Source organism: Halorussus rarus, assembly GCF_003369835.1.
Lineage (GTDB): Archaea > Halobacteriota > Halobacteria > Halobacteriales > Haladaptataceae > Halorussus > Halorussus rarus.
In genome coordinates this window covers 225,084-281,081 of sequence record NZ_QPMJ01000004.1, presented here as the reverse complement: position 1 = coordinate 281,081, position 55,998 = coordinate 225,084, and the positions used below count along the sequence as shown (strand labels likewise).

Below are 55,998 nucleotides of genomic sequence, written 5' to 3'. Positions count from 1 at the left end.
GCCGTCTTCGTGATCGACGCCTGCCGGTTCGCCGAGAACGCCTACTTCGTCCGGGAGCGCGAGGACGAGTTCGCCGACGCGTCGGTCGCCGAGGTCGCCCGCGAGCAGCTCTCGTACGCCGACGCCGTGGTCATGAGCGGGAAGAAGGACGGGCTGGTCAACGTCGGCGGCTTCGTCGGAATCAGCGACGACCCCGCCTTCGATGACCTCCACGCGAAGGCCCGCGAGCGGGGAATCCTCTACGAGGGGTTCACCACCTACGGCGGGATGGCGGGCCGCGACCTCGAAGCCATGGCGGTCGGTCTGCGCGAGGCGGTCGAGGAGCGGTACATCCGAGACCGGGTCGAGCAGGTCCGGCGGCTCGGCGACCTGCTGGCCGACCGCGGCGTGCCGGTCCAGCGACCGACCGGCGGCCACGCGGTGTACGTCGACGCCGCCGCTTTCCTCCAGGAGATTCCCGCCGACCGGTTCCCCGGGCAGGCGCTGGTCTGCGAGCTCTACCGCGAGGGCGCGGTCCGCGGGGTCGAACTCGGAAGCTTCGCGTTCCCCGAGACCGACCGGCCCGAACTGGTCCGGCTCTCGCTGCCCCGCCGGACCTACGGCGCCGACCACCTCGAACACGTCGCCGAGACGTTCGAGAAGGTGGCCGACCGCCGCGACGCCGGCGGAATCTCGGGGCTCGAGATCGTCGACGAGCCCGAGATGGCCGAGCTCCGCCACTTCAGCGCGGAGCTCCGGCCGGTCCGCGAGCGCGAGGCGACGACCGCGGACTGAGGGGCCGTGCTTAGACGCCCTCGACGGTCTCGCGGTACTCCCTGACGCGACCGAGCGCAGCGTCGACGGTCTCGGCCGCCTCGTCGTCGAGGTCCTCGCGCACCTCCCGCAGGTTGTGCGTCAGGCGGTCGAGGCTGCCGTGGTCGGGGCCGCGGTCTGCGTCCGCCATCGACGTGAGCCGGTCGGCGAGCCCGTCGAGGCGGTCGGCGGCGTCCTCGTTCGAGACGGTTCCGGCCAGTTCGTCGAGTTCGTCGGCCGCGGTCCTGAGGTGAGTTCTGTCGTCGGACATGCGCGGGGGTACGGCAGTGAGTGACAAAGTGGTTCCGTCGACGGCCGGTCGCGGACCGGTGGCCTCATCCGTCCGCCGTCCGTACGTTCGCCCATGGCTTCCACCCTCCGACGCGGTCTGTTCGCGCTGATCGGTCTGCTGGCCGTGGGATTCGGCGTTCACTACGCCCTGTTCGGGACGCTACCCCTCGGCAAACCGGAACTGCTGCGCGATGACGTCGATGCGGCCGACGCCGCCGATACGGCCGACACCGAGCCGTAGCGACGGCGAGCCGACCGCCTCCCGCAGTTTACTTTTCCTACACGACGCCCACGACCTTATTACGGTGAGCCGACAACGTTGTTCCGATGGGGAAGTCATCCGAACGCGCGGAGGGGTCCGGGACCGGCGCGGCGCGGGCCGCAGACCGCTTCCCGAGCGCGGCGCTGCTCGACGCCGTGGGGTACGGCGCCTTCCTCCTCGCCCCCGACGGCGACGTCGCGGCGGCGAACGACGCGCTGACCGCCCTCACGGGGTACGACGGCGACGCGTTGCGCGGCGGCAGCCTCGGCGGATTCCTCGACGCCGAGGACGTCGTCCGGGTCGAGACCGCGATCCGCGAGCAACTGCTGGCCGGGAGCCGCGAGCGCGTCGACCTCGCCCTCCCCGTCTTCACGGCGGCAGGCGACGCGGTCGCGTGCGAGGTCCGCGTCCGGAAGGTCACCGACGGCGGCGAGTTCCTGGGGACGCTCGGCGTGGTCCGGGAGGTCGAGGACGCCGGCGCCGCAGCCGAGATCCGCGACGTCGGGGAGCGCCGCCAGGCGTTCGACGCGCTCGCCGAAGCGTCGGCCGACGGCATCATCATGCTCGACGACGACAGCGTCATCCGGTACGCCAACCCCGCGGTCGAGCGCATCCTCGGCTACGCACCCGAGGAGCTGGTGGGCGGGTCGAAGATGCGAATCATCCCCGAGCGGCTGCGGGAGGTCCACGCCGAGGCGCTCCAGCGCTACCTCGAGACCAGCGAGAAGCACATCGACTGGACCTACGTCGAGCTCCCGGGCCAGCACCGGGACGGCCACGAGGTGCCGCTCGCCATCTCGCTCAACGAGTTCACCCACGACGGCGAGCACTACTTCGTCGGCACGTTCCGGGACATCTCCGACCGGAAGGCGGTCGAGGACGAACTCGAGAGACAGAACGAGCGGCTCCAGCGGTTCGCCAGCATGCTGGCCCACGAGATCCGCAATCCGCTCCAGGTGGCCCAGATATACCTCGACTTCGTCGACGACGACGAAGGGACGTCGGTCGACCGCATCGCGGAGTCGCTCGAACAGATCGACGAGATCATCGAGGTGCTGCTGATGCTCGCGCAGGGCGACGACGAGATCGAGTGCCGCGAGACGGTGGCGCTGGCCGAGGTCGCCGCCGACGCGTGGGCCAACACCGAGACCGGCTGCGCGGAGTTCGACCTGTCGACGTCCCGGCGGTTCCGGGTCAATCCGACCCACCTCCAGCAGCTGCTCGAGAATCTCTTTCGCAACGCCGTGGAGCACGGCTCCACGAGCCCTCGCTCGCAGGCTCGCGGGGACGCCGCGGACGAACCCATAACGGTCCGAGTCGGCCCCCTCGACGGCGGTTTCTTCGTCGAGGACACGGGGTCGGGCATCCCCGTGCCCGACCGCGAGCAGGTCGTCGAGGCGGGGTACACCACGGACGAGGACGGCATCGGCCTCGGCCTGACGTTCGTCGCGGAGCTCGCCGACGCCTACGGTTGGGGGTTCGCCATCGTCGAGAGCGACGAGGGCGGCGCCCGCTTCGAGTTCACCGGCGTCGAGACGGTCGCCGACGAGTGAGGCGAACGCGGGACTGCCGCTCGACGACTGCGACGTCACTCAGACCATCGCGTCCGACGAGACGTCCGGGTGCCGGCGCGCGAATCTCACCAGCGCCTCGACGTAGCTCCCGAACGGCGGACACGCCACGCCGCTGCCGCGCAGGTCGCGGATCGCGTTCTGGCTCGTGTAGCTCGTAGGGTGGACGAAGTAGTCCAGCACCGCGGGCTCGACGCCGAGCGCGTCCGCGAGGGCCGGGGCGGCCTCCAGCGACCGGCGGGCGACGCCGACGGCGTCCTCGGGTAGGGGCACCCGGAGGATGCGCCTGTCGGTGGCGCGCTCGAACGCCCGGAGCAGCTCGGCGACGGTTGGCGGGCTCGGGTCGCAGAGCTGGTACACCTCGCCCTCCGAGTCCTCGCGGGCGCTCAGGTGGTCGATGGCGTCGACCACGAAGTCCCGCGGGACGACGTTGACCTCGTAGTCGCGCGGGTCGCCGAACGTCGGCACGACCCCGACGCGGTCGCCGACGCCCGGCAGGAGGTCGGCCTGGCGCCGGAGCAGGGTCAGGAGGTAGTACGGTCCGTCGTACTTCTGGGTCCGGCCGGTCTCGCTGTCGCCGACCGCGATGGCCGGTCGGTAGACGGTCGCCGGCAGGCCCTCGGCCATCCGCTCCTGGACCTCGACCTCGGCGCGGAACTTGGTCTCCTCGTAGTGGTTGTTGAACGACTGGCCCACGTCGAGGTCCCGGTGGGTGAAGACGCCGTCGTGGCGCCCGCTGACGTAGCAGGTGCTGACGTACTGGAACCGCCGGAGGTCGGGCGAGCCCTCGGCGAAGTCGAGGACGTTGCGGGTGCCCTCGACGTTGACCGCCGTCCCCACCTCCCGGGAGACCCCGAGGTCGTACGCGGCGGCGAGGTGATAGACTTCCACGGCGTCGCGCTGGAGGTCGTCGTAGTCGTCGCCGAGACCGAGGTCCGACTCGGTGATGTCGCCGTCGTGGAGTTCGATGCGGCCCGCATCCCCCTCGTCGCCCGGTCGCTCGATTCCTCTCGCGCGCTTCTCGGCGAGGTCGCGGTACTTCGGCTGGACCAGGCACCGGATCGGCACGTCTTCGGGGTACCTGTCGAGCAGGCGCGCGACCAGTTCCGACCCCAGGAAACCCGGGAACCCCGTGAGGAAGACCGACGAGTCGCGGACGTTGGGGACCGACGAGGCGGAGGCCGCGGAATCGGCGTCGTCGGCCATCACCGGACCCCCGGAATCCGGTCCATCGCGCGGAGGACCAGCGACATCCCCTTGGCGTACCACGAGTCCGGCACGCCCCCGGGCGGCGCGATGGGAGCGCCGCGCTGCTCGGCGACCGTCCGGGACTCGGTGTACTTGTAGAACCCCTCCTCGCCGTGACGACGGCCGAGTCCGGAGTCCTTCATCCCGCCCATCGGGGCGTCGACCGAGGCCCACGCCGCGGCGTAGGCGTCGTTGACGTTGACCGTGCCGCAGTCGATTCGGCTGGCGATCTCGCGGCCTCTCGCGGCGTCTTCGGTCCAGACGCTCGCGTTCAGGCCGTACTCGGAGTCGTTGGCCCTCTCGACCGCCTCGGCCGGGTCGTCGAACGGTTCGACCGCCACGACCGGACCGAACGTCTCCTCGCGGGCCGCGACCATCCCCTCGCCGACGCCGGTCAGGATGGTCGGCTCGAAGAAGTACGGGCCGCGGTCGGGTCGGGCGCGCCCGCCCGACACCACCTCGGCGCCCTTCTCGACGGCGTCGTCGACGTGGCGCTCGACGGTCTCCAGCTGGTCCGGGCCGACGAGCGACCCCACGTCCGGGCCGTAGTCGTAGCTCCCCCGCAGGTCGAGCCCGCGGGTCCGCCGGACGAACCGGTCGAGGAACGCGTCGTAGACCCCGCGCTGGACGTACAGGCGCTCGAACGAGATGCAGAGCTGTCCGGCGTTCGTGAAGCAGCCCCGTATCGCGCTGTCGACCGCACGGTCGAGGTCGGCGTCGCCGAGCACCACCATCGGGTTCTTGCCGCCGAGTTCGAGCGAGCAGTCGGTCAGGTTCGCGCCCGCCCGTTTCGCGACTTCGCGTCCGGTCTCGGTGCTCCCGGTGAAGCAGACGTAGTCGGTCTCCTCGACGACGGCGCCGCCCGCCTCGCTCCCGCGGCCGGTCACGACCTGGAAGACGTCGTCGGGGACGCCCGCCTCCCGGAGCAGGTCCCGGAGCAGCAGCGCGGTGAACGGCGTCTCGCTGGCGGGCTTGCAGACGACGGCGTTGCCCGCCAGCAGCGCGGGGAGCGCGTCCGAAACGGCGAGCGTGAGAGGGTAGTTCCAGGGCGAGATGACGCCGACCACGCCGACCGGCTCGCGGTGGACCGTGGTCCGGGTGAGCAGGGGGAGCGCGCCCTTCCGGCGCTCGGGCGCGAGGTAGTCGGCCGCGCGGTGGGCGTAGTGGCGGGCGGTGGTCGCGACGTCGAGCACCTCCTCGAAGGCGTCGATGCGGGCCTTCCCGCTCTCGAGCTGCGCCAGGTCGAGCAGTTCGGCGCGGCGGTCGAGCACGAGGTCGTGGAACCGCCGAACCGCGGCCGCGCGCTCCTCGACGCCGCGGTCGGCCCAGGTCTGCCGAGCGTCGCGGGCGCGCCCGACGGCGGCCCGGACGTCGGCGGCCGTGCCGGCGGGAACCGCGCCGACGCGCTCGCCGGCGTACGGCGCTTCGACGCCGATGTCGTCCCGGTCGCCCTCGGTCGGCACCGAGGCCGCGAGTCGGGACAGGTCGCCGCGGTCGAACCGGTCGGGGAGGACTGTCATACCTCCGGGGTTCGGACGGCGCTCCCATCAGGGTTGCGCCGGAGCGGGGCACCGGATCGGACCGCGACCCGGCGCGCTCAGTCGTCGCGGAAGTCCACGAAGTCGGTCGCGTCGCACTGCGGACACACCTCCCGGAGCGGTCGCAGGCCCCCGTCGGCTTCGACAGCCGGGACGAAGTACCCGCACGACCGACACATCAGCAGCGGGAGGGGCATGGTCGGGAGTGCGGCGGCTGGTTCGCGGAGGGGAACTCTGACACCGGGCGGTGCGAAGCCACACTCACGCGCCCTCCCGCTCGGCCGCGAGCTCGACGAGGGATTCGAGCTCCGAACCGGCGCAGTACTCGGCGGCCCGGGCGGCGGCGTCGTACGTCACGACCCCGCTCCGGTCGAGCTTCGGGAGCGCGGCGTGGTGGAGTCGGACGGCGAGCCGGTCCCGCGAGACGTCGGGCGCGAGGCCGTCGGTCGCGGCCGCCCAGTCCGCGATGTCTGTCGGCGACGCCGCCGCGTCGGGCGCGCGCTCGAAGTAGTAGAGGGCGTACCGACACGTCGGCGCGGCGAGCAGTCCGAGGTGAGCGTCGACTCGGTCGCTGGCGCGGTCGTCGGCCGGGTCTGGAGAGGTCACGGTTCTGTCGACACTCTCCGTAACGCTGGGGCAAACCGATTCTTCCTGTCACAACAGCCCCTTTATGTGGCAGCGTCAGTCGAAGTCCGCGGCCGACGACAGCAGGACCGACCGGAGCACCTGCTCGTTGCCCCGGCGGATGCGGTCCGAGAGCGACTGCTGGCTGATGTCGAGTTCGTCCGAGAGGACGCTCAGGCTCGCCCCGCTCGGGGTGTCGAAGTAGCCCCGCTCGAGCGCGAGCACTAGGGCCTCGCGCTGCTCGGCGGACAGCCCCAGCCGGTGGCCGCCGTCGATGTCCTCGCTCAGGGTATAGGTCCGGTCGATGTGGACCGGGAAGTCGTTCTCCGTGCACCGATTGTAGAACGTCGACAGCTTGTCGTGGTCGGAGAACCGGAGCCGGAACCGCCACACGGCGCCGTCGCCCCGCGCCTCCAGGATGGTCGCCTCTGTCTCGCCGAGCACCTCGATGAGCCCCGCGTGCGGTTCCTCCCAGACGATGCGGTAGAGCGCGCGCTCCCCGACCTTGTCGAGCGCCCGGAGCTCCCGGACGCGCTCGCTCCGCTTGACGTTCGCCTCGAACGCCTCGAAGTCCCCGCCGGTCGCCCAGACGAACGGCATGACCGCGTCGCCGGTCGGGACGATGCGCTCGAGTTCGAAGTGCATCTCCTCGGGGCCCCGCAGGACGTTGCCGAGCAGGAAGTCCCCGCTGTCTATCGAGAAGTCGACCAGTACGCTCATCGGATGCGAAGTCCCACGCCGCGGACGTACGTAGGTGTTCTTGCAGGGACGACGAGAAAATGTTACGACCCCGAACGGTTCGGGCGGTGATCCGGCTTACTTCGCTCCCGGCCGTGGCGCCCGCCGGCGGTTCAGTCGTGGCCCGACACCGGGACGGGCTCGTAGGGCTCTTCGAGGTAGGCGACGTCGCTGGCCGAGAGGTCGATGTCGAGCGCCTCGACCGCATCTTCGAGGTGCTCGACGCTGGTGGTGCCGACGATGGGGGCGTCGACCCAGTCCTTGTGGAGCAGCCACGACAGCGCGATCTGGGCCATCGTGACGCCCTTGTCGGCCGCGAGCTCCTGGACGCGTTCGTTTATCTCCTTCCCGCCGCCCTCGCGGTACGGGTGCTCGTACATGTTCTCCTCGGACTCCCCGCGGGTCGTCGCGTCGATCTCCTCGTGGGGCCGGGTGAGGTATCCGCGGGCCAGCGGACTCCACGGGATTACGCCGACGTTCTCCTTCTCGCAGAGCGGCAGCATCTCGCGCTCCTCCTCGCGGTACACCAGGTTGTAGTGGTTCTGCATCGTCTGGAAGCGTTCCAGACCGAGCCGGTCGCCGGCGTGGAGCGCCTCGGCGAACTGGTGGGCCCACATCGAGGAGGCGCCGGCGTACCGTATCTGGCCGCGTCGCACCGCGTCGTCGAGCGCCCGCAGCGTCTCTTCGACGGGCGTGTCGTAATCCCACCGGTGGATCTGGTAGAGGTCGACGGTGTCCATCCCGAGTCGGTCCAGCGAGTTCTGCAACTCCTGCTCGACCGCCTTCCGCGAGAGGCCCCCGGAGTTGGGGTTCCCGTCGTCCATCTGGAAGTAGCACTTCGTGGCGACCACGCTCTCGTCGCGGCGCCCCTCGAGCGCGTCGCCGAGCACGCGCTCGCTCTCGCCGTTCGAGTACATGTTGGCGGTGTCGAAGAAGTTGATGCCGAGGTCGACGGCGCGCTCGATGATCTCCTCGCCCGTATCGGGATCGAGCACCCACGGCCGCCAGTCGCTCGACCCGAAGCTCATGCATCCGAGACAGATCCGACTGACCTCCATGCCGGTGTCGCCCAGCGTCGTGTACTCCATGCCGGAAGCCTCGCCCGGCGCGACCAAAAAGGTGCGTCCGTCGGCAGAACTGTCAATCGTCGGCGGTGGCGGCCGGTCGCTCGGCCTCCCCCCGGAACGCCGACGCCGTCTCGACCGCGGCCCTCGCCTCGTCGGGGTCGACCGACTCCGAGGCGAAGGCGGCCCGGTCGACGCGCTCGGTCAGCGCCTCCAGACGCCGGATCCGGTCGTCCGGCAGGTCGGCCGCCCGGCAGTCGTCGAGGAACTCCCAGTGGGTGTCCGCGGGCGAGGACTCCACCTCGGTCGCGAGCCGGCGCCGGACCCCGCCGTAGGCCGCCAGCACCGCCGCGTCGAACTCGCCGGCGTCGAGCGCGTCGTCGGCCGCCCCGAACAGGCCCTCGGCCGACCGGCCGGGGTTGGCCACGGGGTGGACCTCGCCCTCGTCGGTGGTCCCCGGGCCGCCGGCCGAGTCGTCCGCCCTGAACCGCCAGGCGAACACCCCGAGCACCGCGATGCCGAGCGCCCCGGCGGCGCCGACCAGCAGCGGCGAGTCGACCATCGACCCGCCCCCGGCCGGCACCCGGACGGTCGCGCTCGTCCGCGACGGCCGGAGGTTGGTGCCGACCGCTCCGTAGGTCAGGTTGACGCGCAGCGACTCGCCGGCGGCCAGTTCCGAGGAGACGTTCGCGGTGGTCGCGTAGCCGCCGGTCGCGTTCGTGAGCGCCCTGGCGACCGGCTTACCGTCGACGTGGAGCACGACGGTCTGGTTCGGCAGCGGCGCGCCCCCCGACGTGCGCAGGTAACCCGAGACGAACACCGACTTCCCGAACGTCGTCGAGTTGGTCACGCGCAGCGACGAGTCGCTCGGTTCGACGGTGAGGTCGGCCGCGGCGCTCGCGCCGGCGAGCGCGCGGTTCCCGGCCGGGACACGGACCGACACCCGCCGGTCGCCGGCCGTCACGTTCGCGGGCAGCGCCTCGGCGACCCCGAAGCTCCCGTTCGGACCGGTCGTCGTCCGGTTGAGCGGCGCGCCGGCGACCGAGACGACCACCGGGACGCCCGCGGCGCCGACGCCGTCCGCGCCGACCGTGCCGTTGACCACGACGTCCTCGCCGTAGCCGACCGCCTGCGTCCGGTTCGTTATCGTCACGTCCGGCGTGACCCGCGTGACGTTGACCCGGACGCCCGCGGTCGCCCCGGCGTACCGGGAGGTGTTGCCCGGTCGATACCGGACGACCAGCCGACGCTCGCCCGGCGGAATCAGCGTCGGCCGGTACGAGACCTCGAACCGACCCCGCCGGTCGGTGGTGGCGTTGAGGGTCTGGTTGCCGACCCGGAACCGCAGCGCCTCGCTCGCGACCGCCGACCCGTCAGCCGTCCGCAGGCGGCCGGCGAGCGTCACCGGGTCGGTGAACGACGCGACGCCGTCGGTCGGCCGGAGCCGGAGGTCGGTCCGGACGAGCGACTGCCCCCGAACCTCGCGCTGGCTCCGGGTGATGTTCGTCCGGATGTCCCCGACCGACGCGGTCGCCGATTCGAGGTCGATGTCGCGCTCGGCCGCCGCGTTCCGATAGGACCGGTTGAGCCGGTCCGCCGACCGGTTCACGTCGCGAGCCGCGTCGGCCAGCCGGTGGGCGAGCACGCGCTCGCGGGTGGCGTTCGACCCGTTCCGGGCGGTCCGATAGGTGTCGAGCGTCTGCCGGTACCGGGTCACGTTCGCGAGGAACGACCGCTGGACCAGCCCGACACGGGTGAACGCCGGGCCGGCGTCCTCGGCCGACGAATCGCCGGTGACCTCGCGGTACTTGTTCGCGAGGTCGGCGTACTCCGAGTCGTTGCCGACCAGCCGGCGCGCGCGGTCGATCTCGCCCTGGCTGGCGTTGAGGCTGCTTGAGAGCTGCTCGGCCATCTCCCGGGCCAAGTAGCCGCTCACGTCGCTCGCGTCGCCGTCACCGACTTCGTCCGGGTCGACGTGATAGACCGTCTCGGTCGCGTTCGCGTCCTTGCTTCCCGGCGGCGCGCCGCCCGCTGTCGCCGGACCGTCCGCGGTCGTCGAGTTGTTCTGCGCCTGCCGGCCGGCCGCGACGGTCGGGTCGGGACCGGTGGCACCCGAAACCGCCGCCGTCGACTGGGACCGAACCGCGTCGGCTGTGCGCTGCTGGGGCTGCTGGGCTACGTCCGCGAGGACCGCGCCGGTCGGCGCGGCCATCGAGAGGACTACCAGGACGGCGAACGCGGTACCGACGTCTCTCTCCCACCCCGTCACACGGCTCTCTACTGTCGCCTCGGTAATACCGTTGTTGGACGTTCCATCCGGCCCTGTGACGGCGTCCCACGGTCGTCTCGGGGCGCAACTACCAGTAGCTTGAACTACGAGAACCCCGTCTTGTGGCTCGATGGGGGTAACGCGACGGTACTGGGGTGAGGTCGGACTCTGCGCCGCGCTGGCCGCGCTGGCCGCGCTGCTCGGCGAACCGCTGCTCGTCCTCGGCGCCGCCGGCGTCGGCGGCGCGGCGCTCGCTCGCCAGTACGATTTCGTGCGCGACGTCTCGGCCACGGCGTCCGCTCTGGACGTCTCGCAGTCGGTGGCCGACGAGCGCGTCGGCCAGGGTGAGACGACGACGGTCGAACTCGACGCCGAGGCGTCGACGCCCGCCCGGGTCGACCTCGACGTCGAGTCGTCGCCGCCGGTGGGACTGTCGCCGACCGACGGCGACCGGCGACTGGACCTGCCGGCCGGCGCCCGGAGCGCGTCGACCGCCTACGAGGTCGAATGTCGGCTCACCGGGAGCGCGGCGTTCGACCCGCCGACCGCGACCGCGACCGACCCGACCGGTCGGTTCACCGCGGCGTTCCCGGTCGGCGACGAGGCGACCGTGACGGTCACGCCCCGGGGCGCGATCACGCCCCACGTCGGCCGAGGCGGCGACGCGATGTCGGTGATGGACGGCGACCACGAGACCGACGAGCGCGGCGAGGGCATCGAGACCGCCGAGGTCCGGGCGTACGTCCCCGGCGACCAGCTCCGGCGCATCGACTGGAACGCGACCGCCAGGCTGGGCGAGCCCTACGTCAGGGAGTCGGAGGCCGCGACCCGGCGGACCACCGCGGTGCTGCTCGACTGCCGGCCGTCGATGGCCCGCGGTCCCGACGGCGAGACCAAGTTCGACTACGCCCGGAGCGTCGCGCTCAGGCTCTTCGAGTACGCCCGCAGCCGCGACGAGCTCATCCGGAGCTACGCGGTCGGCGACGAGGGGCTGGTGGCCCGCCGGACCTTCGAGGACGGCGCCGACGCGAACGACTTCGAGGACCACCTCTGGTCGCTCGAACCCGGCGCCGGCGACCCGACCGACGAGCGCGGCCCCGACTTCTCGCTGGCCGACGCCCGGCGGCGGACCCGCGCGCTCCGGGGCGACGAGTCGGCGTACGCCGAGACGCTCGGCCCGTACTTCGCGGTCCCGGACCCGTACGTCGAGCGGGTCGCCGGCGACCCGCTCTACGGCGTCGCGCGGACGTACCTCGAGGGCGACCGGGGCGCCACGACCGCGGTCGTCGTGACCGACGACACCAACCGGACCGAGGTCCGCGAGACGGTGAAGCTGGCCCGGAGGCGGGCCGACCGCGTGGTGGCGATGCTGACGCCGACGGTGCTGTTCGACCGCGACGACGCGGCCGACGTCGAGTCGACCTACGACCGGTACGTCGACTTCGAGCGGTTCCGCCGCGAGATGGCCCGGCTCGACCGGGTGTCAGTGTTCGAGGTCGGGCCGGGCGACCGGCTCGAGTCGCTGCTGGCCCGCGGCAGGAGCCGACGCGGGCGCGCGGAGGCGGGTGGTTGACGTGGTCGATTTCTCCTCGCTGGGAACCGACCGCTCCGACGCCGCCGGCGACGGCCGCGCCTCGGCGGTCGCCCTCGTCTTCGCGCTCGTCACAGCGGGCGCATTCGTCGCCTTCGCCGGCGTTCGGGGCGGCGTCGCGGCGCTGGCCGTGCTCGTCGCGTGGTACGCCCTCGACGAGACGTACGCCTTCGCGGCGGGGCAGGTCGGCGTCGTCGCCTTCCTCGGCGACGCCTCGGCCGTCGCGCTCGGTATCGCCGAGGTCGGGCTGTTCGGCCTGCTGTTCGTCCCGCTGGCCGCCGCCGTCGGCGTCGGGCGGACGGTCGCCGTGGCGGTCGGCTGGACCGCCGTCGGCGGGCTCGCCGCGTGGGCCGGCGCCGAGCGACTGGTCGGACCCCCGGTCGCCGCGGGCGCTCTGCTCGCCGCGACGGCGCTCGCGGCGTTCGCGCTCCACCGGTACCAGCGCGTCGAACTCGGAGGTGTCGCGAGTGAGTAGCGACGCCGGCGAGTCCGAGCGCGAGGAGTCGCCGACGGCGGACGTCGACCCCGACGCGTCGGCCGAGGACCTCGCCGCGCAGGTCGAGCTCCTGACCGAGGAGAACCGCCGGCTCCGCGAGGAGTACGTGCAGGGCCGGCGGGCCAGCTACCGCCGGACCGCGCTCGGGCTGTTCGTCGTCGGCGCGCTGGCCGCGGCGGGCGCTGTCCTCTTCCCCGACGCCCGGTCGGTGCTGTTCGCGCTGGCCGGGACCGGCGTCTTCGGCGGGGTGCTCACCTACTTCCTGACGCCCGAGCGCCTGCTCGCGGCCGCGACCGGCGAGCAGGTGTACGCCGCGTTCGCCGAGACCGGCCGGCGGCTGGTGGCCGAGCTGGGCCTCCAGGACGACCGGGTGTACGCCCCCGCGGACGCCACCGGGGAGTTCGGCAACGTCCGGCTGTTCGTCCCGCAGCGCTCGTCGTACGACGTGCCCGCGCCCGCCGAACTCGGCTCGCTGTTCGTCGCGACCGAGGACGGCCGCGAGCGCGGGGTGGCGGTGCCGCCGTGCGGCGGGTCGCTGTTCCGGGAGTTCGAGCGGTCGATGACCGACAGCGCCGCCGACGACCCCGCGGTTCTGGCCGACCAGCTGGCCGACGCCGCGGTCGAGGGGTTCGAGCTCGCCACCAGCGCGACCGCCGACGCCGACCCCGACGGCGGCCGGGTCGCGTTCGAGGTCGCCGGGAGCGCGTACGGGTCGGTCGACCGGTTCGATCACCCGGTCGCGTCGCTGTTCGGCGTCGGCCTGACCGCGGGGCTCGACGCGCCCGTGACCGTCGACGTGACCGAGGGAGACGGCGACTCCGCGTTCTTCGTGACCTGCGAGTGGGACGAGACCGCGGTCGACGCCGACGAAAGCGGTGAGTCCGCCGAGACTGCGACCGATGCGGAGACGGAGTCTGATACGTCCGATGAGGTGGAGCCGGGCGGAGCACCGGGGGAGCCGGACGGAGAGGCGGAAACAGAAGTCGACGGAGAACCGGAAGCCGAAGAAGAAGAGGAGCAGACGGAAACCGGGCCGGCCGCGGAGACGAGAACTGATTGAGTTCGGGCGTCAGGACTGGCCGCGCTCGGCGTCGTCGCCGAACCCGGTCGCCTCCTCCGGAACCGTCGACTCGTTGGAGACCTCCGGGACGTCGACCGACGCCAGCACGTCGGCGACCACCTCGTCGGACGTGACGTCGCTGAGTTCGGCGTCGGCGCTCAGCGAGAGCCGGTGGGAGAGGATGGGCTCGGCCAGCGCCTTCACGTCGTCCGGGGTGACGTAGTCGCGGCCCCGGATGGCGGCCCGGGCCTTCGTCGCGTCGAGGAACGACAGGGTCGCCCGGGGCGAGGCGCCGTGGTCGGTGTCGGCGCTCTCGCGGGTCTCGGCCGCGACGTCGAGCAGGTACTGCTTGATGCTCGAATCGACGTACACGTCCGCGACGACCTCCCGGGCGTCGAGCAGTTCCCCGCGGTCGACGACCTGCGAGACGTCGTCGGGGCTCAGGTCGGGTTCGTCGTCGAACCGGTCGAGGAGCGCGCGCTGGGCGTCCTGGTCGGGTATCTCGACGTCGATCTTGAGCTGGAAGCGGTCGTACTGGGCGATGGGAAGGTCGTAGGTCCCCTGCATCTCGATGGGGTTCTGGGTCGCCACGACCAAGAACGGCTCGGGCAGCGAGAGGGTCTGGCCGCCGATGCTCACCGTCCGCTCCTGCATCGCCTCGAGCAGGGCCGACTGGGTCTTCGCCGTCGCCCGATTGATCTCGTCGGCCACGACCACGTTGGCGAAGACGGGCCCGCGCTTGAGCTCGAACTCGCCGGTCGACTCGCGGTAGACGTGGGTCCCGGTGACGTCGGCCGGCAGGATGTCGGGCGTCATCTGGATGCGGTTCGAGTCGAGCCCGGTCGCCCTCGCGAACGACGTGGCGATGGTGGTCTTGGCCACGCCGGGAACGCCCTCCATGAGGACGTGGCCCTTCGTGAGGAGCGCGACGGCGAGGCCCTCGACGGCCTCCTCGTTGCCCACCAGTACGGTCTGGATCTCCTCCCGGAGGTCCTCGTAGAGCGCGGCTGGGTCGGACATCGTCGCCACTACCTCGCGGAGCCGAATAACTCGAACGGTTAGTTCCGCCCTAACGCCGGGTCGGCGCTCGTTCGGAACACGCCTCACTCGCGTCCGCCGCCGGCGCTCTCCTCACTCGTCGTCGCGCATCGCGGAGACGACCCGTTCGATGCGCTCGCGCTCCCAGTCGGGGTGCTGGCGTTCGAGGTACGCCACCAGCTGCTCGCGGTCGACCCCGGCGGGCTCGGCGGTCGACTCGTCACCCCACCGTTGCCTGAGCGCACCGAGCGCGCCCGACCGCCGCGAGATCACGCCCACCAGGCCGACCAGCGCCGTTCCGAGCCCGAACTGGACCAGCGGCGAGTCCTGCACCGCCCAGAGCGCGGCCCGGACCGGCGGGAGCCGGGCCGCGTGCGAGGAGTCGACCAGCACGCGGCTCCGGCCGTCCACGAGCTGCCGGACGAACTGCCGATTGCCCGACCGGTCGAGCATCGCGTTGATGAAGACGCTGGCGTCGCTCACCGCGACGACCCGCCCGGCGCCGATGCGCTCGACGGTCGCCACCGGCCGGGCGGCGAGCCGCTCGTCCCCGTCGATGGTCCCGTTCCGGTTGGCGTCGAGGTAGGCGTACTCGGAGGTGTTGAGCACCACCGTCGCCCCGCGGGGTCGGACCGCGGTGCCGTAGTTGAGCGTGACCGAGTCGACGCCCGTGACCAGCGACTGGTTGGGCCCCGGCGAGACCATCGGCATCGCGGGCGTCCGGTAGTTCACCCGGGCGTCCCGGAGCGGTCGGCCGTCGAGCCGGGCGCGCGCGCCGAGACCCTGGAGCAGGTAGTTGACCGACTCGTTGTCGTCGGCGGCGACGACGAGCACGCCGCCCCGCCGGACGAACTCCCGGAGCCGGAGGATCTCCCGCGAATCGTACGTCGACGTGGGCGCGACGACGAAGGCGACCGTCCGCCGGGCCGGAACCCGGTCGTAGGCCCCGGTCTCCTGGGCCACGGTGACCTGTGCGCCTGTCCCGGACGCGGTCGACCGGAGCGCGCTGGTCCCGTCCCAGCCGGAGTTGTACGCGCCGAACGCGGCCGTCGAGACGCTCCCGTATCCGACCATCGCGACGACGACGGTCAGCGTCAGCCCGACGAGCAGCAGCCGCGGCACCGACACGTCCGGGAGTCGCGTCACGCTCGCGGCCCCCCGATCGGCACACCAACGACTCGCGCCCTTCCGTCCCCGACCCCCGTTCGGCGTGACAGCCTCATCTCGACGGTGGTACGCCGACCAGCCCATAGAATGGTTCGCATTGTTGCTCGCGGTAATCGCTCGTATCTTTCGCCTCTGGGGCGAACGGCGGACCTCGCGGAACTCCGGTTCCCGCGAACGGGCGGTACTTTCTATTGGGAGGCCGCCGTAGCACCGACGATGACCATCCGGCGCCGCCAGCGGTTCGTCCACGCCCAGATAGCCGTGATGCTGGCGGTCGTGCTCGGTCTCGCGGCGCTCGGCCGGCTGACCCTGGAGGTGTTCTTCATCGCCTCGCTGGTGGGCTTCCTCGGGCTGATCGAGCTGACGGCGCCGGTCAACGTCACCCCGGCCTGGCGCCGGCGCGTCCGGTGGCTGGTCGTCCTCGGGATGCTCGGCTTCGGGGTCATCGTCGTCCGGCGCATCGTCTCGTTCCTGCCCGAGGGACTGATCTGAGACTCCGCCTCGACGCCTGGACGCTCTCACCGTCCGCTTCGCTCCGACTCCAGACGCGTTCAAAATTACCACCTGTTTTTTATGAATAGCTAGCTTAGCGGTCGTGATGCCAAGATGGTAGACGCCAGGAAACTCTGGCTGATGGTGCCGCGCGGCGTCCGGACCGTCCCGTCGGACCTCGCGGCCGTGGTCGGGCTCGTGGCCCTGACGTGGGTGGCGGTCGAGGCGCCGGTTGTCCGGGGGACGCTCCTCCGGGCGGTGGTCGGGAGCCTCTTCGTCCTGGCGGTGCCCGGGTACGCGTTCACCGCTGCCCTGTTCCCCGAGGCGAACGACCCGGACGAGGCGCGCGCGACGCTGTTCCCGCGGCCCGGCGCGGGCATCGACATCGCCGAGCGGGCCGTCTTCTCGTTCGGGCTCAGCGTGACCACGGTGCCGCTGCTCGCGTTCGCGCTCAACTTCACGCCCTGGGGCGTGAGCCAGCGGACGATGCTGCTCGCGGTGAGCGGGCTCGCGGTCGGACTGACGGCCGTCGCGGTCGTCCGCCGACGCCGCGTGCCGGCCGAAGACCGGTTCCGCGTCCCGTACGGCGGCTGGTCGGCCCGCGCTAGGGGAGAGCTCCTCCGACCGAGCGGCCGGTTCGACGCGGTCCTGAACGCCGTCATCATCGCCTCGGTGCTGGTCGGCGCCGGCAGCGTCGCCTACGCGGTCGCCGGCCCGGGCCAGGACCAGTCGTTCACCGAGTTCTACGTCGCGACCGAGAACGAGTCCGGCGCGCTCGTCGCCGACGGCTACCCGACCCAGATCCGACGGGGCCAGACGGAGACGGTGGTCGTCGGCATCGGCAACCACGAGAACGAACCCCAGGCGTACACGGGGGTGGTCCGGTTGCAGCGGGTCCGCACGACCGGCAACGCGAGCGAGGTGGTCGCGACCCGGCGGCTCGGGACCTTCGACGCCCGGCTCGCGCCCAACGAGACGGTCGTCCGCACCCAGCGGATCCGTCCGTCGATGACGGGACGGGACCTCAAGGTCCAGTTCCTGCTCTACAGAGGGAGCCCGCCCGCGAACCCGACGGGCGCGAACGCCTATCGGCGGGCCCACTTCTGGACGAACGTCACCGCGGGCCCGAGCGCCGGCTAGCCGGAACCGCTTCCCCCGTCACCTCCGGAAACGGAGGGTTTCGACCGCGGCGAGGGCCGCCGCTGCGAGCGACGAGCCTCGGAATCACCGGACGTGGCCGACGTCCCGCACGTCTCTCGGTTCCGTCGACGAACCGCCCGAACGTATCCGGACGCGGACGTTATCGGCACGGAAACCCGGTCCGTACCGGACCGTTTCGTTCCCCATCGGCTGTTTATGGCTGATACGCGGCTTCTAACTATTAATCAGCCTCTCCCAAGTCTACGTCGATGGGGAGTATGAATGAGGACACGAAAGAAAGACACCATCCGAGGGAGATCTCGACGGAGCAGAAACGGCTCCCGGCGATAAGCATCGTCGCCTCGGAACACGACCTGGGCGCCATCGCCCGCACGATCCTGCGGGCGAACCGCCGCGGGTTCGTCACCTTCGTCGCCCTCTCGGAGTCCGGCGATTCGCTGGCCGAACCCCTCGCCGAGCAGCTCGGGGGGTTCGTGGTGGAGATGGACTCCGCCGACGCGGACGCGGTGCGGGACTCGGTCGAGCGCATCTCGAGAGCGCTCGGCTTTCCGGGGCTGCTGCACGTCGAGGCCGACGCCGGGCGCGTCGACTTCTCCCGGTGCGAGGAGGCGGCGGCCCGGACCGACGGGTTCGGGATTCCGGCGCCCGAACTCGACGGCCCGAACCGGCTCGACGTCGAGGTGCTGGCCGCGATCCCCGCCTACAACGAGGGGTCGACCGTGGGCGAGGTCGTCTCGCGGGTTCGCCGCCACGTCGACGAGGTCGTGGTCGTCGACGACGGCAGCGACGACGACACCGTCGCGGCGGCCGAGCGAGCCGGCGCGACGACCGTCTGCCACGAGACGAATCGGGGCTACGGCGCGGCGCTCCAGACGGCGTTCGCCGAGGCCGACAGGCGCAACGTCGACTCGCTCGTCATCCTCGACGGCGACGGTCAGCACGACCCCGACGACATCCCCGACCTGGTGGGCGAGCAGCGCGAGAGCGGGGCGAACGTGGTGGTCGGCAGCCGCTTTCACGGCGACTCCGGCACCGTCCCCAGGTACCGCCGGCTCGGCCTGCTGGTCATCAACGTCCTGACGAACCTCACGCTGGGGAGCACCTCCCGCGGCTCGTGGGTGTCGGACACCCAGAGCGGATTCCGGGCGTTCGACCGGGAGGCCATCCGGAGCCTGGCGGCCGACGACACGCTCGGCGAGGGAATGAGCGCCAGTACCGACATCCTCTACCACGCCCGCAACCAGGGGTACGATATCAACGAAGTGGGGACGACCATCCGGTACGAGGGAGAGGACACCAGCACCCAGAACCCGCTGGTCCACGGCCTCTCGCTCGTTCGGAATATTCTGAACACCGTCGAGCACGACCACCCGCTCACGTTCTTCGGCATCCCCGGCGTCGCCATCGTGGCGGGCGGGGTCGGCGTCGGTTACTGGGCGGTCCTGAACTACGTCGAGAGCGGGACGCTCCCGGTCGGGCTGGTACTGCTCTGCATCTTCGGCACGTTCCTCGGCTCGCTGCTCTCGTTCACCAGCGTCATCCTCCACTCGGTGAAGACCCACATGGAGCGGCTCCACGAGCGAGGGTCGAACGAATGAGGGCCGACCAGATGCGCACGACAGCCGACGAGCGACAGGTGACGCCTAACGGGGACTCGTTCCACGTCCTCGGCCTGGTCGACATGCGCGTCGACGAGATGCGCGACCCCTTCGAAGCGCTGGACGAACGCGCCTCGCTGGTAGCGGTCGACCCGGACGAGGGACCCCGTGCCTACCTCTCGGCCCTGCGACGCGCCAGCCGGCGCATTGAGTGCCGGGACGCCGACGCGGTCCTGGTCTACAACGGGTCGGGGCTGATCGGGACCGTCGGATCGCTGCTCGGCCGGTACCACGGCGTGCCGGTGCTGATTAGGCAGAACGGCGACATCTTCCGGCAGCACCGCGAGACCGCCCGCGAGCAGGTAGAAAACGGCGAGTGGCACTCGCTCGCGGCCCACCTTCCGTTCGCGCTGCTGACCCGGGCGATCTTCCGCGGGGCCGACGGCTTCGTCCCGGTGTCGGCCGCGCTCGACGACGTCGTCCGCCGGCAGACCGGCTGTCCGGCCGACCGCGTGATCTCGGTCCCGAACCCTGTCTCGGTGGACGAGTACGCCCCGCCGGCGGACGCGGACTCGGAGGCGGATTCCGATACGGCGGCCGCGTCCACCGTCGACTCCGACTCGGACGCCGTCTCTGGGGTCGGGGACATCCCCGCGGACGGATCGGAACGACGGCTGCTGACCGTCACGAACCTGAACTTCCGCGGGAAGTACGAGGGCGTCAGCGAACTGCTCGACGCCGCAGTCCCGATGCTACGCCGGCGCGAGAACCTGACGTACGTCATCGCCGGCGACGGGCGGTACCACAAGCGACTCCTGGAGGACCTCGACGCCCTGGCGGGCGACGTCCGGGACCGGATCCGCGCGCCCGGATTCGTGGAGGACGTCGCGGGGCTCTACCGGACCGCGGACGTGTTCCTGTACGTTTCGTACATCGACGGCTACCCCAACGTCATCCTGGAGGCCAAGGCGGCCGAGCTACCTATCGTTACGAACCCGGCGTACGGCATCGCCGAGCAGATCGACGACGGGACGTCCGGAATGTTCGTCGACCCAGCCGACCCGGCCGATGTCTGGGAGACCGTATCGTCACTGCTCGACGACCCGGCCGAGCGCGATCGCCTCGGCCGGAACGCCCGGCGGCAGGTGGAGGCCGAGAACGACCCCGAAGCGGTCGCGTCCCGGCTCTACGATGCGGTCCGGTGCATCGTCGACGAGGGGGTACGTGCCGTCGACTGCGAGGCGGCGTCCGGTGCGGCAGACGCGGACGTCCAGTCCGAGCAGACCGCCCGCGGGGAACCTGGGCCAGGTACGGGAGGTGACCGCGATGGCCGGTGACGTAGATATCCTTCAGCTCCACCGGGGCGACCTCCACCCGCCGTCGAACGGCGAGGAGGTCCGGATCTGGGAGACCGCCAAGAAGCTGGCGGAGTTCGGGTCGGTCGCGCTCGTCCACCCCGACGACGCAGACGTCGACCATCCGGGAGTCCGGGCCGTCGATACGGACAACCCGTTCCTGGACCGCAAGCTGACGCGCATCTACGCCTGGTACGCCTCGTTCGCCGCGGACGCCGACAACCGATACGACCGGTTCCAGGCCGAGCGGACCGTCCGGCGGTGCGAGCGGCTCGACCGGGAGTTCGACGTGATCTGCTGCGAGAACCCCCAGATGCTCCGGGCCGGCGTCCGGCTCGCGGACCGCTACGACGCCCGACTGCTCCTCAACAAGCACAACGCGATGTACGACCTCGTCGACCAGCAGCTCGGGCTCCGGCCGATTCCGGGGGTCGTCCGGCGACGGGCGGTCGAGAACCTCCGGCGCTTCGAGCAGTGGGGCATCGACGCCGCCGACGCGGTGGTGTTCCAGTCGCCGGACGACGCCGAGGGGTTCCGGTTGCCCGACGACACCGTCGTCAAGACCATCCCGAACGGCACCGACTTCGAGACGATCGACGCGGGCGGCGACCCCGACCGCATTCGCAAGCAGTTCCGGATTCCCGACGACGCGACCGTCTGTCTCTTCGTCGGCGCGTTCGATTACGACCCCAACGAGGTGGCGGGCGACGTCGTCCGCGACGAACTGGCGCCGGCGCTGCCCGACGTGGAGTTCCTCCTGGTCGGGCGCGACCCGCCGGACGCGGCTCGCGACAACGTCCACGCGCCGGGGTACGTCGAGGACCTCGCGGGCGCGCTCGCGGCCGCCGACGTAGCGATCTGCCCGCTCACGCTCGGCTCCGGGACGAAACTGAAGATGCTCGATTATCTCGCGGCGGGACTCCCCGTGGTCACGACCGACGTCGGAGCCCAGGGGCTCCCGCTGACGGACGGCGAGACGGCGCTGATACGCGACTCGTGGGACGAGTTCGCCGACGCCATCGAGACGCTGGCGGAGTCCAATGAACTGCGCGAGTCGCTGTCGTCGAACGGGCGAGAACTCGGCCGACAGTACTCGTGGGACTCGCTGTTCGAGGCGTACGACCCGGTCCTCGACGAACTCCTCGACCGTCCTCCCGTCCGCGTTCGAGGCGAGTGACTCGACCCGACGCGCTCGGCCGACATTTCGGCATGCGGAGGTGACTCGAAACCGAACGGAACTCTTAGGTATTCACCGTAGTATTGCGGTTATGGCATCGACCCCGAGCCGACGGGATCTGCTGAGAATCGTGGGGAGCGGAGCGGCAGTCGGGCTCGCAGGCTGTGCCGGTTCGTCGAGACGGTCCTCCGGTCAGACAACGACCGACAGTGACACGACTACCGGCGGAGCGTCGGACGCCGACCTCCCGGACACCATCGGGCTCGAACCGCTCAGCGGGGCCTTCAACACCCCGCTGGAGATCGCGTTCGCCCCCGACGCCGACCTGCGGTACATCGCCGACCAGAAGGGCTTCGTCCAGATACACGGACCGGACGGCGTCCCCGACGAGACCTTCCTCGACATGACCGACACCGTCGTCGTCGGCAACGAAAGCGGGCTGCTCGGCTTGGCGCTCCACCCGGAGTTCGCCGAGAACCGTCGGATGTTCGTCCGGTACAGCGCGCCGCCCCGGGAGGGAACGCCCGACGACTACAATCACACGTTCGTCCTCTCGGAGTTCGAGGTCAGCGACGACGGCCGCTCGGTCGACCGCGACACCGAGCGGACCATCCTCGAGATACCCGAACCCGACGGCCACCACAACGCCGGCGCGATCGAATTCGGCCCGGACGGCTACCTCTACGTCGCCGTCGGCGACGGGACGAGCGGCGACGACCAGGGGCTGGGCGCGGCGTCGGACTGGTACGACGAGGTGGAGGGCGGCAACGGCCAGGACGTCACCGAGAACCTGCTCGGGAGCATCCTGCGCATCGACGTCGACGACCAGGAAGGCGACAAGGGGTACGCGATTCCCGACGACAACCCGCTGGTCGGCGAGGAGGGGCTCGACGAGCACTGGGCGTGGGGGCTCCGGAATCCGTTCCGGATGGCGTTCGACGGCGAGACCCTCATCGCCGGTGACGTGGGCGAGAGCCGGTACGAGGAGGTCGACGTGATCGAGAAGGGCGGCAACTACGGCTGGAACGTCAAGGAGGCGACCCACTGCTTTAGGGCCGACGAGTGTCCGGACAGCACGCCCGACGACGTCCGGGGCGGCGAACCCCTCATCGACCCGGTGATTGAGTACCCCCACGAGGGCGAGGGCGAGGGCGTCAGTGGAATCTCGGTAATCGGCGGCGAGGTGTACCGCGGGTCGGCGATGCCCGAGATGGAGGGCGTCTACCTGTTCGGCGACTGGAACGCGCAGGGCGAACTGTTCGTCGCGCGACCGCAGGACGGCGAGGGGCCCTGGCCGAAAGGAGTCGTCCAGATCGCCGAAGAGGACCGCGAGTATCTCGACAACCGGTGCTTCGGATTCGGCCGCGACCCTGACGGTGAACTCTACGTCCTAGGGAGCGGATCGTGGTCCGGCGGCAGCGTCCACAAGGTCGTCCCGCCGGGTTCCGAGACGACGACGGCCGAGTAATCGGCCATTACCGCCTGCATCTGTTGCGGTAACGAGGTATTGAACCTCGACCAGAACACTTATAGTATGTAGAGAGAGCATTGAAAAACGCATGGCACGCGACACGACGGCACGCGAACGCGACGAAGAGACCTCTCTACTCGACCGGCGCGGCTACCTCCGGCTGGCCGGTGCGGCAGCGGCGTCCGTAGCCGGGGCGAGCGCTGCCGGCACCGCGAGTGCCGCTCCCTCCCCCCAGGATCTGCTCCTGTACGAGAACTTCGCGACGAAAGACTACGAGAACAACTTCACGAGCACGTGGCGGCAGGGCGAGCACGAGACCCTCGTCTCCGACCCGAGCAAGTTCGATACCCCCGCACTGCGCCTCGACCTCCCCGAGGGCAGCCACTACGGCATTTCCACCACCTACGACCCGGTCAAGGCTGGCGACGTCAACTCCCAGGTCACCGAACTGTACGCGAGTTACTGGGTCCGGTTCTCCTCCGACTTCCAGGCGGACGGCAACGTCTCGAAGCTCCCCGGTCCCTGCAACACCGAACCCGGTGGCGGCAAGGGCGGCGACCCGTCGACCGGCGAGAACGGCTGGTCGGCCCGCGGCGGGTTCACCGAGCGGAGCGGCGGCGTCGGCGTCGGCTACTACTGCTATCACATGGACATGGACGGGCAGTACGGCGACTACTTCCACGCCAAGACAGTCCCGCGCGGCGAGTGGGTGAAGATTCACCAGTACATCAAGCTGAACTCGACGAGCGGCGGGAGCGCCAACAGCGACGGCGAGTTGAAGATGTGGGTCGACGACCAGCTCGCGGTCGACAAGTCCGGAATGCGCTTCACAGAGGACCTCTCGATCGGCGTCAACTACACGTTCGACGTCCGATTCGGCGGGAACGCTCCCTCCCCGAAGGACCAGGCTATCTTCGTGGATCGGTGGGCGCTCAGCCGGACGCACAGGCCCGACATCTCCGCGTCGAGTTCGACCACGAGCCCGACCGACTCGCAGCCCGACGGGACTGTCCTCGAACTCGTCTCGGGGCAGAACATGTCGACGACCCAGTATCAGTTCACCGTCGACGGGAACGTCAGCAAACAGCTGAACGCGGGCGACATGTCCGCGGAGCGAAACAACGACAACATCACGGACAACGGCGACGGGACGATGACGGTCTCGGGCGCGACCGGAAACGGCTACGGGGACTCCTACCTCGTCGACGGGACGGTCACGTCGCTCACGGGCATCGACGAGTCGAAGTGGACGATCCGGTACGGCGACCGCGAAGTGAGCGTCGACGAACTCACCGCCGGACCGGCGGTGGACAACGTCAAGATCTCGAAGAGCGAGACGCTGGGCGACAACCGGATGTTCTCAGTCAACTGGTCGGTCTCGGACCCCGACGGCAACCTCGACACGGTCGAGGTTTCAGTCGTGGAGAACGACCTCGACATGAACTTCTCGGTTACCGACGTGAAGGGTTCGGGCGCATCCGGGTGGGACCTCTTCCAGTTCCCCGTCGGCAGCGATCTCGACGTGACCGTTCGCGCGAAGGACGGCGACGGACACGCGACGAAGACGACCAGGAACATCACGCTGTGAGCCTGTGAGGTAGCCGCCACCGACTCCCCTCCGCGCCGGACCGCGGGGCCACTGATTCACGGAGCTACAGGATCGCGGTCGTCCCAAGATGACGGCCGGTCGAGTGATGCGCCGCCAGAACGATGCCCCCGCGGCGTCAGTCGTTCATCGTGTTCCACGTCACGATGTTCTCCCCGCGGAGGAAGTTCCAGACGCCGACGACCAGGCTGTAGTGGCCCACGAGGAAGTAGTGCGGGACGTGGAAGAGGAACGGCACCGAACTCGTGCGGCGGTCGAGGTAGTAGCCCAGCGCGCCGAACGCGATGAGCGCGAGGTGGCCCGCCGCGACAGCGCCGGCCAGCAGGCTGCCGGTCAGCGCGAACAGCGCGGTCGCGCTCAGGAACGCGGTCGCGCTCAGGAACGGCGTGCTCCACCAGAGCACGGTGTCGCTGAACACCTTCAGCGAGAACCAGCCGTATCGCAGCGGATTGAGGAGGCCGAGGTGCTGGGCCATCGTGTGCCACGACCGCGTCGCCATCCGGGTCTTGCGGGACTGCTCGGCCTCGACCGACCCGGCGGTCCGCTCGCGGGCCACCGCGTCGTGGGCGTACTTGACCGTCCGGCCGTTCTCCCGGACGGCGAGCGGTTCCCCGAAGTCGCTCATCGCGTCGGCCGGCAGCGGGACGTAGTCCTCGTTCCGGACCGCGTAGATGGCGCCGTTGCCCTTGACGACCGACCCCAGCTTCGTCTCCAGCCGCTTGACGAGCCGGGTGTACCGCCAGTAGAGCGACTCGCCCTCGACGTCGTCCTCGGTCCGGGTGTGGCGGAGCTCGCCGACGACGCAGCCCACGCCGTCGTCGAACCGGGCGAGCAGCCGCCGGATGGCGTCGGGTTCGTACATGCAGTTGGCGTCCGAGAACACCAGGACGTCGCCGTCGACCATCTCGGCGACCTGGTTCTGGCACTCGGTCTTGCCGACCCGGCCCTCGATGCGTTCGAGCCGGACCCCCTCGTCGGCGTACGACCGGACGATGTCGTCTGTCCGGTCGCTGGAGGCGTCGGAGAAGACGACGATTTCGAGCTTCTCCTCGGGGTAGTCGAGTTCGAGGCTGTTCTCTACCTTCTCGGCGATGACGTCCTCCTCGTTGTACGCCGCGACGACCAGCGAGACGGTCGGCAGGTCGGCGTCGTCGGTATCGAGCGTCGGTCGCGACGACGAGACGAACCGGGTCGCGGTCCAGAGCGCGGCGGGATACAGGAAGTACGCGTACGCGATGAGGAACACTGAAACCGCGAGGACGGCGAGGAGCGCGATGGCGACCGGCGTCATGTGTTGGTGATATCGAGAGCGACCGCCAAAGACGTAGCGGCCTAACGACGGGTTACCCGGACGGTCGGCTCGCCTTATCCGGGGTTCGGCGAACCTTATGGCGAAGCGAATCCACCCCTTCTTCCGCGAGTGACACGCCTCCCGTCGGGCGTACTTGACCGCCCGCCCGTTCTCCCGGACGGCGTGGTGACAGTTCTTCCGGCACGAATGTCACGTTTACCGCACGAGTAGCGGGCTACCGTCGGTCGACCCTCCGCGTTCGGTGGTATCAGGGCTCACGGTGCCCCAGAAGAACCATTACCGAGGCGATTGGACTAGGAGGCGATGCGCGGGGGTCGGGTGTGAATCAAGCCACGAAGTTGAAATCTCTCTCGGCTGTGGGTGCGGCGTCGGTAGCGACGGCGCTCCTGTTCGTCGCCATGAACCCGGCGGCAGGCGACTACGAGATAACGGTGTACGACGCGTACACCCCGGCGTTCTGGCTCCTGCTGCTCTTCGCCATCTTCGTCGGCCAACTGGTCATCTTCGGGAGCCGTCACGACGACGACCGCCGTCGGTTCTGGAAGTACGGACTGCTCATCGTGCTCGCGGCCAATCTGGTCATCCTCGTCATCCCGGCGCTCCGGTACCACCTCTACGCCCGCGGCGACATCATCACGTTCATCGGGATGATACGGCAGATAATCGACCTCCAACACGTCCCCCGGAGCAACTACTACCCCAACATCCACCTGCTCGCGTCGACGTTCAGCTACGTGACCGGCATCGAACCCCAGAAGGTCGTGAACGTCCTGCCGCCGGTGATGTCGATATTCTACATCGTCTCGACATACGCGTTGCTGAACGTCCTGTTCGCGGACTTCCGGAAGGTGGCGTTCGTGCTGCCGTTCTCCTCGCTGCTGGTGCTGGGCTACAGCCAGGTCCAGTTCCACCCGGGCGTGTTCGCGTTCATGCTCGTCCCGTTCCTGTTCTTCCTGGTGTTCCGGGGGTACCGCGGGCGGTCGCTGTACCGATATCGGCTGCCGCTGGTGGTGTCGGTCGTCGCGGTGGCGTTCTACCACCCGGCGGTGACGGTGTTCTTCACCGGGATGCTCGTCCTGCTGAAACTGGCCCTGCTGGGCGGTCGGCGATTCTCCGTGAACGTACCGACCAACGAGACGACGTCGGTCGTCGCTGCATCCATCGCGTTCGTGCTGTTCTTCTCGTGGTACTACTCCTTCGAGTCCATCATCGGCAGCACGCTGCTCATCGTCTACACCCTCGTCGGGATGTCGGAGGGCTCCTCAACGTTCGGGCATATCGCGGGCGTGTTCGGACGGACGTCGCCCGAATTGGCCGACGTCGCCCTCGTCGGCATCTACACGTACGGGTTCGTCGGCGCCATCATCAGCATGGGCGGGGTGTTCCTGTGCTACTACGCCTACCTCGTCGTTCGGGGGCGGCGCCAATTCGACCCCATCGAGGCGTTCCTCGGCGGGACGTTCGTGGTGTTCAGCTTCGGCGGCGTCGTCGCGTTCTTCGTGGACGTGACCCTCGGGTTCAACCGGATCATCCGGTACGCGAGGTTTGCCGCGATCATCCTCATCGGGAGCGGCCTCTACACGCTGTTCGGCCGCCTCGACTCCGAGACCCTCACGCGCTACCTGCGTCCAATCGTCTTCGTCTCGTTCTTCGTGTTCGCGTTCTTCTCGGTGTTCGGCCTGTACGGGTCGCCCCTCGACAACGAGGAGAACAACCAGATAACGGAGGCCGAGGTCCAAGGGATGCAGTGGGTGTTCAACCACTGGAACCAGTCGCTCATCATCGACCAGTTGGGCGTCGAACAGTACCGGATGTACACCCTCCAGAAGGGCAAGAGCGACCCGGAAGGGACCATACGGTGGCGAGCGCCGCCCGCGCCGATGCACTTCAATTACACCAACGTCACCGCGGAGGACATGCCGCCGGAGGCGGACCCCGACCGCCGGTACCTCGTGACCACCCGTCTGAGCCGCATCAAGAATCCGCGGTTCTACCCGGCCTACCGGGAGTACTGGCGGCACACGCCGGGCGACTTCAGACGACTCGGGACCGACCCGACGTTCGCGCACGTCTACGACGACGGAACGCTGAACGCGTACATCGTCCGGAACGTCGAGTACGCCAACGAGTCGGCGGTGTCGAGTCGCACGCGACCGCTGCCCCGCGGCGGTTAGCCGACCGGTGGGTCGACAGATATGATGCCGGACACATCTTTTTTGGGACGGTACGTCGTCCGAAGATGTATGGGGGAACACACGACAACAGCGGTGTCGGGGACCGCGGGGACCTGGTCGAACACCGGGATCCGGGCGGACGCCGCGGGCGGTTGGAACGAGAGAGCACGGAGCGAGGCCGATGCCGGGTAGGCCCCGGCCGGTGCGGCGGGCGTCGTGGGCCGTCGGCGAATTCGTCCACCGCGACCTCGCGGACCGACTCGGCGCGGCTCGGAACGGACGATTCGAGACGCTGCCGCCTGCCGGCGAAAAGGCGATCCGGCCAGGCCACCTCACAGCGGACGACGGCCGCCGACCGTTCCGGCCCCGGCCCGACGAGGCTGCCGACAACCCCGTGCTGACGGCGGCCGACGTCGACGATTACGGCGACGCGGAGTTCGTGGCCGACCCCTTCCTGTTCGCCGCCGACGGGGTCTGGCACCTCTTCTTCGAGGTGTTCAACCGCGACCGGCGACCGACCGGCGTCGTCGGCCACGCGACCAGCGACGCCGGTCGGTCGTGGACCTACGACCGCGTGGTGCTCCGCGACGAGGTCCACCTGGCGTTCCCGTACGTGTTCGAGTGGGCTGGCGACTACTACATGGTTCCCGATCGCTGGGACCGCAAGGACCCGGCGTCGATTCGACTCTTCCGGACCGACTCGCTGCCCGACGGCTGGGCTCCGGTGTCGACCATCGTCGACCCGGGCCGCCAGCTCGCCGACTGCGTCGTCTTCCGGTGGGACGACCGGTGGTGGGCGCTTCTGGGCAGCGACGACGGTCGGTACGAGCTCTGCGCGTACTACGCCGACGACCTGCTCGCCGACGAGTGGACGCCTCACCGCGAGAATCCGGTGGTCTCCGGCCGTCCCGAGGGCGCGCGCCCCGGGGGCCGCCCCATCGTCGGTGACGACCGCATCCTGGTCTTCTTCCAGGACTGTGCGGCCCAGTACGGCGACAAGGTCCGGGCCTACGATGTCGAGACGCTCACGCCCGAGGCGTACGCCGACCGCGAGCGCCCCGAGTCGCCGATTCTCGAGGGCACCGGCGGACCGCTCGGCTGGAACTCCGGTCGGATGCACCACGTCGACCCCTGGTACACGGGCGAGGGCTGGCTCTGCGCGGTCGACGGCAACGTCGGATTCGGCGACTGGCTGTTCGGTCCCGATCACTGGTCGGTCGGCATCTACCGTGCCTGACGCGCCGGGGCGGCGTCGAAACCCGGTCTTAACCGCCGAAACGGCTGAATAACAAAGACAACGCACCCCACTACGTCAGGAAGAATGAAGTCAGTCGTCGTCAGCGCGGTCGACGTTCCCAGTTCCTTCGTCGCGCTCCGGTCGCTCCACAGGCGCGGCGTCCACACCGTCGCCGTCTCCGAGCGGGAGTCGCCCGAGGTGTTCTGTTCGCGGTACTGCGACGAGGCGGTGCGCGTCCCGTCGCCGTGCCGGAGCGCCGTCGCGTACAAGGACGCACTGCTGGACCTCGCCGCCCGCGACGACGTGCAGACGATTCTCCCCTTCCGGGAGGAGGACGTCTACGTCCTCTCCCGGTACAGGGACGAGTTCGCCGAGCACATCGCCACACCGTTTCCCGATTTCGAGACGCTGTGCCGGGTCCAGGACCGTATGGCGTTGTTCGACGTCGCGGCCGATATCGGCGTCGCGATACCCGAGACGGAACTGCTCACCGACTGCGACGACTGGTCCCGGCCGAGCATCGTCAAGGGGCGATACACGATACTCGCCGACGCCTTCCGGGAGTCGACGGCGGCGCCCGAGGCGAAGCCGGTCAGGAACAACGGCGACGAACCCGTCGAGGGCCTGCGCCAGCCGCCCGCGACGAGCTACCTCCCGCCGGGGAGGCGCCCGAACGTCGAGGCGCTGTGCGACGCTGCGGGCCACGTGCCGCTGATCCAGGAGTACATGCCCGACACCGACGAGTACAGCTTCTGCGCGATGTACGACTCGGGCGAGGCGCTGGCGACGTTCCAGCACCGCCAGATTCGGGGCTTCCACTACAGCGGTGGCACCAGTTCGTTCCGGAAGTCCGTCGACGAACCGGCCCTCGAAGCTGCAGGACTGGCGCTGCTCGACGAACTCGAGTGGCACGGCCCCGCCGACGTGGAGTTCAAGCGCGACCCGACCACGGGGGAGTTCAAGCTGATGGAGATCAACCCCCGGTTCTGGTCGTCAGTGCCGTTCGCGGTCCAGGCCGGAGCCGACTTCCCGCTCTACTACTGGCTAGTCGCGACCGGCCGCAGCGATCTGGTCGACCCCGGCTACGAGGTGGGCATTGGCGGCCACCTCCTGATGGGAGAGGTATCCTACCTGCTAAGCGTGCTCCGGGAGGACGTGCCCCTCGTCGACCGGCCGTCGATGCCCGAGGCGCTGGCGTCGGTGCTGACCTCGTTCGTGCGGTACCCCCGGTTCGACTATCTCGACACCTCGGACCCGTGCCCGGCCGTCCGGTACGCGTACAATACGGTCAGGGAAGCGTTTCGGCGGCGGGTCTGAAAGCCCATGATACTCCGAACGATGCGGACCGCGGGCGGGAGTAGTCGGTCGGCAACGGTCGACAACGACGGGCTAGCCGGTACTTCTATGCCTCAGACGGAAGTTACAAGCAGGAGAGATGGGACGTAGCATCCTGAGTGGCTTCCTCTCGATCTTCGGGGGGCGAGTCGGTTGGCTGGTGGTGGGGATGGTGAGCACGCCCATCGTCGTCCGCGTGCTCGGCACCTCGGACTACGGCGACTATGCGGTCATGCTCTCGACACTCAGCGTCATCTGGATCCTCGTCAACGCCGGCATCTTCGACGGCATCCGGAAGTACATCGCCGAGGACCGAGACGTTCCCGGCTGGCGGAGCGACGTGTTCGTCTTCTACCTGCGGGTCGGAATGGCCACGGCCGTCGCCGCCGCGTTGCTGCTCGCCGCCCTCGCGTACTTCGGAATCGTCCAGATGGTGTTCGGCCCGGTGTTCGAGTCGTACTTCTACATCGCGGCCGGCATCATCGTCGCGAAGCAGGTGTGGGCGGTCAGCCGCGGGGCGCTAATGGGGTTCCGGTACGAGGAGTTCTCCGAGTCCATCCGACTGTTCCGGCTCGTCCTCCTGCTGAGCATCGGGCTCTCGCTCGCTGCCGCCGGGTACGCCGTCGACGGGATGTTGCTGGGTCGGTTCGTGGCGACGGTGGTGGTCGCCGCCGGGGGCTTCATGCTCGTCCACCGGAAGATTTCGCTGGGCTCGGTGATGTCGCCCATCCAGGAGGAGTTCCCGCGGCGCGAGCTCCTCTCGTTCAACTCGCTGAGCATCGTCCTGACCTTCCTGATGGCGTCGCTGTACCATACCGACGTGCTGTTGCTCAAGACGTTCGTCGGCAGCACCAGGACGGGCTACTACAAGGCCGCGCTCGTCATGGCGGAGTTCATGTGGTTCGCTCCCCGGTCGCTCCAGATGGTGCTGCTGCACTCGACCTCCCAACTCTGGTCGAACGACCGGCACGAGCGCATTACGGAACTCGCCTCGCGGACGACGCGGTACTGCCTGCTGTTCGCGCTCCTGCTCGCCACCGGGCTGGCGTCGCTCGCGGACGTCGTCGTCCCGCTGTACTTCGGCGACGAGTTCGCGCCCGCGGTCGGACCGCTGCTGGTGCTGCTGCCCGGCGCGATCGGTTTCGCGGTCTCGCGGCCCATCTTCGCAATCGGCCAGGGCGAGGGGTCACTTCGCGTCCTCATCTACGCGACGGGGGTCGCAGCGACGCTGAACGTCGTGCTGAACCTCGTGCTGATACCCCAGTACGGCATGATCGGGGCGGCCGTCGCGACCAGCGTCGGGTACGGGTCGATGGTGTTGCTGCACATCTGGAGCGCCCGACAGATCGGGTTCGACCCGGCGGGCGATCTCCGACTCGGTCGCGTAGCGCTGACTGCGGTCCCGTCGGCGGCGGTGATATTCCTCCTCGCCGACGCCATCCGGTCGGACCTCCTCTCGCTGGTGGTTGTCCCGCCAGCGGGCTTTCTTGCGTTCGCGGCGGTCACTTACGCGACCGGCGCCGTCGACCGGAGCGAAGTGGACGAACTGATGGAACAGCTTCCACTCGCCCGGTTTCCCTTCGTATCCGCCGAGTGAAGCCGCCTGAAAGCCACTACGTTTATCTTGCCGACCGTGATATCGTCGAGATGATGGGGGCGTCTCAGAGTCCGGTAGTCAGCGTTGTCATACCCACATATAACCGAGCTCACCGTCTGGCCGACGCGATCGAAACCGTCGCCGACCAGACCTATGACCCGATCGAACTCGTCGTCGTCGACGACTGCTCCGAGGTACCCGTCGCGGACCAACTGGACGACGACTACGCCCGACACTTCGATAAGTTCGAGGTCCTCCGCCACGACGAGAACAGGGGCGGCGCCGCCGCCAGGAACACGGGGATGCGGGAGGCGACCGGCGACTACATCGCGCTGCTGGATGACGACGACCGGTGGGAACCCGAGAAGGTGGCCCGCCACGTCGAACGGTTCCGTGAGGACGACGTCGGACTGGTGACCTCCGGGTCCAAAGTCGTCGACGACGAGGGGAACAAGATACAGCAGAAGACCAGGTTCGACATGCCCCGGAAGCGGTCCGCGCTGACCAAGACGCTGCTCTGCCGGAACGTCGTCGGTTCCTGTTCAGCCGTGATGGTCGACGCGGACGTGGTCGAAGCGACCGGCGGATTCGACGAGCGATTTCCGAGTTGGCAGGACCTGGAGTGGTACGTCCGCCTGTCGCGCCACTGCCGGTTCGGTGCCGTGCCCGAACCGCTACTCCGGTACACGAGACACTCCGGCGACAGGCTCACCGACGACCTGGACGCAGTGAAGGACGAGTCGTACCCTCTCTTCGTCGAGAAGTACGGGTCGCTCGCCGCCGAGTTCGGCCCGGTGTTCGAGCGGAAGATGCGCGCGTGGACCGCCTACCGGGTCGGGAAGGAACTGGTCATGGCCGATCGGGTGTGGGAGGGCCGACCGTTCCTGAAGCGTGCGGTGAGACTGTATCCGGTCGAACCCAAGTTCTTCAAGCACTTCCTGCCGTCGGTCGGCGGACCGCCGACGTACCAGGCCGCGCGGTGGACGAAGCGGACGCTCAACCGACTCCAGTAACCACCTCGTTGAGGCCGCACACCACGCGGCAGTTGTGAAACGAGCGCCACAGCCGACGGTTCACCGACGTCAGCGACGGGCGTGCCTACGCATCGGTCCCCGTCAGATCGCCACGAACAACGGCGTAGGCACCCGCGATGACGACGACGCCGAGTCCGAGGAACCACGCGAGTCGGATAAGCGAGACGGCGCGCTCGCCCGTGCTCTCGAACAGCGTAACGCTGTGGAGGACGACGAACCCCGCCATACCCGCCCACAGCACCGCGAACAGCACGCCGTCCGCGGACGGGAGGAGTCGGTCAGCCACGGGCGGTCACACCTCCGGCCCCCGTCGGTCGCGCTGGTCCGTCGAACGAGGACCGGGTCTTGCGGTCGAACGGCGAGTCTGCCTCCCCGGAAGTTGATGCGGTCGATGCGGCGCCATGGAACGTCGAACGTGCGTCTCGCATATACGTATTCGGTCCGGAGCGGAGTCGGTCGCTACGACTTCATCCGGTGGCGGAGCCCCGACAGGACCCCCTCGGCGAACGGCCGCGGATCGTCGAACCGGAGCGTGTCGAACCGCGGGTCGAGCACGGTCGAGACGACCATCTCGCCGACCGTCGCGTAGAGGTTCGGCCGCTCGACCCTGTCGGACTCGGCCTCGACGATGCTCTGGAGGTGGTTGACCTCGCCGCGTATCAGGTGGCTGCCGACCCCGGCCCGGGGCTCGGGCTCGATGCGGTCGCGCCGGCCCGTCGCCAGCAGCCAGTAGTAGTACGGGAAGTCCACGCCCGCCCGGACCGCCGGCACGAGCGACTGCCACATCCGGGGGTTGATCTCGGCGAGCTTGTACTCGCCGGTCTCCTCGTCCTCCATGTACTCGATACAGGCCAGCCCGTGCCAGTCGAGTTCGTCGAGCAGGTCGCGGGCCACCCGTTCGAGCTCCGGGTCGTACATCGACTTGCGGTAGACCCCGCCGCCGCCCATGTACGAGTCCTCGCGGATCTGGCGTATCTGGAGCGTGGCGACCGGTTCGCCGTGGTCGTAGAGCGCGCCCACCATGTACTCGCCCGCCCGTTGCACGCACTCCTGGACGATGGGGACGTGGCACATCCGGTCGACGACCGCCTCGCGGTCGGGAACCTCGCCGGGTTCGAGGTAAGTCACGTCCTTGACGATCTCGACCTCGTCTCGCGGACACGACTCGTCGTAGTCGTGCGCGAGCAGGTTGTACCGCGACTTGATTATCAGCTCCCGGTCCCAGTCGTCGACCTGGTCGAACGTCCGGGTCTCGGGCACCGGCACGCCCGCCGCCTCGGCCGCCGCCGCGAGCTGGATCCGGTCGTGGACGGTGCGCAGCGACTCGAACGGCGGCACCGGCAGCGACACCTCGCCCGCGAACGCGTCGTCGAACTTCGAGAGGACGTAGGCGTCGTACTCGTTCGTCGGAACGATGGTCCGCACGTCCGGCCGGCGCGCGATCTCGACCAGTCGGTCGCGGTAGGCGAGGATGTCCTCGTCGGGATCCGGGAGCGAGACGGCCTCGTCGCAGTAGCGCGACGCCGGTATCGTGTCGCTGTCGTACTTCTTCCCGTAGATCGTGTGGACGCCCGCCCGGCCCAGCGACCGCAGGCACTGGTACCCCGGCGGTTCGCGCGCGCCGCTCGGTACCAACGCCGCTCCGCGACCGTTCCGCGTCTCCCCCATGGGTGACGTATCCGCGCGCTTCGTAATGAAGCTACCTGCCAGTTCGCGCACCTCCCGGGCGCGACGGCGTTCCGCGGCGACCGCGGGCGTGCGGTGCGTTACCGGGACCGCCGAACCACTTTTCCCCGCGCCCGCCGTCAGAGGCAGGTAATCAGGGGGAACGAGTCGGATGTCTCTAGACGTTCGCGGAGTCGACACCATCGAGTCCGTGAACCGGAACCAGTGGAACCAGGTCGTCGAGAACGCGGCGGTGGGAAGAGTGTACCACCGGTACGGCTGGCAGCGCGCGATCGAACGGGGGACCAGGTACGAGCCGCGCCACCTGGTCGTCGAGAAGAAGGGCAACCCGGTCGGCCTCTTCCCGAACTTCGTGACGGAGAGCGACGGGCTGCCGGTCAAGCACCTCTCGTCGCCCAAGCCCGGCCCCGCGGGCCCGATCGCGATGACCGACGAGGAGGCGGTGATCGACGCGCTGCTCGACGCGGTGCCCGCGGTCTGCGACGACGACGTCATCTCGAACCAGGTCCAGACCTCCGGACCGGAGTTCAGCCGCTACCACGAGCTGTTCCGCGAGCACGGCTACCGCCAGCGGCTGATCTACGGCGACTTCACGCTCGACATCGGCCGGGACTGGGAGGAGATCCTCGCCGGGATGGACAAGTCGCGCCGGCAGGCCATCAGGCGGGCCAACGACCGGGAGTACGAGATCGTCGACCGGGAGGTGACCGAGGAGACGATGGCCGAGTTCTACGAGGGGTTCTCGTCGGTGATGGACCGGGTCGGCGGCAGGAAGACGCCCCGCCGGTTCTGGCTCGAACTCGCCGATTTCGACGACCGGCTGAAGCTGCTGACGCTCCGGGCCGACGGCGGCGACCGCGGCACGATACTGCTCACGCTCGACGACGAGCGCTCGACCCTCCACTACGAGTCGTCGGCCATCACCGAGGAGCACTTCGAGTACAACCCCTCGGAACTGCTCCACGAGCACGCCATCAAGTGGGGTCAGGAGCACGGCTACGACACGTACAACTTCGGCGGGACCGACCTGGACTTCCGGGACGGCGTGTTCCGGTTCAAGGAGCAGTTCGGCGCGCGCCCGATGCCGGCGCTGGCGTGGGAGCGCGGCGTCTCGCCGCTGAAGTGGCCCGCCTACAGGCTCGGCCGGCGGCTCTCGGGGCCGGTCAGCTCGCTCAAGTCGGAGCTGGCGGCCGCGCTGAGCCTCTGACCCGCGGCGAGGCGCGACCGAAGCGGACGTTCTGCCCTTGATCGCTTCAGGGAGTGCGGAGAGTATAACTCGGCCGCCGAATCAACGACACGCATGAACAACGAGAAAGAGAAGATGCTGAACGGGGAACTGTACGACGCAGACGACCCCGAGCTGGTGGCCGAGCGGGAACGTGCACGCGACCTCACGGGACAGTAGAGACCGAACTGAGAACGTTTTGCCGACTGTCGGCGGAAGCACGCGGGCGGACCGACCTACCAGATCACGTCCAGCACCTGCCTGCGGACCGAGTGGACCAGCGGCGAGGCCGGGAGCTGCCGGGTGAGCTTGTACGCCCGGAACCCGGACGTGTTCGTCGGGTCCTCGAATCGGTCGACGTCGACCTCGGCCAGCCACTCGAAGAACGCGCGAGCGTCGGAGTAGTAGGACGCGTCCGCGTCGAGTCGCTCGTCGAGGTCCAGTCGGGCGTGATCCCGGAGGTCCCGCCACATGACCGCCTTCGCCGGCCCGAGGTGCCAGTCGCCGGCGACGAGCCTGTCGCGGGCGTACTCGAAGCTGTCCCCGTCGACGTCGTAGCCGTGTCGGTTGGGGTCGAATCCGGCGAGCACCAGCCCGAACGCGGTCCGCAGGCACTTCTCGCACTCGCTACAGTTGCCCGCCCCGGACTTGAGGCAGGTGTGCGGGGAGATGTCCTCGTCTTCGAGGAACCCGGCCATCTGCTCGATCTTCTCCTGGCGGGTGAACTCGTACCCGTCGCTGCGCACCGCGGTCCCGCTCCACGCGATGTTGTCGACGACGCGCGGGTGGTTCCCGACCTTGATGTCGTAGGTCTCGGAGGCGCCGTCGGCCATGTAGATGGTGTCGAATCCCTCCGCGTACGCCAGCGGCGCGCAGAGCCCCGTGATTCCGAGCCCCTGCTGGACCGCGTCGTACCAGTCGCTCTGGAGGAATCGCCGGAAGTGGGCGTTGAGCATGAAGTCCTCCAGGAACGACATCATGTTCGTCCGCATGGAGACCGAGTCGAGGCCGCGCTTCCGGGCGAACGCGTCGACCCGCTCCTTCTTGTCGCGCCACGCGGTCCCGTCGTCGAGGTCCACGTCGAAGCCGTGGATGCTGACGAGCGTCGGGTCCTCGTCCCGGTGTCGGCGATAGGTGTGGAGCGCGTCGATGCCGCCGCTGAACAGCACGGCGCTGTTCCGAGCGGTCCCGGCGTCCGGGTCGTTGTCGACCAGTTCACGGCATCGCACCTCGCTCCCCTGGACGACCTGGGGGTACATCTCCCGCAGGTTCCGCCGGACGGCGGTCAGCGACTCGTGGAACCGGTCGTCGAGCCGCGGGAGTTCGACGTCGACCCCGGTCGCCCACGCGAGCGGGCAGACGTTCGCCACCCACGGAATCGCGAGGACGCTCTCGGGGACGTCGCCGACGTCGACGCCGTACTCCGCCTCGAACGTCGTGTCGAGGAAGAACCCGCTGAGCGCCTCCGGGTAGTCGAACTCGTAGCGCACCGACGACTCAGTCGGCTCCGTACGTGTCAGCTTGAGCGTGGTCATTTCCCCACCGTGTACGTGGAGGTGACGGCTCCACGGGCATGAGTATGTCGGGCAGCCGTCGGCCGGCCACGGGCCAGCAGACCTTTCGGTTCGGACCGACTCGATGCAATTATGGACTCCGGATCCGACGAACGCGGCCAGCCGATCGAGGTCTCGGTCGAGGACGAACCGCCCGCGATGGAGCGCGTCCGCACGGTCGCGCGACTGCTCGACGAGGCCATCGAGCTCCCGGTGATCAACTACAAGATCGGGCTCGACCCCATCCTCGGCATCCTGCCGGTGGGCGGCGACGCGGTGTCGGCGGCCATCTCGCTGTACATCGTGGCCGAGGGCGCCCAGATGGGGGCCTCGCGGGACACCCTGCTCAAGATGCTGTTCAACGTCGGTGTCGACGCGGTCGTCGGCTCGGTGCCGGTGCTCGGGACCGTCATCGACGCGGTGTGGAAGGCCAACGAGCGCAACGTCGCGCTGCTCGAAGAGGAGTTAGGTATCGACGAGTAACCCGCGTCCCGAACCGCATCGCTACTTCTTCTTTCCGTCGCGGTTCCGGAGCAGCCACCGACCGGCCCGGTAGGCGTGCCACCTGACCGCCGAGCCGCCGCGCTCCCAGAGGAGGATGGGTCGTATCTCGGCGCCGAGCTCGTCCTTGTAGGTGAACGAGCCGTCGGTGAAGTCCGGGGTCGTGCTGCCGAGGTCGTACTCGTCGTACCCCCGCTCGATGGCCCACTTCATGGCGCGTTCGCCGAGCAGTTCGGTCGGGTTGTACTCGAAGTAGTCGGCGTCGATGCCCCGGAAGAACTCGTGGACGGTCGATCGGTCGTCGTCGACCAGGTAGAGCTGGCCGCCCGCGAACTCGCCGTCGATCCGCGCCGCGAACAGCTCCACGCGGTCGGCGAAGCCGTCGGCCAGCGACTCGAAGAACTCGAAGGGGTAGGTCGTCCCGTCGATCCGCTCCATCGCCGCTCGGTAGGTGTCGTAGAACGACGACAGTACCGACCCGTCGAGCGGCGCGTTCTCGACGGTCATCGCGTTCTCGCGGGCGCTGTCGAGGTTCGACCGCTTCGACCGGTCCATCCCGGCCTCGACCGCGTCCCACCCCTGCCGGAGGTCGATGACGAACCGACAGCTCCGGACGGTCGGCCGGTACCCCCGATCGGCGAGGTGCGTGGTGTAGCGCGCGAAGTCCGCGTCGGAGGGCTTCAGCAGGTGGTGGACGGCGTCGGTCGCGGCCAGCAGCTTCTCGGCGGAGTCGAAGGCCACCTCGAAGTTCGCCGCCTCGTCGCCGACGAACAGCGGACCGCCGAACCCCGGGTCGCTGGAGGCGAGCCGCTGCAGCCCGAGGCCGTCGGGCGACATCGGCACGACGTCCGAGACGCCGACGTCCACGAGGAAGTTCGGGAAGACGCTTATCGGGTTGCCGCCCTTCTTCACCACGAGGTGGCGCGCAGGCCGGCCGAGTCCCCGCTCGACGGCCCGGAGCCACCCGGTCCTGTGGAAGACGCTCCCCCGCTCGGACTGGTCGACCAGGGTGTTCCACTGATTCTCGTTGACGTCGTCGATGCTTCGGTAAATCTGGACGGTTTTCTCACTCATGTAGAGTTGTCCGATGTCTTTCGTTTGATCCGAGCAGATGCCGCGAACAGGTACGACGGTCGGTTACATAAATTACGGGCCTAAGCCCTTTTCGCGACGCGAGACGCGGTCGAGCCGGCACCCCGTCACGAGCCGGGTCGCTCCGCGACGTAGTAGGGCCACGGGTCGAGCCAGACCGAAGGTGCGCTCTCCTTCGCGACCACCTCGCAGACGCGGAACCCGCAGCGCGAGAGCTGGCGGCGCTGGCCCCGCGGCGAGATGAAGTAGGTGTCGAGCGTCCTGTCGCCGAGCACGTCGGTTTTGTACGCCGCAGTCGCGGTCCCGTCGCGGAGGTTCCGGAGCCAGAACCGGGCCACGAGGTAGTAGCCGTACGGGCTCGTCGGGTCGGCCGGGAGGACGTAGAACGGGTTGTGCGAACTGAAGGCGAACGTCCCGCCGGGCCTGAGCACGCGGTGGATCTCCCGGAGCGCGACGTACCTGTCGCCCTCGGGCCGGACGTAGTCGAGGCCGTTGAACGAGAACAGGACGTACTCGAAGCGCTCGTCGGCGAACGACAGGTCCGCAGCGTCGCCGGTCCTGAAGTCGATAGCCGGGAACAGCGACCGGGCGCGTCGTATCATCGGTTCGCTGACGTCGACGCCCACGACGTCGAACCCCAGCCGGTCGAGCGCGGCGGTCGTCCTGCCGGTCCCGCAGCCCAGGTCCAGCACCGCTGCGTCGCGGTCGGTGAAGTGCGATTCGACCACCCGGCGCTCGACGTCGAACAGACCGTCGTCTGTCGAGGCGGCGGCCGACTCTACCACGCGGGACTGCTCGAACGGTGACAGCGGCTCTGGCATAGTTATCGGATCGGGGACCTCGGCGGGGACCGGGCGGTCTCCCGATTCGGATGACTCTGCGGCGCCGACAGTAATCACTCTTGTCGCCGGTCCGGTCAGCGCGTCGGGGGAACCGAATATGTAGGTGGACGGCGTGGCCGGTCGGTATGCGCACCCTCTTGATCGGGCTGGACGGGGCGAGCTGGGGCGTGCTCGACCGGCTGTTCGAGCGCGGGAGCGCGCCGACCGTCCGGTCGATAGCGACCGAGGGCGTCCGCGCGCCCCTGGTCTCCCAGGTTCCGCCGTGGACCCCGAGCGCGTGGCCCTCGCTGTACACCGGAACGAATCCGGGCAAGCACGGGGTCTTCGACTTCCTGACCTACGACGGCTACGAGTGGGACCTCGCGAACGCGACCAGCGTCCGGGAGCCGTCGCTGTGGGAGGTGCTCGACCGCCGCGACCGGTCGAGCGTCGTCGTCAACGTGCCCGCCACCCACCCGTCCACGTCGTTCGACGGCGCGCTCGTGCCGGGGTACATGGCACCGGCCGAGCCGACGTGCCATCCCGACGGCATCCTAGAGGAGCTCCGCGACGAACTCGGCGAGTACGAGGTCTACCCTCAGGAGGACGTCACCGGGGCCGAGGGGACCGACCTCGACCGTCGGCTCGACGCGGTCCGGAGCCGGCGCGCGGCGTTCGACCTGCTGGCCGGCCGGGTCGACCCCGCGTTCGGCTTCGTGGAGTTCCAGCAGACCGACTCCATCATTCACGCCCGACCCGGCGACTGGGAGGCGCTCGACGCGGTCTACTCCTGCGTCGACGACCAGATCGACCGGCTGCTCGACCGGTGGGACCCGGAGAACGTGTTCCTGGTGAGCGACCACGGCACGGGCCCGTACGCCGGCTACGAGTTCCGGGTCAACGAGTTCCTCCGTCGAGAGGGCTGGACCGAGACGACGACCGGCGGCGTCGGCCGACCGCGCTGGAAGTCGACCCTCGGAGGTTCGGACGGAGCCGACGGCGGTTCATTACCCGGCGCGGCCGCGACGGACGCTGTGACCGCGCTGGCGACCCGCGCCGCCGGCCTCTTGGCGCGGTACGACGTGACGCCCCAGCGGGTCGTTCCCCTGCTGCGGAAGGTGGGGCTGAACCGCGTCCTGGGCCAAATAGTCCCCGAGGAGGTGGTCGCCACCACCGAGGCGAGCGTGGACTTTCCGAACTCGGTCGCCTACGCCCGGACCCGCAGCGAGTGCGGCGTCCGGCTGAACGTCGAGGGGCGCGAACCGAACGGAACGGTCCCCCGCGAGGAGTACGAGGCGGTCCGCGAGGAGCTCGTCGGCCTGCTGTCGTCGGCCACGACCCCGGACGGCGAGCCGGTGTTCGAGCGCGTCGCGCCTCGCGAGGAGTACTTCGAAGGCCCGCACGTCGAGCGGGGCCCCGACGTCGTGACGGTGCCGGCCGACTTCGAGAACCTGCTGTCGGTGGCGGTCGGCGGCGACGTCTTCGCGGGACTGTCGGGGAGGTGGAACCACAAGCGCGACGGCATCTTCGCGGCCCGCGGCGCGGCCGTCGACCGCGAGGACACGCTCGACCGGCCGCACCTCTTCGACGTCTGCCCGACGGTGCTGGCGACGTTCGGCGTGCCGGCGAGCGAGCGGATGGACGGCGAGGCTCTCGACGTCGTCTCGCCGGCCGGCGTCGCGTCCTACCCGCCGTACGACCCCCGACGAGAGACGGCGACGACCGACGAGGGCGTCGAGCGCCGACTTGAGGACATGGGCTACCTGGAGTGAGTTGCGGCGAGGTTGGGGCCCGTCCCGCCGCCTCAGACGTGCTGCTCCACCCGGACCCAGCAGAAGCCGTATCGGCCCAGTTCGAACCGCCACGCGCCCGCGTCGGCGCCCCCGGAAGCGTCGGCGCCGGAAGCGTCGCCGCCGTTCCCGTCTGCGACCGCTGTGTCACCGCTGTCGGGACTGACCCGCTCGAACGCCGCCTCGCCGAACAGCCGGTCGGGTTCGGCCACCAGGTCGAGCGTCACCTCGGCCGGGCGGTCGTCGAGGTTGTGGACCGCGACGACCCGGCCGTGGTCGCTGACCATGCGGTGGGCGAACACCGAGGGGTCGTCGACGTCCAGGACCTCGCAGTCGCCGCTCCCGATCTCGGGGCACTCGCTTCGGAGTCGGTTGAGCCGCGAGAACCACTGGAGCAGCGAGTCGGGGTCGCCGCGCTGGGCGGCGACGTTGACCGACTCGTAGCCGTACGGACCGCCCGAGACGACCGGCCGGACCAGGTCCTCGGGGTCGGCCGTCGAGAACCCGGCGTTGCGCTCGCCCGACCACTGCATCGGGGTCCGGACCGCGGTCCGGCCGGGCAGGTCGAGGTCGTCGCCCATTCCGATCTCGTCGCCGTACACCAGCAGCGGCGTGCCCGGCAGCGAGTACAGGAGGCTGTAGGCCAGCCGGATTCGGTCGGGGTCGCCGTCGGACGAGTCCAACGAGCCTCCAGTCGCATCGTCTTCTCGCGGGCCTTGCCCGCTCGAATGGTCCGAGGGACGTCGTCCCTCGCTGCTCCCGGAGACCGCGCCGAGCATCGGCGCGAGCCGTCGCCGGATGCCCCGGCCGTAGATGCGCATGTCCTCGTCGGGCGCGAACGCCTCGAACACCTTCCGCTGGTCGGCCTCCGGCAGCCGGCCGACGTTGAGCTCGTCGTAGTTCCGGAGGAAGTTGGCCCACTGGCCGCCCTCGGGCGTGGGCGGCAGGAGGTCGAGCACCTCCCGGATGGGCCCGGCCTCCCGCTCGGCCAGCGCCAGCACCAGGTAGGCGTCGAGCAGGAAGTTCAGGAGGACGTTCATCTCGTCGCCCTCGCCGAGTTCGGCCTCGGTCGCGGCGTCGGAGGGCTGGCGGCCGGTCGTGCTGCCGAAGTAGTCGCCGAGGTGCTCGGGCGCGTCGTCGGCCTCGGCGAACAGGATGGCGTCGTCGCCTCGGCGTTCGACGAAACTGCGCATGTCCCGGAGCACGCCGTGGGGGTCGTCGAGCCGTGTGGACTCGAGCCCGCCCTTGTTGTCGATCATGAGGGTGGCGGCGTCGACCCGGAAGCCCGAGACGCCGAGTTCGAGCCAGAACCCCATTACCTTGCGGATCTCCTCGCGCACGTCCTCGTTGGCGATATTGAGGTCGGGCTGGAAGTGGTAGAACCGGTGGTAGTAGAACGCCTCGGCCCGCTCGTCGTAGCTCCAGACGCTGTCCTCCTCGCCGGGGAACACCGGGCCCCGGTGGGGGTCCGGGTCCTCCGGCAGGTCGTCGCGCCAGACGTAGTAGTCCCGGTACCGGGAGTCGGGGTCCTCGCGCGCCCGCTGGAACCAGGGGTGCTGGTCCGAGGTGTGGTTGACCACCAGGTCGACGATGACCCGGATGCCGCGGCGGTCGGCCTCCCGGGCGAACTCCACGAAGTCCCCGAGCGTGCCGTGGCGGTCGTCGACGCCGTAGTAGTCCATCACGTCGTAGCCGTTGTCCCGGTTCGGGGACGGGTAGAACGGCAGCAGCCAGATGCAGTCGATGCCGAGGCTCTCCAGGTAGTCGAGCCGGTCGGTCAGTCCCTCGAAGTCGCCCACGCCGTCGCCGTCGCCGTCCGCGAACGCCTCGACGTCGATGGCGTAGAACGTCGCGTTCTCGTACCACCGGTCTTTGGTTCCCATTGAACACACCTCTCCATCGTCGTCGACGAGTTCGAGCAGAAAAAGTAGTGCGGCGCTCGCGCCGTCGGCCGAGCCTTGGCCGGCGCCTGCGTCGATGGCGAGACGCCGTTACGCCGAACGATTACACCCGGTAGTATTACCGTTGTTACTCGAATAATTAACCGAGTACTGTCGGATGACGAGTCGGTACGGGAACGGCGCAGCGGACAACTCCGACGTTACGACCCTTAATTTCGACGTTAACTGGTGGGAGGAACGGCACGGAGTCGCTTCTTCAATACGGTTGGCTGTGTACGTCGTCTGCATGGACGTCGACGACTCAAAGCAGATACTCTCGGCCGACCCGGACGCCGGCACGTACCGCGTGACGTACTCCTACCCGTCGAATCCTCCGAGCATCGCCGTCCCGCTCGCGGTGGCCGAGACGACCGGTCGGAACGTGACCGACCTGCCGCCGCTGTACGAGACGGGGTCGGTCGACCCGGACTCGCTCGACGACCTGTTCCGCCCCGACGCCGGCGGCGGGGTCCCGGAGTGCCGGGTCGCGTTCGACTACTACGGCTACGAGGTCACGGTCAAGAGCTACGGCCGCATGGTCCTGCGGTCGCGCAGCCCGACCGAATCGGTGTTCCGGCGAAACTGAGTCGAGTCGTGGTGCGGTCGCCGACTCGGGACAGTCGTCGCGCCCGCCAGAACGCGGTTCCGAAGCGACAGCGACCCGGACCTCGTCGGGGTTCAACGGCGACGTAACGCCGCCAATCGTTGATTTAATCGGGTCCCCGGGGTGAACGGCCTGAAACGCTAAGTGCGTCGGCGTCCTCTAACCTTCCATTCTGGTGGGGGAGATGGACGCGACCACACGAGCAGCGACGGAGGAATCGGGCCGGAGAGAAGCGGTCGTGGAGTGTTCGAGGGTGAGTCGGACGTACGAGCGCGGCGGCGACGGCGGGTGGTTCTCGTTCGGGAGCGACGACTCCGACGACCGGAGGCCGACCGTGACCGCGCTCGACGAGGTGTCGCTGACCATCGAACGCGGCGAGTTCGTCGGGCTCTCGGGGCCGAGCGGGAGCGGCAAGTCCACGCTCATCCACCTGCTGTCAGGACTGGACGCGCCGACCGACGGCACCGTGACGCTGGCTGGCGAGGACGTCTCGGCGCTCTCTCAGAAGGAGCTGACCCGGCTCCGCCTGGAGCAGGTCGGCATCGTCTTCCAGCGGTTCCACCTGCTGCCCTCGCTGTCGGCGCGGGCCAACGTCGCGCTCCCGCTGGTCGAGCGCGGGATGGGCAAGTCCGAGCGCCGCGAGGAGGCCGCAGAGCTGCTCGACCGCGTGGGGCTGGGCGACCGGCAGGACCACCGGCCGGGCGAGCTCTCGGGCGGCGAGCAGCAGCGGGTCGCGGTGGCCCGCGCGCTCGCCGGCGACCCGCTGGTCGTGTTCGCCGACGAGCCGACCGGCGAGCTCGACACCGAGACCGGCGCGGTCATCCTCGACCTGCTCGCGGACCTCGCGGAGGACCGCGCGGTCGTGCTCGCGTCCCACGACGAGCAGGCGCTCGACCGGACCGACCGGGTCATCCGGCTGCTCGACGGACAGGTGAAGAATGCCTGAACTGAGAGCGCATCCGCTGCCGGAGGTGAGGCGGTGTCGGCGGTGACCCGCTGGCTCGGGCTAATCGGGGTCGCGCTCCGCCGAACCGCGACCAAGGCGACCAGCACCGCGCCGCGCCAGACCGCGGTCAGCGTGCTCGGGGTCGCCGTCGCGGTGGCGCTGATGCTGGTCGTGACCGCGACCGGCCTCGGTCTGGTCCAGGGAACCACCGTCCGGGGCGACTCCGTCGACTACTGGGTCGTCCCCGAGGGCGGCGGCGCCTCGACGATGGTGGTCTCGACCGAGTCGGTCCAGCTCGGCGGGGTCCACGACAAGGCCGCCGCGCTCAACGACGACCGGCGCGTCGAGTACGCCTCTCCGGTCCAGATATCGGTGTTGCAGGTCCAGTCCGGCGGCAAGAGCAACTACGTGCTCGGCGTCGGCGTCGTGCCCGACCCCAAGCTCGACAGGGTGGCCGGGCTCCCGACCGCGCCGCTGTCGCCGGGCGACCCCTACTACGCGAACGGGAGCTACAACGGAACCTGGACCGGCGAGACGGTGCTCTCCCAGGGCGCGGCCAATCAGCTCGGTGTCAACGAGACTGCGAACCTCTCGGTCAGCGGCGCCATCTCGGGATCGTCGAATCGCGGCCTCGAGGTCACGGCTGTCAGGAGCGCCGACGTCTCCTCGGGGCTGTCGGGGATGCCCGTGATGCTGGTCCACCTGAGCGAGCTCCAGACCATCACCGGCGCGCAGTCGGGCGACCTCGCGGACCAGATACTCGTCCAGTCGAACGAGGGCGGGCTCGAGTCGACGCTCGAGGACCGGTTCGAGGGCGCGAGCGCGGTCACCCGCTCGGGGTTCACCGCCCAGAAGTCGGTCGACGCCGAGCTCCCGCTGGCGATGGGGGTGGCGGCGCTACTCATCGCCGTCGTGGTCGGCACGCTGTTCGTCGCGACCACGCAGGGCCTCCAGGTCGAGGCTGACAGCGAGCAGCTGGCGACGCTGACCGCCATCGGGTTCTCGCGGCAGGCCCGCACGGTGCTGCTCGTCGTGCAGGCGCTCGCGCTCACCGTCGTCGGCGGCGCGGTCGGGATCGTCCTGGCGTACCTCACGACGGCGGTCACCAACTGGGCCGCCATGCAGGCCATCGCGCCGATACCCATCGCGACCTTCCACCCGCTGCTGATCGCCTACGGACTGGGCGTCTCGGTGGTCATCGGGCTGCTGGTCGCGCCGTACCTGATGGCGATGGAAGGTCGAACGCAGGGCGTCACGGAGGTAATTCGATGAGCAGACTCCGGATGGCAGCGTCGGTCGCGGCCGCCCAGTTACGCCACGACCGCGCTCGCACGGTGCTCGCGGTGGTCGGCATCGCAGTGGCGGTGCTCTCGACCACGCTGCTGGCCAGCCTCGGCTACGGAGTCATCGAGACCGGCCAGCAGAAGTTCGACGCGTCGGGCCGGGACCTCTGGGCGACCGGCGGCTCCATCTCGCAGGGACCGAGCGGCTTCGGCACCTCCATCGTCAACTCCCACGAGCTGGCCCGCGACATCCAGTCGCGCGAGAACGTGAAGTCCGCGGTCCCGATGGCCTTCAGGGCGGTGTACGTCGGCAACGGCTCGGGCGAGTTCAAGACCCTCGTCGGGGTCGGCATCACCAACGGCGGCAGCTCCATCTCCTACGAGAAGGGCGACCTGCCACACGGGGACGCCCACTACGAGAACGGGACCTACGAGGGTGTGATGTTCCACGAGATCGTGATCGACCCGCGGACCGCCGAGATGCTCGACGTGGGCGTCGGCGACACCATCTACGTCGGCGGGTCGGTCCAGAGCGCCAAGGGCAACGAGTTCAAGGTGACCGGCATCTCCTCGACGTTCTCGAGCTTCCTGGGCGCGCCGACCGTGACCACCTACCTGAGCGAGCTCCAGGAGGTGACCGGGACGACAGGCACGGACAAGGCGACGTTCATCACCATCGACGCGAAGGACGGCGCGGACATCGGCGCGCTGGAGCAGCAACTCCAGCAGGCCTATCCCCAGCTGGAGATCCGGACCAACCAGGAGCAGATGCGGTCGGTGCTCCAGCAGAACGCGGTCGTCATCGCGGTCGGCGGGGCGCTGGTCGTGCTCGCGGTCGTCGCCGGGTTCGCGCTGACGCTCAACGTCCTCTCCATCGTCATCTTCCAGCAGAAGGAGGAGCTGACGGCGCTGACCGCGCTCGGAGTCTCCTCGCGGACGCTCGTGGCGATGGTCGCCGCACAGGGCGTCCTGCTCGGCGCGGTCGGAGGCGTGATCGGCGTCGCGGTAACGCCGCCGTTCGTGGCCGCACTGAACTTCGTGGCCGCGCAGATCGTCGGGTTCGAGGGGCTGGTCCAGGCCCCGGGGTCGGTCCTCGCGGTCGGCGCGGCCATCGCGCTGGTCATCGGGACGCTGGCGGCCGCGGTCGCGGGCTGGCGGACGGTCCGGACGGTCGGCATCGACCAGCTCTCGCGGTAGGTCGCCGCTCGGTCGCTCGACAAGGACCGTCTCTCAGTCGCTGGGACCCTCCTCACCCTTTCGGTATCGAGCGCGAGTCGATACGTCCGACACTTCGCGACGACGCGCAAATGACCAGTCGCTCTTCTCGAAAGGACCGGACGCTCCCCGGCGGCCTCCATCACGGATGTGCTTCCTCGGTCGACCCGGGTCTGACAGTTACACCTCCGACTGCTCCGGTCTCCGGCCGACCCTCCGATAGATATGGCAACTCAGCTGCGGGCGGTGACATCCACCGACCGCACGAATAGACGGCTGTCACCGTTGGCGTGAGCGTGAATTGTCGTCCGAGAACGCCGCAGTCGGCGCGTCAATCGGAGGAGGGCCAGACTATCGGCGTGGTCGACCAGAACCGCGTGCCGGGCCGCACGAGCGGGTAGCATGGAACCGTGTTCTACAAGCTCGATTCGCACCCGTATCGGCGGATTCCGAACGCGGGCCGAGACGCGAACGCGCGAAAAATAATCGCCCCGACCGAACGGGGCCCTCGAAACGCGGTGCTGCCCGACCGGAGTGGACCTCCGGCGGTCAGCCCTCTGCGGTCGTCGTCTCCTCGTCAGCAGCCTCGACCTCGACCGTGATCGACTGGCCGAAGTTATCGGTCAGCACTTCGACGAACGCCTCCCCGGGCTCGACGCCCAGGTCGTCCTTGTCGACCTCGAACTCGACGTCGACGGTCTCGCCCGGTCCGACCTCGACCTGCTGGGTCTCGATGACGGTGCCGTTCACCCTGAGTTCGACCCGCTCGGTCGTGGCCTCGTCGCCGGGGTTATCGACCTGCGCCGACACGGTCAGCGTTTCGTCGTCCAGGACGATCGGGTCGGACACGTCGAGTCCCGACACCTGGAGCAGCGGCGCCTGCTCGGTCTCGGTCGTGGTCTCTTCCGCAGGCGCCTCCGTCGTGGTCTCCTCGGGCGCCTCCGTCGTCTCTTCAGGTTCCTCGACCGTGGTCTCTTCGGGCGCCTCCGTCGTCTCCTCGTCCTCTATCTGGATAGTGAGGAGGGTGACGCGACCGAAGTCGGCGGTCAGCACGCTGATGAACTTCTGGCCCGGCGTGGCCTGGGTCTCGAACCGGACCTCCTGGGTCTCGCCGGGAGCGACCTCGACCTCCTGGGTGTCCGCGACGCTCCCGTTGGTCCGGAGTTCGACCGTCTCGGTCACGGTCTCCTCGCCGGGGTTCTCGACCGTCGCGGTCACGACCAGCCGGTCGTCCTCCAGCTGGACGACGACGTCGCCGGCCACGCCGAGGTCCGTGACTCGGAGTCCGGGCGCCTCCACGGGCTCGGCTGTCGTGGTCTCGGCCGGGGCGGCCGTCGTGGTCTCTTCGGGCGCTTCAGTGGTCGTCTCCTCTGGCGCCGCGGTGGTGGTCTCTTCGAGTTCTTCGGTCGTCGTCTCTGCGGGTGCCGTGGTCGTCTCCTCGACCTCCATGGTCGTGGTCTCCTCGGGCGCCGCGGTGGTCGTCTCTTCCGCGGGCGCCTCGGTCGTGGTTTCCTCAGGAGCCGCAGTCGTGGTCTGCTCGGGTGCCACGGTCGTCGTCACCGGCAGATCGACCTGTTCGGCGAGCTGCGGAATCACGCCCTCGGGCGCGGTCACGACCAGCACGGAGTCCTCGACGCTCACGTTCCGGAAGACGACCCGGACCGTCTGCAGTTCGCCCTCCGGTGCGCCTTCGCGCATCAGCGCCGTGACGTCGAGCTGGACCGTCTCGTCGGACACCGTCTCGTCCTCGACCACGACGGTCCGGTCGATCTCGCCCTGGCCCACGACGACCGCGAAGTTAGACACCTGGACGCTGTCGAGGGGGAAGCTAATCGTCCGCTCCGGGATTTCCGCCTCGACGTCGGTGGTCGTCTCCTCGGTGGTCGTGGTCTCTGCAGGCTCCTCAGTTGTTTCTTCGGTGGTCGTCGTCTCTTCGGTCGTTGTAGTCTCCTCGGTGATCGTGGTCTCTACGAGCTCCTCAGTGGTTGTCGTTGTCTCCTCCGTAGTCGTCGTCTCCTCCGTAGTCGTCGTCTCCTCAGTGGTCGTCGTTTCCTCGGTCGTCGTTTCCTCGGTCGTCGTGGTCTCGACAGCCGGAACCGTCGTTTCCTCCGGCGTGATCGTCTCCTCGGTCGTCTCGTCCGCCGTGGTCGTCGTTGTCTCTTCGGTCGTAGTCGTCTGCTCGGTCGTGGTCGGTTCGGCCTCCGCTTCGACCGTCACCAGTGCGGCGTCGGCTACGATCTGGTTCTCGACCGTGTACGCGCCGTCGGCCTGGCCCTGCGACGTGACGAAGTCGAACTCCTCGTTGGCGTTCGTGTCGCGGTAGGCCAGCGAGAGCAGGCGCTGGGACTCCTCGATCGGCTGGTCGAGCCGGACCGTCACGTTCTCGTGGGTGCCGGCCTCGAGGTACTCCGAGCTACCCAGGACGCTGTTGAGCACCGACCCGTTCAGGAGACTCTCGTTGTGGATCACCACGAAGCCCCCTTCGGCGAGCGTCACCTCCGAGACGGTGACGACGGTGCCGTTGCTCGTCTGGTTCTCGAACGCGACAGTCGTGTTCTGAGTCTGGTTCTGCGCTGCCAGAGTCACCCCGTTCGACGCCGACTGTGTCCGGTCGGCGTCCGGGGCCGTGGCCGCGAGCGAGGACGCTACGCCCCCGAAAACCGTCGCGGTCACGAGCATGATAGCCAAGGTTGCGTGCTTGCGACTCATCGAATTTCTCCCCCACCGGACAATCTACGACGAGGGCCATAAATCCGCTGGCGACCGAAACGGGTCGTCTCGACCGGTGAGCACCCATTAACTGTCCGTGATCAGATAGAAAATTTCCGGGAGAGCCACCGGGGCACGGCCGCGAGTACGCCGGCGCCGGGCGCACCGTCGGCGAGCCACACGACGAATACTAGTGCGCCGAGTCCGGCCTCGAACGTCACGAACGAGTCCAGCGACAGCTGCGCGAGGTGGGCGGCGAAACTGGGCTCGGTCTCGTACTCGACCGGCGGGGCGACCGGCCACGCCAGGAAGGCGAGGCTCGAGAAGTCCCGCGAGAGCAGCGGGTAGAGCGCGTCGCCGAAGAGGTGCGAGAGGTACCCGACGGCGAACGCGGTCGCCACGCGGCCGTACTGCCGCCTGCGGAGGAGCCACTCCACCGCCGCGACGACGAGGACGGCGGTGAGCAGCGAGTGGGTCAGCGACCGGCCGTTCGGGATGACGCCGAACGTCCACGCCAGCGGCTTGTCCACCAGGTCGGGGAACTGCGTGCCGAACGCCAGCGCGACGGTCGCGAAGCCGTCCGGCGCCCGGCGCTCCCGCAGGTGGACGGCGGCGGTGTACGCCAGGTAACCCACTGCCAGATGCCCCCAGGGCCACATGGGAGCGGCTTCGAAGGCCGCCGGGAAAGTCCTTCGGATAGACGGGCGCGGCTGCTCGCCAGTCACCGGTCGAGCGGGCACGGGATATTTATCTCGCGCGGTAGACGTACCGGTAGAGAAGGGAGATGAAGGCAGTCATCCTAGCCGCGGGGAAGGGAACCCGCCTACGACCGCTGACCGAAGACAAGCCCAAGGGGATGGTGGAGGTGGCCGGCAAGCCGATCCTCACCCACTGCTTCGAGCAACTGGCCGCGCTCGACGCCGACGAGTTCGTCGTGGTGGTGGGCTACCGCAAACAGGACATCATCGAGCACTACGACGACGAGTTCCGGGACATCCCCATCACGTACGCCCACCAGCGCGAGCAGAAGGGGCTGGCTCACGCCCTGCTGACCGTCGAGGACCACATCGACGACGACTTCATGCTGATTCTCGGTGACAACATCTTCGACGCCAACCTCGGCGACGTGGTGAACCGCCAGCAGGAGGACCGGGCCGACGCCGCGTTCCTCACCGAGGAGGTCCCCTACGAAGATGCCGACCGGTACGGCGTCTGCGACACCAACGACTACGGCGAGATCACCGACGTGGTCGAGAAGCCCGACGAGCCGCCGTCGAACCTGGTGATGACCGGCTTCTACACGTTCACGCCGGCTATCTTCCACGCCTGCCACCTGGTCCAGCCGTCGAACCGCGGCGAGTACGAGATCAGCGAGGCCATCGACCTGCTCATCCAGAGCGGCCGGACCATCGACGCCATCCGGATGGACGGCTGGCGCGTCGACGTGGGCTACCCCGAGGACCGCGAGAAGGCCGAGCGCCTGCTCGAGGGCGACGGGGAGCCCGAGGCCGACGGGACCGAGGCGACCGCCGAGAGCGACTGACCGCAACCTGTTCCGCTGCCGACCTGTCGGGGCGCGGTTGCGCCGCATTTATGGACGCCCCGCGGACCCACCAACGCATGGGTCGCTGGGGCGAACTCGCACGACGGCGACGCGGCGAGCGCGACGAGCGACCGCCCTCGATGGAGGCGTTCCTCGAGGCCAACCACCAGCTGTTCACGGTCATCGGCATCTTCGGGGCGCTCTCGGTGTACCTGATGAAGTTCCAGCGCTCGACGACCGCGAGCACCGGGGCGGTCGGGGCGGTGCTGCTGCTGTTCCTGCTCACGTCGGCCGTCGCGGTCAGGAACTCCTACTGGTGCTCCGAGCGGGCGCGTCGGCACGGCGACTACCTGCTCGTGTTCGGCTACGCCGTCTTCATGTACGCCTTCGTCACCCTGGTGGTCTCGGTCGTGCTGGTCATCCTGAGCCGGTACGCGGAGGGCGCCGAGAGCGTCCTCGGATCGAGCTTCGTCTACGCGCTGGCGCTCGTCTACGTCCCGTTCGCGTTCCGGGCCGACGTCCTCCGGTCGTTCGAGGGAGCCACGCCGCTGGCGGCCGGGGTCCGGCACGCGCCGCACGTCGCGGCACTCGCGCTGGCGGCGTGGCACGCGACGAAGTGGGACGGCTGGTCGGCGCCCGCCGTTGGGTTCGACAGCGCGGCCTACTCCATCGGCATCGCGCTCGGACTCGTCGGCAACCACCTCGTCATGACGGCGGGGGTGGCCGCCGCGCTGTGGTTCGCCGACCGCGGTCTGGCTGCGGTTGTGGAGTAGCCGTCGGCAGCTCGGTCGTCGGTCGGCCGAGCGAGAGACGAGTAGACCGCCGTCGGAGGCGAGCAACCACCGTCAGTCCCCGTCCCGCTCGATGTCGGCGAGTTTCTTCAGCGAGACGTTCCCGCTCTGGTCGATGCGAATCCGGTAGCCGAAGTACGAGAACTCGAGTTCCGTCTGGGCCTCGGGAGAGGGCGGACTGTCGAACAGATGCTCGACCATGTGGTCGATGCAGTCGTAGAGCGGCGGGAGGTCGGTCACCTCGCAGTTCTCCAGGTTTGCAACGAGCCTGAGGAGACTCCGTGTGGCCTCCTCGACGTCAGGCGTCACCTTCCGGTGGTAGATTTCGGTTCCAGCGTTGCCGTCGGTTCGGCTTCCGTTCTCGTTTCCCATCGACATGACCAGCAATGTCGGACCGCGGCGCCGAAAGTTTCACTTCGAGTTTCCTGTCATAATATGTCGTAATGAAAAACCGGCGGTGGCCGATACTTCGACGACGCTGCTTCGACGGACACCGGTGTGGACTGGCCCGCCGTCGATTTTACCGGTACGTCCTCTCGCCGGCCTCGATGCGGACGTCGAGCCAGTTCTCCGTCGGCGGGAGCGGGCACTCGTACCGGTCGGAGTACGCGCAGGTCGGGTTGTACGCCTCGTTGAAGTTGACCACCCACTCGCCGTCGTCGGTCCGGTGGTCGTCGGGTTCGAGGTCGAGGTACCGGCCGGCGCCGTACGTCTCGTCGCCGCTGGTCGCGTCGCGGAACGGGACCCAGAGCCGGTCGTCGTCGAGGTCGGCCTTGTACGCCTGCAGGGTGATCTCCTCGCCGTCGACCTCGAACCGGAACTCGCCGATACGGTGGTACTCCTGATCGCCCTCGGTGCTCGTGGCCACGGTGATTCGCTCGACGTCGTCGTGCTCGTGGAGCGGAAGGACGAAGCGGAAGTCCTCGTCGAGAGGGAAGTAGTCGAGTCCCTCGAACGCGTCGCGCTCGCCGTCCGGGATGGGCGACCGGGGATGCTCGCCGAAGTAGTCGTCCTTTTCGGACCGACGCCGTCTGATGGTCTCTCTCCAGTCCGTGCTCATGAACGAGCGTACGGCGAGAACCGACACGTGTCTTTGGGTAGTTCACGCCGGTGAACGAGCGCGGGCGAGAGACACAGCGAGACGACCGGCGTATCGCCCCTCGTTACCGTCGAGATATTTCGGCTGGATTGACACCGATACCAACCTGAACTGACAGCGTCAGCTCCTACTTCGATTATTTACATCTAGGTTCGAGCTATCGACACAGGCCAGTGTTAATACGACGTTATCGTTGTAGGATTCGGGTGATCCCCGAGGACCACCGGGGACTGAGAGAAAACTATAGCAGAACTGGCCAGTGAATTAAAGCTCGGCCTAACGAGACCAGTCGCGGAAATATGATAGTGAATTGGTATTTATGTCGATACCACACTCGCAGTACATGATGTAGCATCGGAGATTGGCGGAGATCGGGAACGGAGGTGGCTGGATAAGAGTATCGCCGATCGGTTTCCTAGGTTTGCGTGATCGCGTTTCTGGTAGTAATCGGCCGTTTCCAGTCGCATACGGTCGGCACGGAACGGCTCAAACCGAGGACTCGGCGCCACATTCGCGCCCGTTCGCCCTCAGCGTGGCCTACGCCGGTCTTTCGGGCAACCATAATCGAAACCGAACCGTTATCCGGACGATACTACCGGTCGGCATCTGTTCTACCAGTCGGGGAACATCACCGACAACTGATCCGGTAGTAGTCCGTGAACTTCACGTAGACGTCGTCTCCGCGGTCGCTCTCCGGCGCCGCCGCTTCGAACGGAGCGCGTTCTACCAACGACGGAAAACAGTGTCGGAAGTTGTCGTCGAGTTCGTCGTAGTGCAGGACGACCGCGTCCTCGGGGATGGTTCCGCTCGCTTCGATCTGGGTCACTCGTCCCATGCTCACAGTACTACGTTATTCGCTACCAAGGTAAAAGGTTACGACTGACAACGGTCGCGTCTGGGCAGCCCCCTACAGGTCGAAGAGCGACGCCGCGGTCGAGTGCATGAGCCGCTCCCGGTCGGTCTCCGACTCGACGACGGCCTCGACGTCGGCGACGATGGTACGGGTGTCCTCCTCGTCGAACGGGAAGTCCGTCCCGAACACGAACTGCTCGATGCCGACCGTGTCGATCGCGGCCGCGAGCGCGGGGCGGTGGAACGAGATGCAGTCGTAGTAGAACTCCCGAAGGTACTCGACGACCGGCCTGTCGGGCCGCGCGTCGGGGTCGTCGATCTCGTCGCGACCCCTGTTCAGCCGCCCGGCGAGCTGGAGGAGGGCGCCGCCCATGTGCGAGAGCACGACGTCGAAGTCGTGGTCGTCGAAGAACCCGTCGTAGATGAGCCGAGCGATCTGAAACGTCGTCTCGGTGGGGAAGACGACCAGCGGGTTGAGAAACGACTCGTCGGGGCCGAGTTCGTCGCTGAGGGCGTTCCCGTGCGGGTGGACGAACGCGGTCAGTCCGCGGTCGTCGACCCGGTCGAAGACGGGCGCGAGTTCCGGCGCGGACAGCTTCCGGCCGTTGACCGACGTCGGCAGCGCGATACCGGCGAGGCCCAGGTCCGTCGCGATGCGGTCGACCTCGGCGACCGCCGCCTCCGGCTCGCGGAGCGGGAGCATGCCGAGGCCGGCGATCCGGTCCGGGTACGCCGACTGGAGGTCGGCGAAACCGTCGTTGATGGCGCGGATCAGCTCCGTCGACTGCTCGGGCGCGAACGCGTCGTGGAGCGGGTTCGGCGTGGACACGGAGACGAGCGTCCGCTCGACGTCGTGTTCGTCCATCCACTCGAACCTGGCTTCGACGTCGGTGAACCCCTCGTTGACGGGGATCCGGTTGCCCGCCGCGACGCTGGCGGTCCCGGAGCGCTGATGAATCATGTACAACTGGTCGCCCTCCGCCTCCAGGCCGACGGGCGCGTCGAGTTCCAGGAGGCGGTCGACGTACGGCTCGGGCAGGAGGTGACTGT

Annotated in this window: 51 protein-coding genes and 1 pseudogene (2 of these 52 running past the window's edge); 29 read left to right on the top strand and 23 right to left on the bottom strand. The window is 69.0% G+C overall.

What is annotated here, in order from left to right; translation table 11 throughout:
• A protein-coding gene (locus DVR07_RS19975; RefSeq protein WP_115799077.1) for a tryptophanase crosses the window boundary here: on the top strand, positions 1-774 show its 3' portion. It extends 606 nt beyond the left edge of the window; the window shows 774 of its 1,380 coding nt (coding positions 607-1,380); its start codon lies off the left edge, out of view; its stop codon occupies positions 772-774.
• Positions 775-784: 10 nt separating this feature from the next.
• Here the strand turns inward: DVR07_RS19975 and DVR07_RS19970 are convergent, their stop codons facing one another.
• Positions 785-1,063 carry a DUF7553 family protein gene (locus tag DVR07_RS19970; RefSeq protein ID WP_115799076.1) on the bottom strand — a complete coding sequence of 93 codons (279 nt, stop codon included), beginning with the start codon at positions 1,061-1,063 and terminating at the stop codon, positions 785-787.
• Positions 1,064-1,156: 93 nt separating this feature from the next.
• On the opposite strand from DVR07_RS19970, the gene DVR07_RS22255 reads away from it, so the two are divergent.
• On the top strand, positions 1,157-1,324 hold the full coding sequence (locus DVR07_RS22255; protein WP_165881776.1) for a hypothetical protein: 168 nt from the start codon (positions 1,157-1,159) through the stop codon (positions 1,322-1,324).
• Positions 1,325-1,410: 86 nt separating this feature from the next.
• Positions 1,411-2,898, top strand: a complete 1,488-nt coding sequence (locus tag DVR07_RS19965; protein ID WP_115799075.1) for a PAS domain S-box protein — start codon at positions 1,411-1,413, stop codon at positions 2,896-2,898.
• Between the two features lie 39 nt (positions 2,899-2,937).
• On the opposite strand, the gene DVR07_RS19960 is transcribed toward DVR07_RS19965, so the two are convergent.
• The 7 genes from DVR07_RS19960 to DVR07_RS19935 form a co-directional block, all read right to left on the bottom strand.
• Entirely contained in the window at positions 2,938-4,122 is a 1,185-nt protein-coding gene (locus DVR07_RS19960) for an SDR family oxidoreductase (RefSeq protein ID WP_115799074.1), read from the bottom strand.
• Complete coding sequence (locus DVR07_RS19955; RefSeq protein ID WP_115799073.1) at positions 4,122-5,684, bottom strand: succinic semialdehyde dehydrogenase; 1,563 nt, start codon at positions 5,682-5,684, stop codon at positions 4,122-4,124. Before DVR07_RS19955 ends, DVR07_RS19960 begins: the two co-directional genes overlap by 1 nt.
• Positions 5,685-5,761: 77 nt before the next feature.
• Complete coding sequence (locus DVR07_RS21890) at positions 5,762-5,899, bottom strand: hypothetical protein (RefSeq protein WP_162829649.1); 138 nt, start codon at positions 5,897-5,899, stop codon at positions 5,762-5,764.
• Between the two features lie 64 nt (positions 5,900-5,963).
• Positions 5,964-6,308 carry a DUF7344 domain-containing protein gene (locus DVR07_RS19950; protein WP_115799072.1) on the bottom strand — a complete coding sequence of 115 codons (345 nt, stop codon included), beginning with the start codon at positions 6,306-6,308 and terminating at the stop codon, positions 5,964-5,966.
• Positions 6,309-6,383: 75 nt separating this feature from the next.
• Positions 6,384-7,046 carry a helix-turn-helix domain-containing protein gene (locus tag DVR07_RS19945; RefSeq protein ID WP_115799071.1) on the bottom strand — a complete coding sequence of 221 codons (663 nt, stop codon included), beginning with the start codon at positions 7,044-7,046 and terminating at the stop codon, positions 6,384-6,386.
• A gap of 131 nt (positions 7,047-7,177) precedes the next feature.
• Complete coding sequence (locus DVR07_RS19940) at positions 7,178-8,152, bottom strand: aldo/keto reductase (RefSeq protein ID WP_115799070.1); 975 nt, start codon at positions 8,150-8,152, stop codon at positions 7,178-7,180.
• Positions 8,153-8,204: 52 nt separating this feature from the next.
• Entirely contained in the window at positions 8,205-10,397 is a 2,193-nt protein-coding gene (locus tag DVR07_RS19935) for a hypothetical protein (RefSeq protein ID WP_115799069.1), read from the bottom strand.
• A 130-nt stretch (positions 10,398-10,527) separates the two neighbouring features.
• Between DVR07_RS19935 and DVR07_RS19930 the strand changes: the two genes are divergently transcribed.
• Genes DVR07_RS19930 through DVR07_RS19920 form a run of 3 tightly spaced genes read left to right on the top strand, consistent with a single transcriptional unit; the run spans position 10,528 to position 13,544 of the window.
• Positions 10,528-11,970, top strand: a complete 1,443-nt coding sequence (locus DVR07_RS19930; RefSeq protein WP_115799068.1) for a DUF58 domain-containing protein — start codon at positions 10,528-10,530, stop codon at positions 11,968-11,970.
• Position 11,971: 1 nt separating this feature from the next.
• Positions 11,972-12,463 (top strand): hypothetical protein, encoded by a 492-nt coding sequence (locus tag DVR07_RS19925; protein ID WP_115799067.1) that lies wholly within the window; start codon positions 11,972-11,974, stop codon positions 12,461-12,463.
• Positions 12,456-13,544 (top strand): hypothetical protein, encoded by a 1,089-nt coding sequence (locus DVR07_RS19920; protein WP_240147637.1) that lies wholly within the window; start codon positions 12,456-12,458, stop codon positions 13,542-13,544. Before DVR07_RS19925 ends, DVR07_RS19920 begins: the two co-directional genes overlap by 8 nt.
• Before the next feature lie 9 nt (positions 13,545-13,553).
• On the opposite strand, the gene DVR07_RS19915 is transcribed toward DVR07_RS19920, so the two are convergent.
• Positions 13,554-14,564 (bottom strand): AAA family ATPase, encoded by a 1,011-nt coding sequence (locus DVR07_RS19915; protein WP_115799066.1) that lies wholly within the window; start codon positions 14,562-14,564, stop codon positions 13,554-13,556.
• A gap of 111 nt (positions 14,565-14,675) precedes the next feature.
• Positions 14,676-15,728, bottom strand: coding sequence for a DUF4350 domain-containing protein (locus DVR07_RS19910; RefSeq protein WP_162829648.1), 1,053 nt, complete (start codon positions 15,726-15,728; stop codon positions 14,676-14,678).
• A gap of 237 nt (positions 15,729-15,965) precedes the next feature.
• On the opposite strand from DVR07_RS19910, the gene DVR07_RS19905 reads away from it, so the two are divergent.
• The 7 genes from DVR07_RS19905 (at position 15,966) to DVR07_RS19875 (ending at position 24,591) form a co-directional block, all read left to right on the top strand.
• Complete coding sequence (locus tag DVR07_RS19905) at positions 15,966-16,241, top strand: hypothetical protein (protein ID WP_115799064.1); 276 nt, start codon at positions 15,966-15,968, stop codon at positions 16,239-16,241.
• A 114-nt stretch (positions 16,242-16,355) separates the two neighbouring features.
• A complete protein-coding gene (locus DVR07_RS19900; RefSeq protein ID WP_115799063.1) occupies positions 16,356-17,381 on the top strand; it encodes a DUF1616 domain-containing protein in 1,026 nt (341 codons plus the stop codon).
• Positions 17,382-17,650: 269 nt separating this feature from the next.
• Positions 17,651-19,000 carry a glycosyltransferase family 2 protein gene (locus DVR07_RS19895; RefSeq protein ID WP_115799062.1) on the top strand — a complete coding sequence of 450 codons (1,350 nt, stop codon included), beginning with the start codon at positions 17,651-17,653 and terminating at the stop codon, positions 18,998-19,000.
• The gene (locus tag DVR07_RS19890) at positions 18,997-20,337 is read left to right on the top strand and encodes a glycosyltransferase family 4 protein (RefSeq protein WP_162829647.1); all 1,341 of its coding nucleotides are present in this window, start codon (positions 18,997-18,999) and stop codon (positions 20,335-20,337) included. Before DVR07_RS19895 ends, DVR07_RS19890 begins: the two co-directional genes overlap by 4 nt.
• Positions 20,327-21,532 (top strand): glycosyltransferase family 4 protein, encoded by a 1,206-nt coding sequence (locus DVR07_RS19885; RefSeq protein ID WP_162829646.1) that lies wholly within the window; start codon positions 20,327-20,329, stop codon positions 21,530-21,532. Before DVR07_RS19890 ends, DVR07_RS19885 begins: the two co-directional genes overlap by 11 nt.
• Before the next feature lie 91 nt (positions 21,533-21,623).
• Entirely contained in the window at positions 21,624-23,000 is a 1,377-nt protein-coding gene (locus DVR07_RS19880; protein ID WP_115799059.1) for a PQQ-dependent sugar dehydrogenase, read from the top strand.
• 91 nt (positions 23,001-23,091) lie between these two features.
• A complete protein-coding gene (locus DVR07_RS19875) occupies positions 23,092-24,591 on the top strand; it encodes a polysaccharide lyase (protein ID WP_115799058.1) in 1,500 nt (499 codons plus the stop codon).
• 136 nt (positions 24,592-24,727) lie between these two features.
• On the opposite strand, the gene DVR07_RS19870 is transcribed toward DVR07_RS19875, so the two are convergent.
• The gene (locus DVR07_RS19870) at positions 24,728-25,900 is read right to left on the bottom strand and encodes a glycosyltransferase family 2 protein (RefSeq protein WP_115799057.1); all 1,173 of its coding nucleotides are present in this window, start codon (positions 25,898-25,900) and stop codon (positions 24,728-24,730) included.
• A gap of 341 nt (positions 25,901-26,241) precedes the next feature.
• On the opposite strand from DVR07_RS19870, the gene DVR07_RS19865 reads away from it, so the two are divergent.
• The 6 genes from DVR07_RS19865 to DVR07_RS19845 all read left to right on the top strand — a co-directional run bounded on the left by DVR07_RS19865 (position 26,242) and on the right by DVR07_RS19845 (position 33,277).
• Positions 26,242-28,095: a hypothetical protein gene (locus DVR07_RS19865; RefSeq protein ID WP_162829645.1), complete on the top strand. Its 1,854-nt coding sequence runs from the start codon at positions 26,242-26,244 to the stop codon at positions 28,093-28,095.
• A gap of 69 nt (positions 28,096-28,164) precedes the next feature.
• Positions 28,165-28,287, top strand: coding sequence for a hypothetical protein (locus DVR07_RS22565; RefSeq protein WP_255457658.1), 123 nt, complete (start codon positions 28,165-28,167; stop codon positions 28,285-28,287).
• A complete protein-coding gene (locus DVR07_RS19860; RefSeq protein WP_162829644.1) occupies positions 28,277-29,332 on the top strand; it encodes a glucosamine inositolphosphorylceramide transferase family protein in 1,056 nt (351 codons plus the stop codon). The genes DVR07_RS22565 and DVR07_RS19860 overlap by 11 nt, the downstream gene beginning before the upstream one ends.
• An 84-nt stretch (positions 29,333-29,416) precedes the next feature.
• The gene (locus DVR07_RS19855; protein ID WP_115799054.1) at positions 29,417-30,649 is read left to right on the top strand and encodes a carboxylate--amine ligase; all 1,233 of its coding nucleotides are present in this window, start codon (positions 29,417-29,419) and stop codon (positions 30,647-30,649) included.
• Between the two features lie 118 nt (positions 30,650-30,767).
• Positions 30,768-32,264: an oligosaccharide flippase family protein gene (locus tag DVR07_RS19850; protein WP_115799053.1), complete on the top strand. Its 1,497-nt coding sequence runs from the start codon at positions 30,768-30,770 to the stop codon at positions 32,262-32,264.
• 50 nt (positions 32,265-32,314) lie between these two features.
• Positions 32,315-33,277, top strand: a complete 963-nt coding sequence (locus DVR07_RS19845) for a glycosyltransferase family 2 protein (RefSeq protein WP_115799052.1) — start codon at positions 32,315-32,317, stop codon at positions 33,275-33,277.
• Between the two features lie 85 nt (positions 33,278-33,362).
• Here DVR07_RS19845 and DVR07_RS19840 read toward each other — a convergent pair whose 3' ends face one another.
• Both DVR07_RS19840 and DVR07_RS19835 read right to left on the bottom strand, forming a co-directional pair.
• The gene (locus tag DVR07_RS19840; RefSeq protein WP_115799051.1) at positions 33,363-33,584 is read right to left on the bottom strand and encodes a hypothetical protein; all 222 of its coding nucleotides are present in this window, start codon (positions 33,582-33,584) and stop codon (positions 33,363-33,365) included.
• 173 nt (positions 33,585-33,757) lie between these two features.
• Positions 33,758-34,966: a carboxylate--amine ligase gene (locus tag DVR07_RS19835; RefSeq protein WP_115799050.1), complete on the bottom strand. Its 1,209-nt coding sequence runs from the start codon at positions 34,964-34,966 to the stop codon at positions 33,758-33,760.
• A gap of 169 nt (positions 34,967-35,135) precedes the next feature.
• Between DVR07_RS19835 and DVR07_RS19830 the strand changes: the two genes are divergently transcribed.
• Entirely contained in the window at positions 35,136-36,191 is a 1,056-nt protein-coding gene (locus tag DVR07_RS19830; protein WP_115799049.1) for a lipid II:glycine glycyltransferase FemX, read from the top strand.
• Positions 36,192-36,284: 93 nt separating this feature from the next.
• Positions 36,285-36,380, top strand: a pseudogene (locus tag DVR07_RS19825) (maltose acetyltransferase domain-containing protein); the annotation flags it as partial.
• Between the two features lie 65 nt (positions 36,381-36,445).
• On the opposite strand, the gene DVR07_RS19820 reads toward DVR07_RS19825, so the two are convergent.
• Positions 36,446-37,744: a hypothetical protein gene (locus DVR07_RS19820; protein WP_115799048.1), complete on the bottom strand. Its 1,299-nt coding sequence runs from the start codon at positions 37,742-37,744 to the stop codon at positions 36,446-36,448.
• A 111-nt stretch (positions 37,745-37,855) separates the two neighbouring features.
• Here DVR07_RS19820 and DVR07_RS19815 point away from each other — a divergent pair, with 111 nt between their 5' ends.
• Positions 37,856-38,245 (top strand): DUF4112 domain-containing protein, encoded by a 390-nt coding sequence (locus tag DVR07_RS19815; RefSeq protein WP_115799047.1) that lies wholly within the window; start codon positions 37,856-37,858, stop codon positions 38,243-38,245.
• A 21-nt stretch (positions 38,246-38,266) separates the two neighbouring features.
• On the opposite strand, the gene DVR07_RS19810 is transcribed toward DVR07_RS19815, so the two are convergent.
• Entirely contained in the window at positions 38,267-39,337 is a 1,071-nt protein-coding gene (locus DVR07_RS19810; protein ID WP_115799046.1) for a GNAT family N-acetyltransferase, read from the bottom strand.
• 125 nt (positions 39,338-39,462) lie between these two features.
• The gene (locus DVR07_RS19805) at positions 39,463-40,140 is read right to left on the bottom strand and encodes a class I SAM-dependent methyltransferase (RefSeq protein ID WP_205254578.1); all 678 of its coding nucleotides are present in this window, start codon (positions 40,138-40,140) and stop codon (positions 39,463-39,465) included.
• A 182-nt stretch (positions 40,141-40,322) separates the two neighbouring features.
• Here DVR07_RS19805 and DVR07_RS19800 point away from each other — a divergent pair, with 182 nt between their 5' ends.
• Positions 40,323-41,948 carry an alkaline phosphatase family protein gene (locus DVR07_RS19800; RefSeq protein WP_115799044.1) on the top strand — a complete coding sequence of 542 codons (1,626 nt, stop codon included), beginning with the start codon at positions 40,323-40,325 and terminating at the stop codon, positions 41,946-41,948.
• Positions 41,949-41,980: 32 nt separating this feature from the next.
• Here the strand turns inward: DVR07_RS19800 and DVR07_RS22250 are convergent, their stop codons facing one another.
• Positions 41,981-43,849 (bottom strand): alpha-amylase family protein, encoded by a 1,869-nt coding sequence (locus DVR07_RS22250; RefSeq protein ID WP_205254577.1) that lies wholly within the window; start codon positions 43,847-43,849, stop codon positions 41,981-41,983.
• A 304-nt stretch (positions 43,850-44,153) separates the two neighbouring features.
• Between DVR07_RS22250 and DVR07_RS19790 the strand changes: the two genes are divergently transcribed.
• The 4 genes from DVR07_RS19790 (at position 44,154) to DVR07_RS19775 (ending at position 47,936) form a co-directional block, all read left to right on the top strand.
• A complete protein-coding gene (locus DVR07_RS19790) occupies positions 44,154-44,492 on the top strand; it encodes a HalOD1 output domain-containing protein (RefSeq protein WP_162829643.1) in 339 nt (112 codons plus the stop codon).
• A gap of 202 nt (positions 44,493-44,694) precedes the next feature.
• The gene (locus DVR07_RS19785) at positions 44,695-45,456 is read left to right on the top strand and encodes an ABC transporter ATP-binding protein (protein ID WP_115799043.1); all 762 of its coding nucleotides are present in this window, start codon (positions 44,695-44,697) and stop codon (positions 45,454-45,456) included.
• 33 nt (positions 45,457-45,489) lie between these two features.
• A complete protein-coding gene (locus tag DVR07_RS19780) occupies positions 45,490-46,728 on the top strand; it encodes an ABC transporter permease (RefSeq protein WP_115799042.1) in 1,239 nt (412 codons plus the stop codon).
• Positions 46,725-47,936, top strand: a complete 1,212-nt coding sequence (locus DVR07_RS19775) for an ABC transporter permease (protein WP_115799041.1) — start codon at positions 46,725-46,727, stop codon at positions 47,934-47,936. Before DVR07_RS19780 ends, DVR07_RS19775 begins: the two co-directional genes overlap by 4 nt.
• Before the next feature lie 567 nt (positions 47,937-48,503).
• On the opposite strand, the gene DVR07_RS19770 is transcribed toward DVR07_RS19775, so the two are convergent.
• Together DVR07_RS19770 and DVR07_RS19765 are read right to left on the bottom strand one after the other, a co-directional pair.
• Entirely contained in the window at positions 48,504-50,663 is a 2,160-nt protein-coding gene (locus tag DVR07_RS19770) for a DUF7282 domain-containing protein (protein WP_162829642.1), read from the bottom strand.
• Positions 50,664-50,764: 101 nt separating this feature from the next.
• A complete protein-coding gene (locus tag DVR07_RS19765) occupies positions 50,765-51,322 on the bottom strand; it encodes a metal-dependent hydrolase (protein WP_115799039.1) in 558 nt (185 codons plus the stop codon).
• 125 nt (positions 51,323-51,447) lie between these two features.
• Between DVR07_RS19765 and aglF the strand changes: the two genes are divergently transcribed.
• Together aglF and DVR07_RS19755 are read left to right on the top strand one after the other, a co-directional pair.
• Positions 51,448-52,206, top strand: coding sequence for a UTP--glucose-1-phosphate uridylyltransferase AglF (gene aglF, locus DVR07_RS19760; RefSeq protein ID WP_115799038.1), 759 nt, complete (start codon positions 51,448-51,450; stop codon positions 52,204-52,206).
• A gap of 77 nt (positions 52,207-52,283) precedes the next feature.
• Positions 52,284-52,979 (top strand): hypothetical protein, encoded by a 696-nt coding sequence (locus tag DVR07_RS19755; protein ID WP_115799037.1) that lies wholly within the window; start codon positions 52,284-52,286, stop codon positions 52,977-52,979.
• A gap of 72 nt (positions 52,980-53,051) precedes the next feature.
• On the opposite strand, the gene DVR07_RS19750 is transcribed toward DVR07_RS19755, so the two are convergent.
• The 4 genes from DVR07_RS19750 to DVR07_RS19735 form a co-directional block, all read right to left on the bottom strand.
• On the bottom strand, positions 53,052-53,375 hold the full coding sequence (locus DVR07_RS19750) for a HalOD1 output domain-containing protein (RefSeq protein WP_205254576.1): 324 nt from the start codon (positions 53,373-53,375) through the stop codon (positions 53,052-53,054).
• A gap of 142 nt (positions 53,376-53,517) precedes the next feature.
• The gene (locus DVR07_RS19745) at positions 53,518-54,057 is read right to left on the bottom strand and encodes a DUF1684 domain-containing protein (RefSeq protein WP_115799187.1); all 540 of its coding nucleotides are present in this window, start codon (positions 54,055-54,057) and stop codon (positions 53,518-53,520) included.
• 667 nt (positions 54,058-54,724) lie between these two features.
• The gene (locus DVR07_RS19740; RefSeq protein WP_394338822.1) at positions 54,725-54,937 is read right to left on the bottom strand and encodes a hypothetical protein; all 213 of its coding nucleotides are present in this window, start codon (positions 54,935-54,937) and stop codon (positions 54,725-54,727) included.
• 66 nt (positions 54,938-55,003) lie between these two features.
• Positions 55,004-55,998, bottom strand: partial view of an amidohydrolase family protein gene (locus DVR07_RS19735; protein WP_115799035.1) — the 3' portion only. It continues 16 nt past the right edge of the window; 995 of the gene's 1,011 nt are visible here — the last part of the coding sequence; its start codon lies beyond the right edge, outside the window; its stop codon occupies positions 55,004-55,006.

Excerpts from the sequence above, each read along its gene's own strand:
- DVR07_RS19960 (WP_115799074.1), bottom strand. The coding sequence starts at position 4,122 with ATGGCCGACGACGCCGATTCCGCGGCCTCCGCCTCGTCGGTCCCCAAC.
- DVR07_RS19745 (WP_115799187.1), bottom strand. The coding sequence starts at position 54,057 with ATGAGCACGGACTGGAGAGAGACCATCAGACGGCGTCGGTCCGAAAAG.
- DVR07_RS19970 (WP_115799076.1), bottom strand. The coding sequence starts at position 1,063 with ATGTCCGACGACAGAACTCACCTCAGGACCGCGGCCGACGAACTCGAC.
- DVR07_RS19790 (WP_162829643.1), top strand. The coding sequence starts at position 44,154 with ATGGACGTCGACGACTCAAAGCAGATACTCTCGGCCGACCCGGACGCC.
- DVR07_RS19810 (WP_115799046.1), bottom strand. The coding sequence starts at position 39,337 with ATGAGTGAGAAAACCGTCCAGATTTACCGAAGCATCGACGACGTCAAC.
- DVR07_RS19755 (WP_115799037.1), top strand. The coding sequence starts at position 52,284 with ATGGGTCGCTGGGGCGAACTCGCACGACGGCGACGCGGCGAGCGCGAC.
- DVR07_RS19775 (WP_115799041.1), top strand. The coding sequence starts at position 46,725 with ATGAGCAGACTCCGGATGGCAGCGTCGGTCGCGGCCGCCCAGTTACGC.
- DVR07_RS19785 (WP_115799043.1), top strand. The coding sequence starts at position 44,695 with ATGGACGCGACCACACGAGCAGCGACGGAGGAATCGGGCCGGAGAGAA.
- DVR07_RS19930 (WP_115799068.1), top strand. The coding sequence starts at position 10,528 with ATGGGGGTAACGCGACGGTACTGGGGTGAGGTCGGACTCTGCGCCGCG.
- DVR07_RS19820 (WP_115799048.1), bottom strand. The coding sequence starts at position 37,744 with ATGACCACGCTCAAGCTGACACGTACGGAGCCGACTGAGTCGTCGGTG.
- DVR07_RS19880 (WP_115799059.1), top strand. The coding sequence starts at position 21,624 with ATGGCATCGACCCCGAGCCGACGGGATCTGCTGAGAATCGTGGGGAGC.
- DVR07_RS19850 (WP_115799053.1), top strand. The coding sequence starts at position 30,768 with ATGGGACGTAGCATCCTGAGTGGCTTCCTCTCGATCTTCGGGGGGCGA.
- DVR07_RS19765 (WP_115799039.1), bottom strand. The coding sequence starts at position 51,322 with ATGTGGCCCTGGGGGCATCTGGCAGTGGGTTACCTGGCGTACACCGCC.
- DVR07_RS19915 (WP_115799066.1), bottom strand. The coding sequence starts at position 14,564 with ATGTCCGACCCAGCCGCGCTCTACGAGGACCTCCGGGAGGAGATCCAG.
- DVR07_RS19815 (WP_115799047.1), top strand. The coding sequence starts at position 37,856 with ATGGACTCCGGATCCGACGAACGCGGCCAGCCGATCGAGGTCTCGGTC.
- DVR07_RS19855 (WP_115799054.1), top strand. The coding sequence starts at position 29,417 with ATGAAGTCAGTCGTCGTCAGCGCGGTCGACGTTCCCAGTTCCTTCGTC.
- DVR07_RS19835 (WP_115799050.1), bottom strand. The coding sequence starts at position 34,966 with ATGGGGGAGACGCGGAACGGTCGCGGAGCGGCGTTGGTACCGAGCGGC.
- DVR07_RS19800 (WP_115799044.1), top strand. The coding sequence starts at position 40,323 with ATGCGCACCCTCTTGATCGGGCTGGACGGGGCGAGCTGGGGCGTGCTC.
- DVR07_RS19870 (WP_115799057.1), bottom strand. The coding sequence starts at position 25,900 with ATGACGCCGGTCGCCATCGCGCTCCTCGCCGTCCTCGCGGTTTCAGTG.
- DVR07_RS19885 (WP_162829646.1), top strand. The coding sequence starts at position 20,327 with ATGGCCGGTGACGTAGATATCCTTCAGCTCCACCGGGGCGACCTCCAC.
- aglF (WP_115799038.1), top strand. The coding sequence starts at position 51,448 with ATGAAGGCAGTCATCCTAGCCGCGGGGAAGGGAACCCGCCTACGACCG.
- DVR07_RS19750 (WP_205254576.1), bottom strand. The coding sequence starts at position 53,375 with ATGTCGATGGGAAACGAGAACGGAAGCCGAACCGACGGCAACGCTGGA.
- DVR07_RS19965 (WP_115799075.1), top strand. The coding sequence starts at position 1,411 with ATGGGGAAGTCATCCGAACGCGCGGAGGGGTCCGGGACCGGCGCGGCG.
- DVR07_RS19860 (WP_162829644.1), top strand. The coding sequence starts at position 28,277 with ATGCCGGGTAGGCCCCGGCCGGTGCGGCGGGCGTCGTGGGCCGTCGGC.
- DVR07_RS22250 (WP_205254577.1), bottom strand. The coding sequence starts at position 43,849 with ATGGGAACCAAAGACCGGTGGTACGAGAACGCGACGTTCTACGCCATC.
- DVR07_RS22565 (WP_255457658.1), top strand. The coding sequence starts at position 28,165 with ATGGGGGAACACACGACAACAGCGGTGTCGGGGACCGCGGGGACCTGG.
- DVR07_RS19895 (WP_115799062.1), top strand. The coding sequence starts at position 17,651 with ATGGGGAGTATGAATGAGGACACGAAAGAAAGACACCATCCGAGGGAG.
- DVR07_RS19830 (WP_115799049.1), top strand. The coding sequence starts at position 35,136 with ATGTCTCTAGACGTTCGCGGAGTCGACACCATCGAGTCCGTGAACCGG.
- DVR07_RS19955 (WP_115799073.1), bottom strand. The coding sequence starts at position 5,684 with ATGACAGTCCTCCCCGACCGGTTCGACCGCGGCGACCTGTCCCGACTC.
- DVR07_RS19770 (WP_162829642.1), bottom strand. The coding sequence starts at position 50,663 with ATGAGTCGCAAGCACGCAACCTTGGCTATCATGCTCGTGACCGCGACG.
- DVR07_RS19845 (WP_115799052.1), top strand. The coding sequence starts at position 32,315 with ATGATGGGGGCGTCTCAGAGTCCGGTAGTCAGCGTTGTCATACCCACA.
- DVR07_RS19890 (WP_162829647.1), top strand. The coding sequence starts at position 18,997 with ATGAGGGCCGACCAGATGCGCACGACAGCCGACGAGCGACAGGTGACG.
- DVR07_RS19905 (WP_115799064.1), top strand. The coding sequence starts at position 15,966 with ATGACCATCCGGCGCCGCCAGCGGTTCGTCCACGCCCAGATAGCCGTG.
- DVR07_RS19900 (WP_115799063.1), top strand. The coding sequence starts at position 16,356 with ATGGTAGACGCCAGGAAACTCTGGCTGATGGTGCCGCGCGGCGTCCGG.
- DVR07_RS22255 (WP_165881776.1), top strand. The coding sequence starts at position 1,157 with ATGGCTTCCACCCTCCGACGCGGTCTGTTCGCGCTGATCGGTCTGCTG.
- DVR07_RS19940 (WP_115799070.1), bottom strand. The coding sequence starts at position 8,152 with ATGGAGTACACGACGCTGGGCGACACCGGCATGGAGGTCAGTCGGATC.
- DVR07_RS19945 (WP_115799071.1), bottom strand. The coding sequence starts at position 7,046 with ATGAGCGTACTGGTCGACTTCTCGATAGACAGCGGGGACTTCCTGCTC.
- DVR07_RS21890 (WP_162829649.1), bottom strand. The coding sequence starts at position 5,899 with ATGCCCCTCCCGCTGCTGATGTGTCGGTCGTGCGGGTACTTCGTCCCG.
- DVR07_RS19875 (WP_115799058.1), top strand. The coding sequence starts at position 23,092 with ATGGCACGCGACACGACGGCACGCGAACGCGACGAAGAGACCTCTCTA.